A 57,671-nucleotide genomic window follows, 5' to 3' on the forward strand; every position below is an offset into this window, starting at 1 on the left:
AAGTGTGGCTGCGGGCGGAAAGTATGGCCTCAGGTTACTGGCGCGACGGGGAATTATTGCCGTTGCTCAATGATGAGGGCTGGTTTGCCACCCGTGATAAAGGCGTTCTGCACGATGGCCGTCTGACGATTCTGGGACGACTGGATAATCTGTTTTTCAGCGGCGGCGAGGGTATCCAGCCGGAGGAAGTAGAGCGTGTTATCGTGGCACATCCTCAGGTTCAACAGGTTTTTATTGTTCCCCGCGAAGACCGCGAATTTGGCCACCGACCTGTGGCGGTGGTGGAGTGTGATGGCGCCGTTGAGCTCTCGCAGCTCACCACCTGGGTACAGGACAAGCTTGCGCGCTTCCAGCAGCCCGTTGCGTGGTTGCGCTTGCCGACGCATCTTTCGTCCGGCGGCATTAAAATATCACGCCGTGCGCTACAGTCATGGGTCGCCGAACGGTAGATTTTTTGCGTAGCGTTTTCCAGTTTGCAAGCCGGAAATGCCCACCGGCGGTGGGAGGATGTTAGTGTCCTGACATCTCTACTCAGGCAAGGAATGCCATGAAGAACACCGCTGCACCTACCGCGCATGATGCGCTTTTCAAACAGTTTCTTACCCATAAAGAGACGGCGCGCGATTTTCTGACCCTCCATTTGCCCGCGTCGCTACGCCAGCTTTGCGATCTCGCGACGCTGAAACTGGAGTCCGGCAGCTTTGTTGACGAGGCACTGCGCGCAACCCATTCCGATGTGCTCTACTCGGTCAAAACCCGGCAGGGTGAGGGCTATATTTATGTACTCATTGAGCACCAAAGTTCACCCGACAGGTTTATGGCTTTTCGCTTGATGCGTTATGCCGTAGCGGCAATGCAGCGGCATCTCGATGCGGGAAACACGGTCTTGCCCCTGGTGATTCCAATGCTTTTTTATCATGGGCGCGTTAGCCCTTATCCCTTTTCGTTATGCTGGCTGGATATGTTCAGCCAGCCACAATATGCCCATGAACTGTACACAACGCCATTTCCGTTGGTGGATATTACCGTTGTGCCTGATGAGCAGATCATGACGCACCGACGTGTTGCCTTACTCGAATTATTACAAAAGCACATTCGTCTGCGGGATATGACCCTTTTGCTGGACAAACTGGTCACGACTTTGTCGCTGGGATACACTACCCGCCAGCAGTTGCGCGCTGCAATGCACTATCTACTGAGCAGAGGCAACACGCCAGCGCCAGGCGCTTTTCTTCGCCGACTGGTGCACCGTTCGCCACAACATAAGGAGACGTTGATGACTATTGCTGAACAACTGGAAGAACTCGGCAGGCGTAAGGGCTTTCGTCAGGGGCGCCATGAAGGACGTCACGAAGGACAAAAAGCCGAGGCGCTTCGCATCGCCTGTGAAATGTTACGCAGTGGGATGGACAAAGCTGTCGTGCAGCGTTTCACTGGTCTGAGTGAAGCTGAACTGGCGCAGCTCAAACATTAAGACTGCGCCGCTCTTTTCTCAAAGTAGCCCTTTCAGGCTCAGCGTGCGGCGGGTGGCGACATTCAGATCGTATTTTGTCAGATCCGCCGGGCTAACCCAGGCGTAATCCTGAAATTCCTCATTGATCTCCACTTCACGGTTCGCGCTGATGCAGTCAAAAATCAGGTAGATCATGTAGATCTCTTCTTTGCTGCCATCGGCGTAGGTTTTTATGCGCACATCGTCGCTAAAGGTCCATGGCGTTATCTGCTGCAACACCAGTTTCTCACCAAGCTCTTCGCGAATTTCGCGGCGCAACGCGTCTTCAATACGCTCACCTGGTTCGACTCCCCCACCACTGAGTGCCCATTGACCGGGAAAAACACCGCGATCATCCGCCATTTTGCATAGCAAATAATCACCTTCATTTTGAATCAGTGGGCATACAATTGTCCTTTGACGCATGATTTAGTCCTTATCCTTATGACGGGTATAGGGTTTATACCACCAAGCTTGCGGGGATGCAGTAAGCTGCCAAAAAAGAGCAACTTGTCCTGTGCAGGCGCATTTAATGAAAATGGGCGCGTAAAAATCGTGGATTGATGTAAAAAATCATTTTTAGTTCAGTATTCTTAAAAAAAATGATCGTACAATCAGCCGCTTTGGAACATTGGACTATTGTTGCGCGGATAAGAGAAATGAAAAAGAGTATATATTTGGGTTTTGCCAGCCTTCTGCTGGCGTCTGCCGGGGCAAATGCTGTGAGCTTGAGCGGCCAGGTGGGTGAGCACTACACCAACCTCGGTGTGGGTATGGGAACGGAAACCAGTGGCCTGGCGTTGAGCGGCAACTGGGCGCATAACGATGATGATGGCGATATCGCCGGTCTGGGCCTGGGTTACAACATTCCGCTGGGGCCGTTTATGGGGACGGTTGGCGGTAAAGGCGTTTACCTTAACCCGAATGCCGGGAGCGAAGGGTATGCGCTGGCCGTTGGTGGTGGTCTGGCATGGCAGGTTAGCGACAGCTTCCGTCTCTTTGGCGAATATTATTACTCCCCGGATTCCCTCTCCAGCGGGGTTAACGACTACCGTGAAGCGAATGCCGGTGCGCGTCTGACCATTATTCATCCGCTCAGTATCGAAGCCGGTTACCGTTATGTCGAGCTGACCGGTAAAGAAGGCAACCGCGATAATGCAGTGGCGGATGGCCCGTATGTCGGCGTCAATGCCAGCTTCTGATCCTTCGGCGCGGCGTCCGTCCGCGCCAGTTTCTTACCTCTTTTCTTCCCTTCATGCGGTATAGTGTTTCAACCTCTATTGCTGGAGAAAATAATGTTAAACGTAGAGATGCTGTCAACCGGCGATGAAGTCTTGCACGGGCAAATCGTGGACACCAATGCCGCCTGGCTGGCAGATTTTTTCTTTAATCAGGGGCTACCGCTTACCCGACGTAATACCGTTGGCGATAACCTCGACGACCTGGTGGCCATTCTGCGTGAGCGCAGCCAACAGGCGGATATTCTTATTGTTAATGGTGGCCTGGGCCCAACCAGCGATGACCTCAGTGCGCTGGCGGCGGCAACGGCGAAGGGCGAAGCGCTGGTATTACATGAAGAGTGGTTGACGCAGATGGCGCGCTTTTTTTCCGAGCGCGGACGCGTCATGGCGCCCAGCAACCGCAAGCAGGCGGAAATTCCTGCCAGTGCGGAGCTGGTGGATAATCCGGTCGGTACCGCCTGTGGCTTTGCCATACAGCTTAATCGCTGCCTGATGTTCTTTACGCCAGGAGTGCCTTCGGAGTTTAAAGTGATGGTGGAACGTGAAATTCTGCCGCGCATTCGCGCACGCTTTACGCTTCCTGAGCCGCCTGTTTGCCTGCGCCTGACAACCTTTGGCCGTTCCGAAAGCGATCTGGCGCAAAACCTGTCGCATCTGACGTTACCTGAAGGTGTAGTGATGGGCTATCGCTCCTCAATGCCCATTATTGAACTGAAACTCACTGGTCCTGCTGAGCATCGCGAGGCGATGGAGGCGTTATGGCCGGAAGTGAAGCGCGTGGCCGGTGAAAGCCTCATTTTCGAAGGCACTGTTGGTTTGCCGGCACTGCTTGCCGGGCGGTTGCGTGAACGTCAACTTAGCCTGACACTGAGTGAACAGTTCACCGGCGGCCTGGTGGCGTTGCAACTTTCGCGTGCGGGTGCGCCGCTGCTGGTCAGCGAAGTTATTCCTTCGCAGGATGAAGCGTTAGTGCAGACTGCACGTTGGGCTGCGGGGCTGCGCGATCGCCATCTGGCCGGGCTGGCGCTGACCGTCACGGGACTCGAAGATGAGCATCTGAACTTCGCGCTGGCGACGCCGGAAGGTACACATGCCTTACGCGTCAAGTTTAATACGAACCGACACAGCCTGACGGTACGTCAGGAAGTCTGTGCCATGATGGCGCTGAATATTCTGCGTCGTTGGCTCAATGGTCAGGACGTTGCCAGCGACCATGGCTGGATTAATGTCGTCGAATCCTTATTTGTTGAGTAATCCTTTTACGCCGGAAGAAATTGTCCTTCCGGCGCTTTTCCAGTCCAGCCTGTTGTACTCCACCTGAAAAAATCTGCGTAATACTTCACATTTTCTATTCATGTAATGTCCAGCATGCTGGATCACCATGGCTTTATGATCGCTCTCACAAAATCGGTTCCCCTAAGCCGCAACACTGATTCCAATATTCAGGACTGGAGTCCAATATGTTGGAATCAAGCAAAGTACCGGCACTCAGCCGGGCAATTGAAATCCTAAATCTCATCGCACGTATTGGGCCTTGCAGCGCTGCGGTAATCATTGAAGAGACAGGCATTCCCAAAAGCACCGCCTATTTAATTTTAGCGGAATTAAAGAAAGCGCGGTTATTGCGTATTGATAGCAATGACAACTACTGCTTATGGACAAAGCTCGTTGAACTTGCCGGGCATGCTTTGGGAAGAATGGATCTGCGCGAGATTGCCCGTCCCCGGCTGACTGAACTTATGGATGAGACCGGTCTGCTCTGCCATCTCGGCATTATTGATGACGCAAATGCCTATTACATTCTCAAAATAGAATCCTCCTCCACTATCAGCGTGCGCTCGCATGAGGGCAAAAGTCTTTCCCTTTATCGCTCCGGCATAGGGAAGTGTCTGCTGGCCTGGCAACCGCCCGCAACGCGCGATGAAATCATCCGTCATTTGCACTGGGAAAAAGCGACGTCGTCGACCATCGCCAATGCCCAGCAATTACACGATGAACTGGTGCTGATTCGTTCCAGGGGGTGGAGCTATGACAATGGCGAAGATTACCCCGATGTCCGATGTGTCGCTGCCCCCGTCTTTGATGCCCGCAATGCGCTAACGGCAGCCATTTCGGTCGTGGGAACCCGACTGCAAATTAATGAGGAAAACCGGGATTACCTCGCAGGTAAGGCGATTACTTGCGCAAAAGATATTTCCCGGCTTTTAGGGTGGAAAAGCCCTTTCGACAAGCAAGCATCATAAAAAGGAGAACATCATGACCTTACCGAAAATTAAACATGTCAGAGCCTGGTTCATTGGCGGCGCTACCGCAGAGAAAGGGGCAGGCGGCGGTGATTATCACGATCAGGGCGCTCATCACTGGATAGATGACCATATCGCCACCCCAATGAGCAAATACAAGGCCTATGAACAATCCCGGCAGTCTTTCGGTATTAACGTGCTGGGAACCTTAATTGTTGAAGTGGAAGCCGAAAATGGTCAGACGGGCTTTGCTGTTTCCACGGCAGGCGAGATGGGCTGCTTTATCGTTGAAAAGCATTTAAACCGCTTTATTGAGGGTAAATGCGTCAGCGATATCAAACTTATTCATGATCAAATGCTTAATTCCACCTTGTATTACGCAGGGTCTGGCGGGCTGGTTATGAATACGATTTCCTGTGTCGATCTGGCCTTATGGGATCTGTTTGGCAAGGTTGTCGGGTTACCCGTTTATAAATTGCTCGGTGGGGCTGTGCGTGACGAAATCCAGTTTTATGCGACTGGCGCGCGCCCCGACCTGGCTAAAGAGATGGGGTTTATTGGCGGCAAAATGCCGACACACTGGGGCCCGCATGATGGTGATGCGGGTATTCGCAAAGATGCGGCAATGGTTGCTGAATATCGCGAGAAATGCGGTGAAGATTTCTGGCTGATGCTGGATTGCTGGATGAGCCAGGATGTTAATTATGCCACCAAATTGGCCCATGCCTGTGCCCCGTATAATCTGAAATGGATCGAGGAGTGTCTGCCACCGCAACAATATGAGGGTTATCGCGAACTTAAACGTAATGCTCCTGCTGGCATGATGGTCACCAGCGGTGAGCATCACGGTACGCTGCAATCATTTCGTACGTTATCGGAAACCGGGATTGATATCATGCAGCCCGATGTCGGCTGGTGCGGTGGCTTAACGACGCTGGTGGAAATCGCTGCGATCGCAAAAGCACGCGGGCAGCTTGTCGTGCCACATGGTTCTTCGGTTTATTCCCATCACGCGGTTATTACCTTCACTAATACGCCATTTAGTGAGTTTTTAATGACCAGCCCCGACTGCTCTACGCTGCGTCCGCAATTTGATCCCATCCTGGTGGATGAACCGGTGCCAGTAAATGGTCGCATTCATAAGAGTGTGCTGGATAAACCGGGCTTCGGTGTTGAGCTTAATCGCAACTGTAATTTAAAGCGCCCGTATAACCATTAATTCCTCCGCGTCGCGCCGCCATAACGCGGCGCAGCCCTACATGAGGTCATTACGATGAATACCAGCTTATTGGATAGCGTGGTAAAGAAAAACCGCGCCCGTTTAATCCCCTTTATGTTGATGTTATACGTCCTGGCATTTCTTGATCGTTCGAATATTGGTTTTGCAAAAGAGACGTATCAGATAGACACCGGCCTTAGCAACGAAGCCTATGCGTTGGGGGCGGGGATCTTTTTTGTGGTGTACGCCTTCCTCGGCGTGCCGGCTAATCTGTTGATGCGTAAGTTTGGCGCACGCTACTGGATTGGAGGGACGACCCTGTTATGGGGGTTTCTCTCCGCGGCAATGGCCTGGGCTGATACCGAAGCCAAATTTCTGCTTGTCCGCACGCTTCTTGGCGCCGCGGAAGCTGGCTTCTTCCCTGGCATGATTTACCTGACCTCTCAATGGTTCCCACAGCGCAATCGCGCCAGCATTATGGGGCTTTTTTACATGGGGGCGCCATTAGCTTTGACGCTGGGTTCACCGCTGTCCGGCGCTTTACTTGAGATGCATGGCTTTATGGGGCATCCGGGGTGGTTCTGGATGTTCTTGATTGAAGGCCTGCTGGCTGTCTCTGCAGGTATCTTTACTTTCTTCTGGCTGGATGATACGCCAGCGCAGGCACGGTTCCTCACGCCGCAAGAGAAGGGCGTTCTTGAGGCCCAGCTTGCCAGCGAAGAGGAGAGTAAAGTGACTTCACGTCTGACCGATGCGCTGCGTAATGGGCGGGTATGGCAACTGGCTATCATTTATCTGACTATCCAGGTCGCGGTATATGGATTGATTTTTTTCCTGCCGACGCAAGTGGCCGCATTGCTGGGGACAAAAGTGGGGTTCACCGCCTCTGTCGTCACCGCTATCCCCTGGATTGCCGCCCTGTTTGGTACCTGGCTTATTCCTCGTTATTCCGATAAGACCGGTGAAAGACGCAACATTGCTGCACTGACGCTGTTAGCGGCGGGCATTGGTATTGGCGTATCTGGCCTGGTCTCTCCCGTGCTGGCCATTGTTGCCTTATGCGTCGCGGCGGTGGGATTTATTGCTGTACAACCGGTTTTCTGGACCATGCCAACGCAGCTTCTGTCCGGAACGGCGCTGGCGGCGGGTATTGGCTTTGTGAATTTGTTTGGTGCGGTCGGCGGATTTCTGGCCCCGATCATTCGTGTCAAAGCCGAAACCCTGTTTGCCAGCGGCGCTGCCGGGCTTCTCACCCTTGCTGGCGTGGCGATTGCCGGTGCGCTGATCATTTTAACACTGAATGTAAGACAGGCTGTCTCTCACTCGAACAGCGTTCATTCATGACAAAAAGGAAGTGAAATGACAATGGATCCGATTTTATCCAACCCGTTTAAAGCGGGTCTGCTAAAAGGCGAAACGCAGATTGGCCTGTGGTTAAGTTCCACTACGTCGTATATGGCTGAGATTGCAGCGACCTCCGGGTATGACTGGTTATTGATTGATGGCGAACATGCGCCGAATACTATTCAGGATCTCTATCACCAGTTGCAGGCCATTGCGCCTTACACCAGCCAGGCCGTCATTCGGCCCGTTGAGGGGAGCCGTGTTCTTATCAAACAGGTGCTCGATATTGGTGCCCGTACATTGTTAATTCCCATGGTGGAGAGCGCAGAGCAGGCGCAGGATGTGGTGGCGGCCACGCGTTACCCGCCACAAGGTGTTCGCGGTGTGGGGGCGAGTGTCGCGCGCGCCGCCCGCTGGGGGCGAGTCGAAAATTATATGGCTCGCGCGAATGAAGAGTTGTGCTTGTTGATTCAGGTTGAAAGCAAAGCGGCGCTGGATAACCTTGATGCCATTTTGCATGTTGATGGTATTGATGGGGTCTTTATCGGTCCTGCCGACCTCTCCGCATCGTTGGGCTATCCTGACAACAGTGGTCATCCGGACGTGCAACGCGCCATTGAACAGGCCATTAAGCAGATACGTGATGCCGGGAAAGCGGCGGGTTTTCTGGCGGTCGATCCGCTCATGGCAAAAAAAGTGCTGGAGTGGGGGGCTAACTTCGTGGCAGTCGGTGTGGACACCATGTTGTATACCAATGCGTTAGATGAACGGCTGGCGATATTTAAAGGGGCCAGACCTTCGGCATCGGCAACGAAGGGCAGTTATTAATTATTCGCCCGCCGGGAGGATTACGGCGGGCGAACCTTTTAGCGCAGCGCCTGCGCCAGTAGTGTAATAGGATGTTCGCAGCGAAGGCTTGTGGACATTTCCACCTGCCACTTACAGGTTTCACAATCTGTGATCACCAAATCCGCACCGCTCTCCTCAATCTGGCGGAACAGTGGTTCGCCAATCGCCTGCGCTGTGGCGTAGTTTTCGCGCTTAAAGCCGTAGGTCCCCGCTATCCCGCAACAACGTGAATCCAGTACGGTAAGTTCCAGTCCGGGAATACGTCGCAGCAGATCCAGTGTGTAGTGCGTCCAGCCCATTTTCTCCATATGGCACGGTGTGTGATAAACCACTTTCAACGGTAACTCTTTGAGCTTGAGCGTATTGCCTTCTTCCAGCTTGCGCCAGATCCAACGCGTAGCCAGGTCGATGTGCGGACGTAAATGGTGGTTATCGACGTCCAGCAGATGCGGATATTCATCTCGCAAAGTGAAGGTACAGGTTGATGAGGTGGCAATCACCGGAATACCGTCTCCTGTGATGCTCTGCTGTAATGCCCGAATATTAAATTCCGCCTGCTTTTTCGCTTTCGCAAAATAGCCATTGGCAATCAGCGGCACCCCGCAACATTTTTCCTGACGCAGGAGCTGCACACCGATTCCCATCGCGTTCAGCACTTGCAAGAGATCTTTGCCCAGTTGCGGATGGTTGTAATTCACATAGCAGCCATGGAAAAACGCCACCTGCTGATCAAACGCCTTTTGCTTGTCAGCCACGGAGCGGTACCAGCGGCGGAAAGTGCCATGGGAATATTTTGGCAGCGTCCGGTGATGATCGATTTTCAGCGCCTTATCGAGCAACTGGCGAACGGGTTTGAGCGACGTGGCGGTATTGACCAGCGGCGCGAATGGGGTGGATAACGATCCCATCAAATCCGTATGGCTCAGAATGGCATTACGCAGTGAAGGTGGATTAACGGCATATTGCGAACGTGCGCGTTGAATAATATCGCCAATCTTTACGCCAGACGGACAGGCGGTTTCACAGCGTTTACAGTTGGTGCAGTATTTCAGCGCCTCATCAAACAACGCCGGGTCTTTTAGACGTAAACGCTCCCCATCCGGCCCCGCCTGTTTCGGGCCAGGGTAAGCAGGATTCACCGCACTGACCGGGCAAACCGTGGTGCACACGGTGCATTTGATACAGCTTTCAAATTGAGTTGTGGTCATTTTACCTCTCCCCGGCGCAAATTTGTTCTGCGGCATACAGCGCGGTAACCGCGCAAACGCCACCCCCACACCCCTGAGCAACCGCATCAAAGCCACCCAAAACGGAGCCCACCACATACAGGTTATCCAGCGTCGTGCCCTGGCGCTTAGCGCGTAGCGTTTCGTCAGTGATCACGCCAAACTGCTGCCATGGCTGGGTATCAAAGACGTTGTCGCGATACCAGCTTTCCCGTCCGGGGCTTTGTAACACGTCGAGGTCAAAAATGGTTTCCCGTACGCGATCGCGTTCGGCAATCAAACCGTTACTGAAAAAACTGCCGCTGGCGAGCACCACATGGCGTGGACGTAGCGCAATATCCTCATGCTTGCGCGTCCACAGTTGTGTCACGCGTCCACTTTCCACATCGGCACGGATCACCTCATCACCGGGCATCCATGTCCCACCGCTTTGGATAAAACGCTGTTGCAGGCGTGATTGCATGCGGGTGCCGGGAACTGATGGCGGCAGAGTAGGCAGCAACCGTAGCGGACAGGAGAGTTGTTGGTTAAGTCGTGTAAAGACGGCGCTATCCTGCAGGCCGAAACAGGCCGGGAAGTAAAGCTCGTCGTACTGACGGCTTAACGGCAGCAAGGCGCGGTACAGCTCGTCAAAATTCTGAGCAACATCCAGTACACGGGCGATATTGACGGCGCGAAATTCACTTGGGTTATCCCGCACGCGGTCCAGCACTGGCAGCGTTATCTCTTCTGCGGTGGCATTTATGCCACGTTTTTTCAGTGACGCGGCAGCGAGTTGCGGCTGAAAATCGAGAAAACCACAAATACCGACGACCCCAATGGCAATATCTTTTGTCGGCTGGAGAGGAATTTCATTGGGGCTTAACCAGGCCTGACGGAAGGTGCCCAGTGGGGTGACACGCATATGCGGCGTATCGGCCTCACCTTTTAGCGCCAGGCCGCAGTCTGCCAGCATGGTCTGGGTCATTTTTGCATAGTGGCGTACCCTTTCAGCGCCCAGTAAGGCATAAGGATGTTCGCTTTGCATACGCTGTAACGCGCCTACCCCGGCGATAAGGTCGTTGACCGGTTGCCCGTTCGGCAGACGGGAGAGTAGGTCCAGCGAGCCGGAAGAGAAATTGAGTGCGCTCTGACCGCGGCTGACAATGGCACAGCGTTGACCGTTTTCGCTCAGCCGAATGCCGCAGAGTAACCCGGCGAGGCCGCCGCCGATAATAACCGTATCAAATTTCATCAGTTGGCTCCTTTTCCAGCCCGCACAGTCCTTGATAGACCCAACGTGTAAATTCACTTTCGCGTAGCGCATCCCCCCAGGCGACAGGTTTTATGCCCTTCCAGCGCTCATTCAAAAATGCGCAAAGCTGGTTAATAGATTCTGTTTCACTGGTCACCCGCATGCTGTGCAGTAAGCCTGCTGCGCGACAGGCGCACAGCTCACCCTGACATGTGCCCATGCCCACGCGGGTACGGCGGCGCAGATCCAGCAGAGAGTTAACATTCAAGTTTTCAACGGCATACTGGACTTCCCCGGCGGTGACGGCTTCGCATTCGCACACCAGGCTACGACTGTGGCGATCGCTGCCCAGCGAGGCTGGTGTGCGATCGCCATGGCGATAAATAGCCGAACCGCGTAGCGGCACCGGCAGTGAGATAATTTTTTTCAGCGCCTGTTCGGTAGGCTGCTGTGAACCGGGCAACGGCGTTGTCGCTGTGGTACAAGGGGTGCTAAGACCGAGCTTGCGGCAGACGGCATCTGTGGCCCACTCCGCCATCAGACGGTAGGTCATCAGCTTGCCGCCGGTAATGGTGATAAAGCCTTCCATCCCGTCACGTTGAGCGTGATCGAGCAGCACAATGCCGCGGCTTACGTTACGTCCTGTCGGGTCATCATCGCTGGCAACCAAAGGACGTACGCCTGCATAGGCGCGCAGGATACGGGTCTGCGCCATCACTGGCGCCAGCTTTTCTCCTTCACGCAGCAGAATATCGACCTCTTCGGGCGTCACCCGGATGTTGTCAATATCCTTATAGTCAATATGCGTCGAGGTGGTGCCAATCAGGGAAATGGTATCGCCGGGTACGAGGATGTCGGCATCTGCCGGTTTACGACAACGGTTTATCACATGCTGATTGATACGGTGGTCGAGTATCAGCAGGGCTCCTTTGGCCGGGAACATGCGAATCCGTAAATCCGCATACTCCGCGATGCGCTGGCCCCAAATCCCGGCGGCATTGACCACGACAGGAGCATGCAGAGGATAAATTTCATGGGTTTGCGGGTTCATCAGTTGTACACCGGTGACCCTGTCGCCCTGGCGTATTAATCCGCAGACTTCGTGGCCTGTCAGGATAGTGGCGCCATGTTCACGCGCATCCAGCATATTGCTGGCGGTCAGGCGAAAAGGATCCACAGTGCCATCGGGCACGCGGACGGCACCAGTCAGTGCCGGGTTTACGCTGGGTTCCGTGCGCCGCGCTTCTTCTGGCGTAATGGCCTGCGCGTTAATCCCCGCGCGCTGGCAGGCATCAATAAAGACAGGCTGATAAGCCAGATCGTCTTCCGGCAGGGTGATAAATAAACCGTCTGTAGGCTCAATACAGTGGCGAGCGATACGCTTGAGGATGTGGTTTTCTGCAATACATTCCCGGGCGGATTCGTTATCGGTCACTGCATAACGCGCACCGCTGTGCAATAAACCGTGATTGCGGCCGGTGGCACCTGTGGCAATGTCATGGCGTTCAAGCAGTACCACGCGCAGTCCGCGCAATGCACAGTCGCGGACGATGCCTGCTCCGGTCGCGCCACCGCCGATGATGATGACATCGTAATCGTCTGAGTTACCCATATTTTCGTCTTCCGAGCGGGATTCCATAGAAACATTTAGCCACACTGTTGCTATGGATTGTTTGATATCGCGCATATTCGAGCAAAAAACGAAAATAACCAGAGTGGTTTTATGTCTGAAAGTGGAGCTTTGTCATAAATATGTAACATAAGGTGCGACAAATTGCCTTTTGTCGTTAGAATTTGCCGGGTAAAACCGTTACAAACGAAATCATGGTTTCGTTTTCACTCATAGTAGTCACATATAATGATAAAACCCTGCCACGGAGGCATATATGTTGAGTATTTTCCGGCCAGAATCCCACCGAGAAAGACTTCCTGAAGATCGTATCGACCCGGTTTATCGTCGTCTGCGCTGGCAGATCTTCCTGGGTATTTTCTTCGGCTATGCGGCCTATTATCTGGTGCGCAAAAATTTTGCGTTGGCCATGCCTTACCTCGTGGAGCAGGGCTTTTCTCGCGGTGATTTAGGGTTTGCGCTGTCGGGGATCTCGATTGCCTATGGTTTCTCAAAATTCATTATGGGGTCGGTCTCGGATCGTTCGAATCCGCGCGTTTTTCTGCCCGCCGGGTTGATTCTGGCCGCGGCAGTCATGTTGTTCATGGGATTTGTCCCGTGGGCGACATCGAGCATTGCCATTATGTTTGTGCTGCTGTTCATGTGCGGCTGGTTCCAGGGAATGGGGTGGCCGCCGTGCGGACGTACCATGGTGCACTGGTGGTCGCAAAAAGAGCGTGGCAGGATAGTGTCTGTATGGAACTGTGCGCACAACGTCGGCGGCGGTATTCCCCCGTTGCTGTTCCTGTTGGGTATGGCCTGGTTTAACGACTGGCACGCGGCGCTGTATATGCCTGCGTTTGGGGCAATCATTGTGGCGATTTTCGCGTTCGCTATGATGCGAGATACCCCTCAGTCCTGCGGCTTGCCGCCGATTGAAGAGTATAAAAACGACTACCCGGACGATTACAGCGAAAAGGCAGAAGAGGAACTGACGGCGAAGCAAATCTTTATGCAGTACGTCTTCCCGAACCGTCTGCTCTGGTATATCGCCATCGCCAACGTTTTCGTTTATCTGCTGCGCTACGGCATTCTGGACTGGTCACCCACCTACCTGAAAGAAGTGAAGCATTTCGCGCTGGATAAATCTTCCTGGGCCTATTTCTTTTATGAATATGCCGGGATCCCAGGGACGCTGATTTGCGGCTGGATGTCGGACAAAGTCTTCAAAGGTAACCGTGGTGCAACAGGCGTCTTCTTTATGACGCTGGTCACCATTGCCACGATCATCTACTGGTTAAACCCGGCGGGCAATCCGACGATAGATATGGTCTGTATGATTGTCATTGGCTTCCTGATCTACGGCCCGGTGATGCTCATTGGTCTGCACGCTCTTGAACTGGCTCCGAAAAAAGCCGCCGGTACGGCAGCGGGCTTCACCGGTTTATTCGGCTACCTTGGCGGGTCGGTGGCGGCCAGTGCGATTGTGGGTTACACCGTCGATTTCTTTGGCTGGGACGGTGGTTTTATGGTGATGATTGGCGGCAGCATTCTGGCTGTGCTTTTGCTGATTGTGGTGATGATTGGCGAACGCAAACATCATGCACAAGTGGCGGCTAAGCGCCGATAAGGCAATAAAAAGGGCCGCGCGCGGCCCTTTTACATTTCAATCTCAATATCCCCTTTTGCTTTGCAGCAGCAGGGTAATATTTCGTCAGGCTGGATAAAGGCCAGCGGCTCGGTCAGCCAGTCGACCTGGCCTGTGACCAGGCGACAGCGACAGGAGCCGCAGTAACCTTCGCGGCACTGGTATTCCACCGGCACGCGGTGTGATTCCAGCGCCACCAGCAAAGACGGATGTTCTTCCTGGCACAACACCTGTGTGCCCGTCAGACGTAAGGTTACACGCGTCATCAGAGCTGGAAGTTACTCAGGTCGTCGGTATCGACTTCGGCGTCGATCTGGCCAACCAGATAAGAGCTGACTTCCACTTCCTGCGGAGCCACCTGAACGTTGTCAGAGACCAGCCAGGTATTGATCCACGGAATCGGGTTAGAGCGGGTCTGGAACGGCAAGTCCAGGCCGACCGCCTGCATGCGGATATTGGTGATGTACTCAATATACTGCCACAGGATGTCTTTATTCAGACCGATCATGGAGCCGTCGCGGAACAGATACTCTGCCCACTCTTTCTCCTGCTGCGCCGCCTGGACGAACAGGTCATAGCACTCCTGTTTGCACTCTTCGGCAATCTCCGCCATTTCCGGGTCATCGCTACCTGAACGCAGCAGGTTCAGCATGTGCTGAGTCCCGGTCAGATGCAGCGCTTCATCGCGTGCAATCAGACGGATGATTTTGGCGTTGCCTTCCATCAGTTCGCGCTCCGCAAAGGCGAAAGAGCAGGCAAAGCTGACGTAGAAGCGAATAGCTTCCAGTGCGTTCACGCTCATCAGACACAGATACAGTTTCTTTTTCAGCTCGCGCAGGTTCACGGTCACGGTTTTACCGTTAACGGTATGGGTACCTTCGCCAAGCAGATGCCAGTAGCTGGTTAGCTCAATCAGCTCATCGTAATAGGCCGAAATGCCCTCGGCACGTTTCTGGATCTGCTCGTTGGTGACGATATCGTCAAACACAATCGCCGGATCGTTCACGATATTACGGATGATGTGGGTGTAAGAGCGCGAATGGATCGTTTCTGAAAACGCCCAGGTTTCAACCCAGGTTTCCAGTTCCGGGATCGAAATCAGCGGCAACAGCGCCACGTTCGGGCTACGACCCTGAATAGAGTCCAGCAGCGTCTGGTATTTCAGGTTGCTGATAAAAATGTGTTTTTCGTGTTCCGGCAACGCCTGGTAGTCAATACGGTCGCGGGAAACGTCGACTTCTTCCGGACGCCAGAAGAAGGAGAGTTGCTTTTCAATCAGCTTTTCAAAGATGTCATATTTTTGCTGATCGTAGCGTGCCACGTTGACCGGCTGCCCGAAGAACATCGGCTCTTTGAGCTGGTCGTTTTTCGTCTGTGAAAAGGTGGTGTATGCCATGAGTGTGTCCTGTGAGAGATTTTGTAGATCGGGCAAACAAAATCGTAGGCCGGGTAAGCGTAGCGTCACCCGGCATTTACATTAGATCTTACATGCGCCGCTTTCGCAGCCATCATCCTGAATGGACGGCACCAGATCATCCTGCGCATCTTCCGCACCGTCGCGGGTGTTTTGATAGTACAGGGTCTTCACGCCAAATTTATAGGCAGTGAGCAAGTCTTTCAGCAATTGCTGCATCGGCACTTTTCCGGACGGGAAACGTGTCGGGTCATAGTTGGTATTTGCAGAGATCGACTGGTCGATAAATTTCTGCATGATGCCTACCAGTTGCAGATAGCCGTCGTTGTTCGGCATTTCCCACAGCAGCTCGTACTTATCTTTCAGCAGCTCATAATCCGGCACCACCTGACGCAGAATACCGTCTTTCGACGCCTTGATGCTCACATGGCCGCGCGGTGGCTCAATGCCGTTGGTGGCATTGGAGATCTGCGATGAGGTTTCCGACGGCATCAGCGCAGACAGCGTGGAGTTACGCAGGCCGTAAGTTTTCACCGATTCACGCAGGGCGTCCCAGTCGTAGTGCAGCGGCTCGCTGGTGATACCGTCCAGGTCTTTCTTGTAGGTATCAATAGGCATAATGCCTTTGGAGTAGGTGGTTTCATTAAACCACGGGCATGCGCCTTGCTCTTTCGCCAGTTCGTTAGATGCTTTCAGCAGGTAGTACTGAATGGCTTCAAACGTCTGGTGCGTCAGGTTGTTGGCGCTGCCATCGGAGTAGCGTTTGCCGTTTTTCGCCAGCCAGTAGGCGAAGTTAATCACGCCAATACCCAGCGTACGGCGGCCCATTGCACCGCGTTTTGCCGCCGGAATCGGATAGTCCTGGTAATCCAGCAGGGCATCCAGCGCACGCACGGCAAGCACCGCCAGCTCTTCCAGCTCATCCAGATTAGAAATCGCACCCAGGTTAAAGGCAGACAGCGTGCAGAGCGCGATTTCACCGTTTTCGTCGTTCACGTCTTCCAGCGGTTTGGTTGGCAGAGCGATTTCCAGGCACAAGTTAGACTGGCGCACTGGCGCAACCACCGGGTCAAACGGGCTGTGGGTGTTGCAATGGTCAACGTTCTGGATATAGATACGGCCGGTAGAGGCGCGTTCCTGCATCATCAACGAGAACAGCTCAACGGCTTTTACGCGTTGTTTGCGGATGCTGTCGTCTTTCTCATATTTGGTGTACAGACGTTCGAACTCATCCTGATCGGCGAAGAACGCGTCATACAGGCCCGGGACGTCAGACGGGCTGAACAGGGTGATCTCTTCCCCTTTCAGCAGGCGGGTGTACATCAGTTTGTTGATCTGTACGCCGTAGTCCATGTGACGCACACGGTTACCTTCAACGCCACGGTTGTTTTTCAGAACCAGCAGGCTTTCAACTTCCAGATGCCACATCGGATAGAACAGGGTCGCCGCACCACCACGCACACCGCCCTGAGAGCAGGATTTTACCGCGGTCTGGAAGTGTTTGTAGAACGGGATACAGCCGGTGTGGAACGCTTCACCGCCGCGAATCGGGCTACCCAGCGCACGAATACGACCCGCGTTGATACCGATACCGGCACGCTGGGAAACGTATTTCACAATTGCGCTGGAAGTGGCGTTGATCGAGTCCAGGCTGTCGCCGCACTCGATCAGCACGCAAGAGCTGAACTGACGGGTCGGGGTACGTACGCCGGACATAATCGGCGTCGGCAGAGAAATTTTGAACGTGGAGACCGCATCATAGAAGCGCTTCACGTAACTCAGACGCGTCTCGCGTGGGTACCCTGAGAACAGGCAAGCAGCCACCAGGATATAGAGGAACTGCGCGCTCTCGTAGATTTCGCCGGTTACACGGTTCTGAACCAGGTATTTGCCTTCAAGCTGCTTAACGGCCGCGTAGGAGAAATTCATATCGCGCCAGTGGTCGATAAACTCGTCCATCTGCTTGAACTCTTCTTCCGTGTAGTCTTCCAGCAGATGCGTGTCGTATTTGCCAAGTTCAACCATTTTTACCACATGGTCGTACAGCGCTGGCGGCTCGAACTGACCGTAGGCTTTTTTACGCAGGTGGAAAATAGCAAGGCGCGCGGCGAGGTACTGGTAGTCTGGCGCTTCACGGGAGATCAGGTCCGCAGCGGCTTTGATAATAGTCTCATGAATGTCGGACGTTTTGATGCCGTCGTAGAACTGAATATGGGAACGCAGTTCCACCTGGGAGATGGATACATTACTCAGCCCCTCTGCCGCCCAATCCAGCACCCGATGAATTTTGTCGAGATTGATGCGCTCGGTGCTACCGTCGCGCTTTGTCACCAGCAGACTCTGATTCATGTGAAATTTACCTGTCCGTGAATAAAAAATATCCCCCAATTATCCACAGAACCACGTTGTGACTAAGTCTGTGGATAAATACTATATGTTGGGGGTATATGATAAGAGAAACGCTATATGGTGAGTATTCTAGTAAGGATTCTTTTGAGTACAAGAGTTGATTTTGACGTTAAATTGAGGTTGCAAAAGAGTGATAAAGGCTAAGTCCACGTCGCATAAGGCCTGGCGGGGATGTCAATATTTCGCAAAAAAAAATGAAAATTTGATCAAACGCTGATTTCTTCATCGGGAAGGGGAGATCGCGCGACATGATGTAGCGCAATCTTTATAAGAATAGTGAATGACGTCAGACGTTTTTTGGCTTTGTATGTAACATATAATTCACATCCACACCGGGCGCGAGCTTAAAGGTATTTAACAGCGGGTTGTAATGCAGGCCCGTAATGTGATGCTCCTTTAGCCCGGATTCATTCACCCAACCGAGCAGTTCTGCGGGTTTGATAAATTTCTTCACGTCGTGCGTCCCTTTCGGCACCATTTTCAGCACATACTCCGCGCCAACCACCGCCATTAACCACGCTTTGCCGTTACGGTTAATCGTCGAGAAGAAGACATGGCCGCCGGGTTTGACCAGCCGCGCGCAGGCGTTGACCACCGATTGCGGGTCCGGTACGTGTTCCAGCATCTCCATGCAGGTGACAACATCATATTGCTGCGGATGTTTGTCGGCGTGGTCTTCGACGGTCTCTTGCACGTATTCGACGCGAATGCCGGACTCCAGAGCATGCAGCCTGGCGACCTGTAGCGGTTCAAAGCCCATATCCAGCCCGGTGACTATCGCCCCTTCGCGCGCCATGCTCTCCGCCAGAATGCCGCCACCGCAGCCGACATCCAGGACATTCTTGCCAAACAGACCGTCAGCACGTTCTGCAATATAGCCCAGACGTAATGGATTAATGCGATGAAGAGGTTTGAATTCGCCTTCCAGATCCCACCAGCGAGAGGCAACCGCTTCAAATTTGGCGATTTCAGCCTGGTCAACGTTTTGAGCAACCGACGTTTTTTCGGCATTCATGGGGATATGTACTCCTTTTTTAGCAAGACGGATGAGTATAACAGTCTGCTGGCGCTAATAAAGCGCCCTGCGGGGTCTTTCCGTTTACCTGATTCATTACGGTTGTGTTATAATTTGCGACCTTTGAATCCGGGATACAGTAGAGGGATAGCGGTTAGATGAGCGACCTTGCGAGAGAAATTACACCGGTCAACATCGAGGAAGAGCTGAAAAGTTCTTATCTGGATTATGCCATGTCGGTCATTGTTGGCCGTGCGCTGCCAGATGTCCGCGATGGTCTAAAGCCGGTTCACCGTCGCGTACTTTACGCCATGAACGTCTTGGGCAATGACTGGAACAAAGCCTACAAAAAATCTGCCCGTGTCGTTGGTGACGTAATCGGTAAATACCATCCCCATGGTGATTCCGCAGTGTATGACACCATTGTGCGTATGGCACAGCCATTTTCACTGCGCTACATGCTGGTTGATGGTCAGGGTAACTTCGGTTCGATTGACGGCGACTCCGCGGCGGCAATGCGTTATACGGAAATCCGTCTGGCGAAAATTGCCCATGAGCTGATGGCCGATCTGGAAAAAGAGACCGTTGATTACGTCGACAACTACGACGGTACGGAAAAAATCCCTGATGTTATGCCTACCAAGATCCCGAACCTGCTGGTGAACGGGTCTTCCGGTATTGCAGTCGGGATGGCAACCAACATTCCTCCGCATAACCTGACGGAAGTGATTAACGGCTGCCTGGCGTACATCGATAATGAAGACATCAGCGTTGAAGGGCTGATGGAACATATCCCAGGGCCGGACTTCCCGACCGCCGCCATTATTAATGGTCGTCGCGGTATTGAAGAAGCGTACCGAACCGGGCGTGGCAAAATTTATATTCGCGCCCGCGCGGAAGTGGAAGCTGACGCGAAAACCGGTCGTGAAACCATTATCGTGCATGAAATTCCGTATCAGGTGAATAAAGCACGCCTGATCGAGAAAATTGCCGAGCTGGTTAAAGATAAACGCGTTGAAGGTATCAGCGCGCTGCGTGACGAGTCTGATAAAGACGGCATGCGCATCGTGATTGAAATCAAACGTGACGCAGTGGGTGAGGTGGTACTGAATAACCTGTACTCCCAGACCCAGCTCCAGGTTTCCTTCGGTATCAACATGGTGGCACTGCACCATGGCCAGCCGAAGATCATGAACCTGAAAGACATTCTGTCCGCGTTTGTGCGTCACCGCCGCGAAGTCGTGACGCGTCGTACCATTTTCGAACTGCGCAAAGCGCGCGACCGTGCGCATATCCTTGAAGCGCTGGCCGTTGCGCTGGCGAATATCGATCCGATTATCGAGCTGATTCGCCGTGCGCCGACCCCGGCAGAAGCCAAAGCCGGTCTTATCGCGCAGCCGTGGGATTTGGGCAACGTTTCCGCCATGCTGGAACGTGCGGGCGATAACGCCGCGCGCCCTGAATGGCTGGAGCCAGAGTTCGGTATTCGTGACGGTAAATACTACCTGACCGAACAGCAGGCACAGGCGATTCTGGATCTGCGTCTGCAGAAACTGACAGGACTTGAGCATGAAAAACTGCTCGAAGAATACAAAGAACTGCTGGAACAGATTGCCGAGCTGCTGCATATCCTCGGCAGCGCCGATCGTCTGATGGAAGTTATCCGCGAAGAGCTGGAACTGGTTCGTGAGCAGTTCGGTGACGAGCGTCGTACTGAGATCACCGCCAACACCGCCGACATCAACATCGAAGATCTGATCAACGAAGAAGATGTTGTGGTTACGCTGTCGCATCAGGGCTACGTGAAATACCAGCCGCTTACCGACTACGAAGCGCAACGTCGTGGCGGTAAAGGCAAGTCTGCGGCGCGTATTAAAGAAGAAGACTTTATCGACCGCCTGCTGGTGGCCAACACCCACGACACGATCCTCTGCTTCTCCAGCCGTGGTCGTCTGTACTGGATGAAAGTTTATCAGTTACCGGAAGCGAGCCGTGGCGCGCGTGGACGTCCGATCGTCAACCTTCTGCCGCTGGAGCCGAATGAGCGTATCACCGCCATTCTGCCGGTACGCGAGTATGAAGAGGGCGTAAGTGTCTTTATGGCGACCGCCAGCGGTACCGTGAAGAAAACCGCCCTGACCGAGTTCAGCCGTCCGCGCTCTGCCGGGATCATTGCGGTTAACCTCAATGAAGGCGACGAACTGATCGGCGTCGATCTGACCTCTGGTCAGGACGAAGTCATGCTGTTCTCTGCCGCCGGTAAAGTGGTGCGCTTCAAAGAAGGCGCCGTTCGTGCGATGGGACGTACCGCAACAGGTGTTCGCGGTATCAAGCTGGCAGGCGAGGACAAAGTCGTTTCGCTGATCATTCCACGTGGCGAAGGGGCAATCCTCACCGTGACGCAGAATGGCTACGGTAAACGTACGGCTGAAACCGAGTACCCGACCAAATCACGTGGTACGCAGGGCGTTATCTCTATCAAGGTGACCGAACGTAACGGTTCCGTGGTGGGTGCGGTACAGGTCACTGATACCGACCAGATCATGATGATCACCGATGCCGGTACGCTGGTGCGTACGCGTGTGTCGGAAATCAGCGTGGTAGGGCGTAACACCCAGGGTGTTATCCTGATTCGTACCGCAGAAGACGAAAACGTGGTCGGTCTGCAGCGTGTAGCCGAACCGGTGGACGACGAAGAACTTGACTCCATCGATGGCAGCGTCGCGGAAGGGGATGATGAAATTGCCCCGGAAGTTGACGATGGCGTGGCTGACGACGACGCCGACACCGACGAGTAATCTGTGCTGAGGGCCGGTTTTCCGGCCCTTTCTCTTTGCCATTGCGGCACCGGCATTTTACCGCTACTTTAATCTCAGTCACTTTTACACCCTCATGGCGGAGTTTCCCCAGGTTGAAATACCTCGTCTCTTTTCGTAGCACTTTGAAAGTCTCGCGCTATCTTTTCCGCGCGCTGGCTCTGGTGCTTTGGCTGCTGATTGCTCTCTTTTCGGTGTTCTACATCGTCAACGCGTTGCGTGATAAAGAGTCGGAAATACGCCAGGAATTTAACCTCAGCGCCGATCAGGCGCAGCGGTATATTCAGCGCACCTCCGACGTCATGAAAGAGCTGAAATACATCGCTGAAAACCGTCTGACGGCAGAAAACGGTATTCTTGCCTCTCGTGGGCTGGATGCGAAAACTGATGTACCTGATTTTCAGCCGCTGTTCCCCGATTCTGACTGCTCGAAAATGGGCACGGCCTGGCGTGGTTCTCTGGAGTCACTGGCCTGGTTTATGCGCTACTGGCGGGATAACTTCTCGGCGGCTTACGACCTGAATCGCGTATTCCTGATTGGTAGCGAGAATCTTTGCGTGGCGGATTTTGGCCTGCGTGATGTGCCGGTCGAGCGCGACGAGACATTGAAAAGCCTGCATGAGCGCATTCTGAAATACCGCAACGCGCCGCAGGATGAACGTGGTAACAACCTGTACTGGATGAGCCAGGGGCCGCGTCCGGGAGTCGGCTATTTTTATGCGCTGACGCCGGTTTATCTGGGCAATCGTCTGCAGGCGTTGCTGGGAACGGAACAATCCATTCGGATGGAGAACTTCTTCACTCCGGGCAGTTTGCCGATGGGGGTGACCATCTTTGATGAAAGCGGACGCGCGTTAATTTCTCTGACCGGTGCGGAAAACCGTATCGAGGCGGATCCGCGCTGGCTGCAGGTGCGCTCCTGGTTTGGTTACACCTCCGGTTTTCATGACCTTATCCTCAAAAAAAGCCTGCCGCCTTCGCCGCTGAGTATCGTCTACTCGGTACCGGTGGATATGGTGCTTGAGCGTATTCGCATGCTGATCCTCAATGCGGTGCTGCTTAACATCCTTGTGGGGATTGCGCTGTTTACCCTTGCACGCATGTATGAACGGCGAATTTTTATTCCGGCGGAAACAGACGCCCAGCGTCTGGAAGAGCACGAGCAATTCAACCGTAAAATCGTCGCCTCAGCGCCGGTGGGGATCTGTATTTTACGTACCCAGGATGGCACCAACATTCTGAGTAATGAACTGGCGCATAACTACCTGAATATGCTCACCCACGAAGATCGGCAACGTCTGACGCAAATTATCTGCGGGCAGCAGGTAAACTTTGTGGATGTACTGACCAGCAACAATACCAATTTGCAGATAAGCTTCGTCCATTCCCGTTATCGCAACGAAAACGTGGCGATTTGTGTGCTGGTGGATGTGTCTGCGCGCGTCAAAATGGAAGAGTCGCTGCAGGAGATGGCGCAGGCGGCAGAGCAGGCGAGCCAGTCGAAATCGATGTTCCTGGCAACCGTCAGTCACGAACTGCGTACGCCGCTGTACGGCATTATTGGTAACCTCGATCTGCTGCAAACCAAAGATCTGCCGAAAGGCGTCGACCGTCTGGTGACGGCGATGAATAACTCGTCGAGTCTGCTGCTAAAAATCATCAGCGACATTCTCGATTTTTCGAAAATCGAATCTGAGCAACTCAAAATTGAGCCGCGTGAGTTCTCCCCGCGCGAGGTGATGAGTCATATCACCGCCAACTATGCGCCGCTGGTGGTCCGTAAGCAGCTCGGCCTTTACTGTTTTATCGAGCCGGACGTGCCTGCCACGCTGAATGGCGATCCGATGCGTCTGCAGCAGGTTATCTCCAACCTGCTCAGCAATGCCATTAAGTTTACCGATATCGGCTGCATTATTCTCCATGTCCGCCGGGATGAACACTATCTGAGTATCCGTGTGCGCGATACCGGCGTCGGGATCCCGGCCAAGGAAGTGGTGCGGTTGTTCGATCCCTTCTTCCAGGTGGGTACCGGTGTGCAGCGTAACTTCCAGGGGACCGGGCTGGGGCTGGCGATTTGCGAAAAACTGATCAGCATGATGGATGGCGATATTAGCGTCGATACCGAACCGGGTATGGGCAGCCAGTTTACCATCCGTATTCCGCTGTATAACGCCGTTGAGCTTGCGTCTGCGGATGTTGATGGCCTTGCGAATACCTGTTGTTGGCTGGCGGTACGCAATGCATTTCTTAACAGTTATCTGGAAACCTTGCTGGCGCATAATGGCATTCAGGTCCAGCACTATGATGGTCGCCCGCTGGGGGCAAACGACACCTTTATTACGGATGATGAACTGCCCGCGTCCTGGAGCGGGCGGGCTGCCGTCATGTTCTGCCGTCGCCATATTGGTATTCCGCTGGAGCGTACGCCAAATGAATGGCTGGTTAGCGTGGCGTCGCCGCATGATCTGATTGCGATCCTTGGGCGAATTCACCGTGTTGAGGTGGTAGTGCCGGAAGTCACTACCGCGCTGCCGCCGCCGGGCGCGGCCGAGGCGCGTAATGACGACATGATGATTCTGGTGGTCGACGACCACCCGATCAACCGCCGTCTGCTGGCGGATCAGCTCGGCTCGCTGGGGTATCAGTGCAAAACGGCAAACGACGGCGTAGATGCCCTGAATGTCCTGAGTAAAAACCCCATCGATATTGTGCTCAGCGACGTTAACATGCCGAACATGGACGGTTATCGCCTGACACAACGCATCCGTGAATTGGGGATGACCCTGCCGGTTATCGGCGTGACGGCGAATGCGCTGGCAGAAGAGAAACAGCGTTGTCTTGAGTCGGGTATGGATAGCTGCCTGTCGAAGCCGGTAACACTGGATGTGCTGAAACAGACGCTGGCGCTTTACAGTGCGCGAGTAAGAAAAGAGCGGCGATAAAAACAAACCCCGGCGGGAGCCGGGGTCGTAGGCATTACTCTTTTTCGGTCTGGGTCAGTGTGACCGAGGAGAGGTAATTCAGCAGGGCGATATCATTATCAACACCCAGTTTCATCATGGCAGATTTCTTCTGGCTACTGATGGTCTTGATACTGCGGTTCAGTTTCTTGGCGATTTCGGTGACCAGGAAACCTTCGGCAAACAGACGCAATACTTCACTCTCTTTCGGTGACAGACGTTTATCGCCATAACCACCGGCGCTGATTTTTTCCAGCAGGCGGGAAACGCTTTCCGGGGTAAATTTCTTGCCTTTCTGTAATGCAGCCAGCGCCTTAGGCAGGTCGGTTGGTGCGCCCTGTTTCAGCACGATCCCTTCAATGTCCAGATCCAGCACGGCGCTCAGAATAGCCGGGTTGTTGTTCATCGTCAGAACAATGATGGACAGGTTCGGGAAATGGCGTTTGATGTATTTAATCAGCGTGATGCCATCACCGTATTTATCGCCTGGCATTGACAGATCGGTGATAAGAACATTGGCCTCAAGTTTCGGCAGATTATTGATAAGTGCTGTAGAGTCTTCAAATTCACCGACTACATTCACCCATTCGATCTGTTCAAGTGATTTGCGAATACCGAACAGTACAATCGGATGGTCATCGGCAATAATTACGTTCATATTGTTCATGTATTGGGCTACCTTGCTACAGCAAGCTCTTGACGTAAGCGTCAATGTCGCTGATGTAATTTTCTATGCCTGGAACATCCTTCTCACGAATTAAATGCTCCAGCGTTTCACATAACTGCTTACCAGGAACCAGATTAAGCATGGCAAACACCCCTTTCAGGCGGTGTGCTGTCTGAGCCAGTGCAGCGAAATCGCTTGTCGCCGATTCAGTATACAACCTCTTAACATCATCCGGTACTGTGTCGACAAACAGCGCATAATAACCGCTGGCATGGAGTTCGGCATTTTCATCGCCCCCCAAAGGCGACTCCATAACGTCTTCCTGTGCCAGTTGCTCTTCTATAAGCTGCAATATTGCTTCCTGCATTGCATTGCTCATATTAAAGTTGACGCGCAATTGTCCGGGGCCAATTTTCCGCACGCCGACCTCATCATCGCTTAAAAGCAAGCCCGAGGATGTAAGATTAGACGGATTATCCGTTAAAAACAGGTCATATTCTTGACTTAACAGCCTTTCATCCGGAGAGATACAGCTTGCTCCCCAGTTTTCGAGCTGTCGAACCACAATATTGCGGATTTCGCTGGAGGTGATATCAATCATGGCGACCACGTCGTCCAGTAATTTCTCCTCGGCTTCCTCATGTTGAGCGCGCACTGCCATTTTCACGTGTAGTGAATAACGGGTACCGAGCTCCTCCCGTGCTTTAATATTTAAGTGACCACCGAGTTTTCTGGCCAGTTGATCGCATAGCCAGAAGGTGAGGGCATTGGCTTTACCATACTGATCGCCCTGAGTGGTATTGAGGAACGGGAAGTGCAGGTTGTCGATCTCGCTATTACTTACGCCATTGCCGGTGTCCAGGATACGGAAGGTCAGACGATCTTCCGCGGATTCGTCCATGCTCACTTCAAGAGTGATTTTGCCAATCTGCGTTGTCGTCACGGCGTACTGGATCAACAGCAGCAAAATACGTAGCAGGGCATCACGGTCGCCGTGGCGCTCTTCTTTAGCATGAAGATGGTTATTGATGAGCAGTTGTAGTCCCTTGCGCTTAATCACAGGCAGTACCTGCGGCACCACTTCATCAATTAAATCCTGAATGGAAAACAACGTGGATTGTCCTTTCCATGTGTCGTTTTCCAGCATATTGGCCAGTTGGATCTCATCCACCAGTCTCGCCAGCGCTTCGGCATGATCAGCAAGCTGGTTGCCCTCCTTATCGCTCAACGCAGCGGCTTCGCCAGCCAGGGCTTTGACAGGCTGCTTGAGTGCTTCGGCAATGTTTTGCATAAACGCTGCGCGACCTTGCTGATTTTTCTCATACAGGCGCTGCGCCTGTTTGAGCTTTTTATTCACCAGTACTTCTCTGTCCTGATCGCGGATGATGAAAATTTGCGTGCGCGACGCCACCTGGCTGCGGAACTGGCGAATTTCATACAATTCGTTATTGATAGTGGCCTGAATCACCCCCTGATGCTGATCGGCCATAGAGGTGATATTTTGCAAGTTGAGATGTGGCAGCAAATGATCGGCGATTTTATTGCTCAACACGGTGCGGTTGGCTTCCTGGTCATGTACCAGCAACCCTAACGGCAACAGAGAGACAATCTCTTCATTAAAGGCGCGCATAACGCGCAGCTCGTTACTGTTTCCCGCAGGGGCCAGTCCGTCGCTCTGACGGCCCGGCTGATGGCGGAACGTGGTATAGCCAAACAGCGCCAGCGCCAGCAGACCAATGTTCAACAACAGCGGCAACAGAATATTTTGCAAGGTCTCCAGCAGCAGCGTACCAAACGGCACCTGCCAGACCAGGCGCAGGCCGGTGGAGTTGAGCGAAGAGGCAATCTCGATTTTCGAGCTATTGAAATTGATGGTGACGCTGTCTGTGCTCTCTTTATCGGTGGAACGCAGATTATTTTGCGCGTTATCCGTATCGAGACGGAAGCTGTCCAACGACATATCCGGTGGGATTAGGTCGTTAATCGGCAGGTCAAATGCCACAACCGTCGCCAGATGACCGGGCTGATTAAACGTGGTGCGCAGGGTGAAATAGTGGCCATTCTGCCAGGAAAGGCGACGCAGTGCGGAGAAGCTCTCGCGTTCGTCCAGCGCGTTAGCTTGTTGCAACATCTCCGCGCGGCGTGAATCGACGATGCTGCCAATTGCGGACTCTTTAAACCCGGAGGAGAGATCTTTCAACGGCAGAGTAGAGATCAGGATCATGCTGTTGTCCTGACCATTGAGGTAGTACATTGACCAGGGAACGGTCTCCGCGCCCCACAGGGTATCCAGATAGGTGGAGATTCGCTGCGTCATTTCCAGCGTCGAACTGTCATGGGAGCCGAAGATCAGCGCTTCTGTTTTACGTCGCGGCTTCTCCAGATAGTAAACGTCCTGCTTAAGGCGGGTTTCCTGTAAACCATCACTTGAACTGCCAGAGGTCGCTGCCGCGATGTTGTCGTAGATTTGCCAGGTAGCGTAGCGCCAGGTATCAATGCGCTTGTGCATTGCATGAGTGATATCGACAACCTGATAGCTTTTATCTTTTAGCCAGGCATTAACGGCGCTTTGTATCATTACGCCCAACGTGACCAGCAGGACAATGATCAATAGAAGAAAGAAGCGGGTGATGTTGCCCGGTATCAGAGAAAATTTTCCTGGGGTCATGGTGTCCGATCGACTCATTCGTGTGTGTAACCCGTAATGACAACACTGCAGATTACTACTCAGTATCCGCGTTGAGACAATGTTGCTGCCATGCCGTAAGAACCTGCCAGCAATGACGGCGGTCTTGCCGGCGTGATGTTGCAGAGCTGTGTACAGCAGGCAGTATATCGGGTAATGAATGAATTTCCAGACTCTCGTTCGGGCAAATGTCTTGCAGACGAACGAAAAAAGCTCGCCTAAACCAGATGCTAAAAAATGTACAATTCATGCGATTCTGTACAGATATTTACCGCTTCGTTGGGAAAAATCGCACTAAATAACAAGAAAATAAAAAATGGATTATCTTTTTGCACTGTACCTGGCACGAATATTGTTTAATTAATAGTCATTACAAATTCTTTCATTTAGCACAAATTGAATTTATTTACGTAAAGAAAGGTAAAAAAAAACCGAATGCCAGGCATTCGGTCCTAATAGGGGTAAACAGACATTCAGAATCGAATGACGGTAATAAATAAAGTTAATGATGATAGCGATGATTATATTAGTGTGGAATTTATCATTTGGTTTTGCATTCAGTGCTAAAAACATGTAAATCACTTAACTCATTGTTTTTATTGTATCTTAAATTATATTTTGATTATTTGTGCTTTATTATTTAGCTATTTGTGCTAAAAAAAGTTCCCCTGAATTTACAAATTGAAACATCTATAATGCAATATGAAACATCTTCAAAGTTTTCGTATCATATTCTTATTGGATTATTCTGTATTTTTAAGGAGAATGAACTTGCAGGCTGATTAATAGGATTGATCAGTGAGCAGTGGCTATAAAAACGCATATAACCGAGGGTTAATAACATGAAAGTTAAAGTACTGTCCCTCCTGGTACCAGCACTGCTGGTAGCAGGCGCAGCAAATGCAGCGGAAATTTATAATAAAAACGGCAACAAATTAGATTTGTACGGTAAAGTCGACGGTCTGCATTATTTCTCCGATGATAAAGGCGCTGATGGCGATCAGACATACGTACGTTTCGGCTTCAAAGGCGAAACCCAGGTAAACGACCAGATCACTGGTTACGGTCAGTGGGAATACAACGTTCAGGCAAACGACACTGAAGGTTCAAGCGATCAGGCCTGGACTCGTCTGGCATTCGCTGGTCTGCGTGTCGGTGATGCGGGTTCTTTCGACTATGGTCGTAACTACGGCGTGATCTATGACGTAACGTCCTGGACCGACGTCCTGCCGGAATTCGGTGGGGATACCTACGGCGCTGATAACTTCATGCAATCCCGTGCTAACGGCGTTGCAACTTACCGTAACACCGACTTCTTCGGTCTGGTTGATGGCCTGAACTTTGCTCTGCAGTATCAGGGCAAAAACGGCAGCGTCGGCGGTGAAAACAGCACAGGTCGTAGCACGCTGAAACAGAACGGCGACGGCTTCGGCGCGTCTCTGACCTACGATCTGGGTGCTGGCTTTAGCGCAGGCGCTGCAATGTCTACCTCTAAACGTACTGCTGACCAGAATGCGGCTGGCGTTTATGGTAGCGGCGACAATGCAGACGTTTATAGCGGCGGTCTGAAATATGACGCCAACAACATCTATCTGGCGGCGCAGTACACCCAGACCTACAACGCAACCCGTTTCGGTAACTCTCAGAACAACAGCACCGTTTATGGTTTTGCGAACAAAGCGCAAAACTTTGAAGTGGTTGCTCAGTACCAGTTCGACTTCGGTCTGCGTCCGTCCGTTGCTTACCTGCAGTCTAAAGGTAAAGACGTTACCAACGGTACGACCGATTTCGGCGACCAGGATCTGCTGAAATATGTTGATGTTGGCGCGACTTACTACTTCAACAAAAACATGTCCACCTATGTTGATTACAAAATCAACCTGCTGGATGACAACACCTTCACTCGTCAGGCTGGTATCAGCACCGACAACGTTGTTGCCCTGGGCCTGGTTTACCAGTTCTAAGCAGCAATTCTCGACAAAGGGGCCCTCTGGCCCCTTTTTTTATGGCTGAACCCCGTCTCACCCTCGTTAAATTTGGTGTACTCTGGCGGCGCAAAACGGATAGGGAAAAGACGATGGCGACGACATTTCTGCGTGCAGGCCTGCTGCTTGCGCTCGCATTATTAAACGGATGCGATAACCCCGCCTCCCAGGTGGAACCCCCCACGGTGCTTGAAGGCAAAACGATGGGCACCTTCTGGCGCGTGAGCGCCATCGCGTTAAGCCCGGAGAAAGCGAAAAGCCTGACGCAGAAAATTCAGGCGCAGCTTGATGCCGACGATCAAGCGCTATCAACGTGGAAACCCGATTCGGCGCTAATGCGCTTTAACCATTCTGCCAGTCTGGCGCCGTGGCCGGTGAGCGCCGATATGGCTGATATTGTCACCGCCGCATTGCGCGTTGGAGCCCACACGCAGGGGGCAATGGATATCACGGTTGGACCGCTGGTAAATTTATGGGGCTTTGGGCCGGACAAGCAGCCCAACAAAGTGCCGGATCAGGCGCAAATCGATGCGGCCAAAGCGCGTACCGGGTTACAACATCTTAAGGTCATTAACGAGGCGCAACAGCAGTATCTGCAAAAAGATCTGCCGGATCTTTTCGTCGATCTCTCGACCGTTGGCGAAGGGTATGCCGCCGATCATCTTGCGCGACTGATGGAGCATGAAGGGATCTCGCGCTATCTGGTGTCGGTGGGGGGAGCGCTGGTCAGTCGGGGTATGAACGGGCAGGGGCAACCCTGGCGTGTAGCGATACAAAAGCCGACCGACCAGGAAAATGCGGTGCAGGCGGTGGTGGATATTAATGGCCACGGCATCAGCACCTCTGGCAGCTATCGCAACTACTATGAGCTGGACGGTAAACGCATTTCCCACGTGATTGACCCGCAGACCGGCCGCCCCATTGAGCATAATCTGGTCTCGGTGACGGTGATTGCCCCCACAGCACTGGAAGCTGATGCCTGGGATACCGGCCTGATGGTGCTTGGCACGGCGAAAGCGCAGGATATCGTGCGCAAAGAGGGGCTGGCGGTCTATATGATCATGCGGGAAGGTGACACGTTTACCACCTGGATGTCGCCACAGTTTTCTGCGTTTCTGCTCAACGAGAAAAATTAGACAGCAAGAATGCGGGTTTTTTCGTCCGGGCTATCGGGCACAGTGAAGCTATGCTTGAAAGAGGAGCCTGAGATGAAAACATCCACGACGTTATATCAACAACCGTTGACCGATGAACAATGCTGGCAGGCTGTCTGCGCGCGTGATGCCAGCCACGACGGGCAATTTGTCTTCGCGGTACGAACCACCGGCATTTTTTGCCGCCCCTCCTGCCGTTCACGCCGTCCCCTGCGCGAGAATGTCGGTTTTTACCCCGATGCCGACACCGCGCAGGCTGCCGGGTTTCGCCCCTGCAAACGCTGTCAGCCTGAAAGAGCGGACCCGCAGCAGCAACGGATTGCAAAAGTGGAAAAGGCCTGTCGCTTGCTGGAACAGGAGGGGAGTGTGACCCTGGAAACTCTGGCGGATGCCGTCGCCATGAGCCCCTGGCATTTCCACCGGCTGTTTAAGTCCGTAACCGGCATGACGCCGAAAGCCTGGCAGCTTGCTTTTCGTGCGCAGCGTCTGCGCAACGCGCTTAATGAAAGCGCCACGATCACCGATGCGGTACTGGCGGCAGGGTTTCCCGATAACAGCAGCTACTATCGGCAGGCTGACGCCGCGCTGGGAATGACGGCGCGCCAGTATCGGCGCGGCGGTGACGATACGGATGTCTGCTATGCCCTGAGTCATTGTTCTTTAGGGCATTGCCTGGTGGCGCAAAGTGAACGCGGGATCTGCGCCATTTTGCTGGCTGATAACGAGGACGCACTGCTGGAGGAATTGCGAAGTATCTTCCCCGGCGCCCGACGCGAGCAGGCAGATGAAAGGTTTGTTGAACAGGTTGAGGAGGTCGTGAGGCGCATTGATAATCCGGCGTCACCTTTTACGCTGCCTCTGGACTTGCGCGGTACGGCATTTCAGCTCCAGGTCTGGAACGCGCTGCGCGCCATCCCGGTGGGGGAAACCGTCAGTTATCAGTCGCTGGCAAACACCCTTGGTAAGCCGGGGGCGGTGCGTGCCGTCGCCCGCGCCTGTGCGGCGAACAAGCTTGCCATTGTTGTGCCTTGTCATCGGGTGGTTCGCTCCGATGGCGGGCTGTCCGGTTATCGTTGGGGGGCGACGCGTAAAGCCCGCCTTCTGCGGCAGGAATCAGAATCGAAGGAGACATAATGCTCGATTTATTTGCCGATGAAGAACCCTGGCAAGAACCTCTCGCCCCCGGCGCGGTGGTCCTGCGGCGTTTTGCGCTGGCAAAAGCACAGGCTTTACTGGCGGGCATTGAGGCAGTAACGCAGGTGTCGCCGCTGCGTCATATGGTAACGCCCGGCGGCTACACCATGTCGGTGGCGATGACCAACTGCGGCGAAGTGGGCTGGACGACCGACGCCAGAGGGTATCTCTATTCCGGGATTGATCCACAAACGGGCAATCCCTGGCCTGCTATCCCTGATGCTTTTGCGACGCTTTGCCATGATGCGGCGGTGGCGGCAGGCTATGCGGATTTCAGACCGGATGCCTGCCTGATTAACCGTTATGTACCCGGTGCGAAACTCTCGTTGCATCAGGATAAAGACGAACCGGATTTACGTGCGCCTATCGTCTCTGTCTCGCTTGGCCTGCCGGCGGTGTTCCAGTTTGGTGGCCTTAAACGCAATGACCCCATACAACGTTTAATGCTTGAGCACGGCGACGTGGTGGTGTGGGGTGGGGCGTCACGACTGTTTTATCATGGCATTTTACCGCTTAAACCGGGGCATCATCCGGCGACCGGAGAGTGCCGTTTTAACCTCACTTTTCGCCAGGCAAGAAAGATTGAATAAAAATAAGAATTATTCTTGATGTAAACAATCAGCCGTTTAAACTGCTGGCTGTTTTGGTTGACCGGGTTTTGTGATGGAACTTCTCCTGCTGGTCTGGCGGCAGTACCGCTGGCCTTTTATCGCCGTTATCGCGCTAACGCTGCTTAGCGCCGCGCTGGGCATCGGGCTTATTGCCTTTATCAATCTCCGCCTGATTGAAACGGTGGATATGTCGCTGGCCGTGTTGCCGGAGTTCCTGGGTTTACTTCTGTTGCTGATGGCGGTGACGCTGGGGTCTCAACTGGCATTGACCACCCTCGGCCACCATTTTGTCTATCGCCTGCGCGGTGAGTTTATCAAACGCATACTCGACACCCCTGTTGAGCGTATTGAGAAGCTTGGCAGTGCCACGCTGCTGGCCGGGCTGACCAGCGACGTGCGTAGTATTACCATTGCGTTTGTGCGTCTGCCGGAACTGGTGCAGGGGATTATTCTGACGATTGGCTCTTCGGCGTATCTGGCCTGGTTGTCCGGTAAAATGCTGGTCATCACCGCGCTGTGGATGGCACTGACTATCTGGGGCGGATTTATTCTGGTCTCCCGCGTTTATAAACATATGGCGACGCTGCGTGAAACCGAAGACAAGCTGTACAACGACTTTCAGACCGTACTGGAAGGGCGCAAAGAGCTGACCCTTAATCGCGAACGTGCCGGGCATGTCTATAACAATCTGTATCTGCCGGATGCCCGCGAATATCGCCACCACATTATCCGTGCTGACACTTTCCACCTGAGCGCGGTGAACTGGTCGAATATTATGATGTTGGGGGCGATTGGCCTGGTGTTCTGGATGGCAAACAGTCTGGGGTGGGCGGATACCAATGTCGCGGCGACCTACTCATTGACACTTTTGTTCCTGCGCACCCCTCTGCTCTCAGCCATTGGTGCGCTGCCGACACTATTGAGCGCGCAGGTGGCGTTCAATAAACTTAAACAGTTCTCGCTGGCGCCGTATCAGCCTGAATTCCCGCGACCGCAGCTTTACCCGAACTGGGAAACGCTGGAACTGCGCGATGTCACTTTTACCTATCAGGACAAAACGTTTTCCGTGGGGCCGATTAACCTGACGCTCAGGCGCGGCGAACTGGTCTTCCTGATTGGCGGCAATGGCAGCGGTAAATCGACGCTGGCGATGTTGTTAACCGGGTTGTATGAACCAGTTTCTGGCGAAATTCTGCTGGACGGTAAGCCGCTGGCAAAGGAAAAACCGGAGGATTATCGCAAGCTGTTTTCCGCCGTGTTTACCGATGTCTGGCTGTTTGATCAACTGCTGGGCGCGGAGGGTCAACAGGCGGATCCGGCGCTGGTGGACCACTGGCTGCAACAGCTGAAAATGGCGCACAAGCTGGAGCTCAAGGATGGCAAAATCCTCGATCTGAAACTGTCGAAAGGGCAGAAAAAGCGAGTCGCGCTACTGCTGGCACTGGCGGAAGACCGCGATATTTTGCTGCTTGATGAGTGGGCTGCCGACCAGGATCCGCACTTCCGTCGCGAGTTCTACCAGGTGCTGTTACCGCTGATGCAGGCGATGGGGAAAACCATTTTCGCCATCAGCCACGATGATCATTACTTTATCCATGCCGATCGTTTGCTGGAAATGCGTAACGGTCAATTAAGCGAACTGACCGGGGAGGAGCGTGAGCTCGCCTCCCGCGATGCGGTTGCCCGCACGGCTTGATGGTTAATTTTCGGGCGGAAACGTCCGGAAAATCCGCAACATATCTCTCTTTTACCCATCTGTACGCACAGCTTATTAATATTTACATCACCTGCCGCTATGCTTAGACCTGTACGCCTTCATCTCATAAAGGTGAGTTACTACGCAGGGAACGTCCAATGTCTGTCAGCAAAAAAAGCAGTAGCAGATTACGCGATCAGGAACGTGCGCGTTTAATCTGGCTTCTCACCACCGAAAAATCACTCACCGCAACGTTGCTTGGCGAGTTAACTCTGGCGGAACAATTTGACGCCGATAAGCTCAGCAGTGACATGGCTGAGGTCAACGCATTGGTGGCGCATTTACCGGCGCCGGATTTAGCCGATACCCTCGAAGGGTTGCCGATAGACGGGCGTCTTGCCCTGTGGCGACTGGTAGAAGATGACAAGCGTGGCAAAGTCTTGCTGGAAGCGTCGGAAAACGTCTGGGAAGACCTGATTGATGGAATGAGTGATAAGGCGTTGCTGGATGCATTGCAAACGCTGGATATCGACGACCAAATCTGGCTGGTGCAGCATCTGCCGCGTAATCTGACCGGGCGTCTGCTGGCAACACTGCCGGCAACCGATCGCGCCCGGGTACGCCAGGTGATGCGCTACGGCAAAGACTGCGTTGCGGCGATCATGGAGTTTGAAGTGATCACCGTGCGTCCGAATTTGACGCTGGCCACCGTACAGCGCTATTTACGCAGGCTGGGCAAGATGCCGGAAAACACCGACAAACTCTTCGTCACCGGACGTGACGGCATACTGCTTGGCGAGCTGGCGCTGCAAACCATCTTACTGAAAGGCAGTGCCTGCCGGGTAGGCGAGGTGATGAATGACGATCCGGTCACCTTTTCGCCTGATGAACAGGCGCAAGACGCGGCGCATACCTTTGAACGCGATGACTTAATTAGCGCGGCTGTTACCGATACCGACGGCAAACTCATTGGCCGCCTCACCATCGACGACATCGTGGATGTGGTCTACGAAGAGACTGACAACGATTTACGTCAGATGGGCGGTCTGAGTGCCGAAGAGGATGTCTTTGCGCCAGTGACCCGTGCGGTGAAAAACCGCTGGGCATGGCTGGCGATTAATCTGTGCACGGCATTTATTGCTTCACGGGTGATTGACGGTTTTGAACACACCATTTCACAGCTGGTAGCGCTGGCCGCGTTGATGCCTATTGTTGCCGGTATCGGCGGAAACACCGGTAATCAGACCATCACAATGATTGTTCGCGCCCTGGCGTTGCAGACCATTCAACCGGGCAATTTTCGCTTTTTAGTCTTGCGTGAAATGGGTGTGGCGTTGGTGAACGGTCTGGTGTGGGGAGGGATCATGGGGGGCGTTACCTGGCTGCTCTATGATGATGCTGCGCTGGGTGGCGTGATGACGCTGGCGATGGTGCTCAACTTGCTGATGGCGGCGTTGATGGGCGTGCTTATCCCGATGACAATGGTACGTTTCGGGCGTGACCCGGCGGTCGGCTCGAGCGTGATGATCACGGCGATTACCGACACCGGGGGCTTTTTTATTTTTCTTGGGCTGGCGACGATTTTTCTGCTGTAGCGCCACGCGCGTTATGTAAACGTGCAGGAAGGAGAGCCATCGCAATCATCCCTGCCAGTACGCCAATCGCCAGATTGCCGGTACTGATGGTTGCCGCAACGGTGACAATCATCACCACGGTTTCGGCAATCGGCGCGCGTTGCAGCGTTGCCGGATAGAGGCTATGCCAGCTAAAGGTTTTACAGGCGACAATGGTCATAATGCCCGCCAGGACCACCATCGGAATTTCCGCCATTACCTCGCTCAGTGCCGTCACCAGCAATAAGAGTACCAGCCCCGCCACGATGGTGGATACGCGGCTGCGTCCTTTGCCCATTTCTACATTGACGATGGTCTGCCCAATCATCGCGCAACCCGCGATACCACCGTAAAAACCCGCGAGAATATTGGCGATCCCCAGCCCGGCGCTTTCCCGGCTTTTGCTGGATGGCGTATGGGTTAAATCATCCACCAGACGTGCGGTCAACAATGATTCCAGCAGGCCAACAAAGGCGATACTGAGCGCGCAGGGCCAGATAATGCCGAGGGTGGTGAGGTTAAAGGGTACTCGCCATTCGGTGAAGCCAGGCAGGCCGCCTTGCATGGGGCCTTCGTCGCCCACGGTGGGCAGCGTTTGTCCGGTGAGGATGGTAAATAAGGTCAGCACCACGATAGCCACCAGCGGTGCGGGCACGCTTTTCACCCAGCGCGGCCACCACAGGACAATCAGCACTGTCAGGACGAAGAGCGCGAGGATCAGCGGTTCGCGGCTCCAGAAATGAGGCACCTGGGCGAAGAAAATCAAAATACCCAGCGCATTCACAAAGCCTGTCATCACTGCTTGTGGCACGAAGCGCATCAGACGCGCCATTCGCGTTAAGCCAAAGATAATTTGTATGACGCCTGCAAGCACGACGGCGGGCAGAATGTATTCCACGCCGTGTTGGTGAACCATCGGGCCAATCACCAGCGCAACTGAACCGGCCGCTGCGGTTACCATCGCCGGTCGCCCGCCCAGCAACGACATGCTGATGCACAGCACCACGGAGGCCAGCAGGCTGACTTTGGGATCGACGCCCGCGATCACCGAGAAGGAGATCACTTCCGGAATCAACGCCAGCGCGGTAATCACACCCGCCAGCGCTTCGCGTGTCATCAATTGAGGGGAGCGCAGCACATGGCTAACCCGACCCGTCGGGGAGAATAATTTTTCAGTCATAACTTTTTGCAGGGGTGATTAACGACAGGCATCAATAAATGGATGGGATGTCATGTGTTTGACAAAGCGAAGAATACTACTGTTTCTTTGCAAAAGTTGCCAGTAAACATGGTTATTTTTAATGCAATTATTAAACTTATTAATAACATTTATGCAATGACTATTTAATGTTTAAACATTATTTAAATCCTCTTTCCCCCGTGCTAGGTTAGATGCGCTAACGAAGTTACCCGCGATAACTGCTAATAAAGCAGCACTAAAAGTAAGGCATTAACATTATGAAAAGAATGACTGCCAGACTGTTTTCGATGGCTGTCGGGCTTAATGCTGTCTCCGCGGCAGCAAAAGCTAACGCATCGAAAGAGCAGGAAACGGATGTGCTTTTAATCGGTGGTGGGATCATGAGCGCCACGTTGGGAACCTACCTCCAGGAGCTGGAGCCCAACTGGTCTATCACCATGGTGGAACGGCTGGACGCGCTGGCGCAAGAGAGCTCCAACGGCTGGAATAATGCCGGTACGGGGCACGCCGCCTTGATGGAACTGAACTACACCCCGCAAAACCAGGATGGAACAATCAGCATCAAAAAGGCGATTGAGATTAACGAAGCGTTTCGTATCTCTCGTCAGTTCTGGGCGCATCAGGTGGAAACCGGTGTGCTGAGCGAACCGCGCTCATTCATTAATACCGTCCCGCACATGAGTCTGGTGTGGGGCGATGATAACGTTAACTTCCTGCGTGCCCGCTACAAAGCGTTGCAGCAAAGTACGTTATTCCGTGGCATGCGCTATACGGAAAACCATGAGCAGATCCGCGCGTGGGCGCCGCTGGTTATGGAAGGGCGTGACCCGCAGCAGAAAGTGGCGGCGACGCGGACGGAAATCGGTACCGATGTGAATTTTGGCGAGATTACCCGTCAGCTTATTCATTCCTTACAACGCAAAGACAACTTCTCGCTGAAGCTGGGCAGTGAAGTCCGCAGCATCAAACGCAATGCGGATAACACCTGGAATGTGACCATTGCCAGCCTGAAAAACAGCGGCGTCGATCAGGTCATCAAGGCCAAATTTATCTTTATTGGCGCTGGTGGCGCCGCGCTGAAACTGTTGCAGGAATCCGGTATCCCGGAAGCGGCGGAATACGCGGGCTTCCCGGTCGGCGGCCAGTTCCTGGTCTCCGAAAACCCTGACGTGGTGAATAGCCATCTGGCGAAGGTCTACGGTCAGGCGACGGTGGGCGCGCCACCGATGTCGGTGCCGCATATCGATACGCGTATCATTGATGGCAAACGTGTGCTGCTGTTTGGACCGTTCGCCACCTTCTCAACGCGCTTTTTGAAAAATGGCTCGCTGTGGGATCTGCTGCGCTCAACTAACAGTTCTAACTTCCTGCCTATGTTAAGCGTCGGGATGACCAATTTCAGCCTGGTGAAATACCTGATGAACCAGGTGCTGCAAAACGACGACGATCGCTTTGATGCCCTGTGTGAGTACTATCCGCTGGCTAAAAAAGAGGACTGGCGTTTGTGGCAGGCCGGGCAGCGCGTGCAGATCATCAAACGCAATGCGAAGAAATTGGGCGAACTTCGTCTGGGCACCGAAGTGGTGAGCGATAAAGAGGGCACTATCGCTGCGCTGTTGGGCGCATCGCCGGGCGCGTCCACCGCCGCACCGATCATGCTGGAACTGATGCAGAAGGTCTTCCCGGAAAAAGTCGCCTCTCCTGAGTGGCAGGCGAAACTCAAAGAGATCATTCCGTTCCTCGGCGTGAAGCTTGACGGCAATGTTGAAGCCTCGGATGAAGAGTTGCATTACACCAGTCGCGTGCTGGGGCTGAAATGCGACGAATCGCCGCTGGCGGATGCTACGCCGCCGGTACGAAAACCCTCGCATGTTGTGCCGGCGGAGAATGAACCCGCGGCGGATATTGCGCTGTAATCGAAAAACCTGCTTCGGCAGGTTTTTTTGTCGCAACGTTTAAGCGACTTAAATCTGTTTCGTTACCATTGATGTTTTTCACAGGTCCATTGGTGCGCTCTTCATTGCCACGGCAACTGCCCTCAGTCTTACGGCGGGCTTTTGCAGTAGCACGTTGCGCTCGGGAGCGTCGGGTCTGAACGGTCTCTTAGAGACGATTTATCCTCTTTAGCACCCTCATGATTTATTTACTTTTTTGTATAGGTAGAGGATGCTTATTTGCGATAAATATCATTTTTCGCCTCTAAGGATCCTCTTTTGACACGTTTTCTTCTTACTGCAACGTTTGCCGCCGTGCTTGTTGGCTGTGCTACGCCAAAACCCACCATCCCTTATGTCAATTACCAACGCATTGCTCTTGCCGATGTCGCGGCAAACAAATGTGTCTCGCTTGGCTTTCTGGATTATCAGATTGCTGCAGCAGCGAAAAATTACGCAGCGCGCGATTTAAATAGCTGGACTTATGACCCGGTGTTTTATCAGACCACATTCAATGAAATGTCAGCAGCGGCAGAAAAAACGCCACCAACAAAAGCACAGTGCGATAGCTTTGCCGTCGCCATTGTCCAACGTCAGCAGCAAGAACAGCATAATTATCAGCAGCAACAGCTTGCCGCACAGCAACAACAGGCGCTCAGTCAGTCTTTGCAAACTCTCCAGAACTCGATGCCGAAAACCACCTACTGCAATAAAATTGGCTGGCAAACGGTGTGCAATACCTATTGATTTCGCCGCCAGTAGCGCCGGGCAAAGGGGGGCAATACCTCATCGGTGGAGAGTCTGATTTGCCAGCAACAGCAGCAAAATCACAACCATCATTCCCCCTGAAACCCTACTGACCACCTCTGCTGCCTGCGGTCAGATAGCCGTCTCGATAGTCGCTGTTCTGGTCGATATTTTGCTGACCATCCGGGCGCAACAATAAGGTGTCTGCCGCCTTCTTTTTCCGCCATAAAATATATGAACGGCACGTGATTAAGATTAATCTGAGTCATTGCTGAATATTTGTTTCTATTATTACGCGGCTAAAAAGTTAGGTTTATTATTAGCTTCTTCCTTAATAAGGGCGCATGTTTATTAACATCATTGCGGAGCAAAGAATGGGACTTCCGGTATCTGGTGTGGCTTCGACTTATTCAGATTTCTTTATCAATAAAATGACTGCAAGCGGCGATCTTTACACCCATACGGCGTATACCGCCGCTTTATTGCCGCGTGAACGCTGGCATGCCGTACCGCTTGGCACAAAACTAAAACTGACATACCAGGGGCGGTCGGTCATCGTTAAAGTGAATGATCGTGGGGCTGGCGATGGTTCAATGGCGCGTGTTCTTGATTTAAGTCGAGCTGCGTTTGCTTATCTGAGTGACCGGCCGATAAATGCTATTACCGATAAAACTGCAGGCTTGATTACATTACAATCCATCATCGTTGTGCCAGCCAGCACGCTACAGGGACCTGTAACCCCATGAAGACTGTATTTGCTATTCCTTTTTTTGCCCTGGGTTTTATCAGCAGTATTGCCGTGCAGGCAGCGGAAAACAAAACGCCTGATGCGATTAATCGCATCATGGCGGAACCGGTACGTAATTTGAGTCTCATGGATGCCGATCCTCAGGGGGCATTGCGCTGGGTCGTCTGGCAGGAAGGGCGGGCAGATTCCAGCGTTTCTTACCTTGCGCTATTCAAGCAGGATAAAGGGGCTGCATCATCGGTGTGGTCAACAAGCTGGCCGGACGCCTGGTCACCTGCGTTGCAACCTCTGCCTGAATGGCGCTGGCAAGGAAATGCTCTTTTGGCCGTGACGCTTCAATTTGGTGCCGCAGCCGGGCAAGTTGAACTGTATGGACTGGATACACAAAACCGACCAATAAAACTGGCAGAAAAGACGGCAGCCAGCGTCAGTTGGAAAATCAATGAATCCGGTCAGCGATTGTTAGTCCTTTATGAACCTAAACCGACTGCGCTCAAAGCGAGCTGTTATGGCTGGCGGGAAAACACCAACAAATTGATGCCTCAGTCTTGTAATTGACAGGGACAGGTCTTTCGGTACTCATTTCTGCTCGGGGTTATCGTCGGTATTCGATAAAAGATCGTTCAGTGTTTCGAAATCAATTTCTGATTCAGCGTCATCCAGCAACTGGGTGACGGAAAGCAGATCGGTAAATTCACTGAGCAGCATTTCGGCGTCGGATTTAAGCGGCGTGTCGGAGACATCCACCGCCGTGTTGATGGCTTTCTTTACGTTTTCAATAATCTCGCGGACGCCGCCGTTTTTCCCCAGCGTCAGCACCAGGGCGCTAAGTAACAGTGACTGTGCCTCTACGCGAGCAGTCAACTGTTTCGCCTCCGCATCCATCTTTGAAATCTTTGCGATCATACTGATAATGACGTTTTTCATGTGATTCCCTGCCTTTGATCCGCATGAGTCTTGGCTATCTACAAGAAGTAAGCATGGCGTTATGTAAGCCTAAATGAGCTTAGGATATTTCACGCGTTGAAAAATGCTGAGCCGGACACAGATGTGAAAAGATCTGTATCAGGAATCAGGCGAAAACCACTCTGGCATCTGATCACAAACGCGTTATCCGCACTGTTTTTCATCGATAAGGGGAGAGCACGCTAAAGACGTGAGAGTATTGCGGGCATTAAAAAACCCGCAAACTCAGAGAGATTGCGGGTTCTTAAGGGGTAACCGATCGCGTAAAAGCTTACCGGCGAAATATTTGGTCGGCACGAGAGGGAACGGTTTTATGAGTTAACCTTTTAATTTTTAATTAAAAATTTTGTTTTTTATGCCTTATACCTTGCCTGAAATAGAAAATTACAAGCACCGTCTGACACAGGTACTGAAAATTTTGTTTCACCCAAAAACTACGATGCCTATACCCCCTCAGAACAATGTCATAGGGTTATAGGCATTAAGCTATTATTTGTTTTTAACTTACGTTGCTCATCGAGAAAGTAGAACTCTGCTTTCTGAACAATCGATCCAGAAGATGTGTCCATGGATGATCGACAAAAGAAGCAAACATATAGGAAAGTATAAGAGTAGATGTAATATATAAGAAGAATGTTATGGATAGGGAACCTGTTTTAAGGAAAATAAATGAAGCAATGCTATTGATAGTTAAGAAGTGTATCAGGTATAAACCAAAAGAAATATCGCCAAGTTTTATAAAAACGGGGTTTGAAAAAATCTTAGCAACGAAATTGTTCATCGATACACTTGCTAATAATAAAAATGCAGCAATGGGATACGCGGTGTTGATTGAAAATGGCATAAGAATTGGTGGAAGAGCTAACGCTGCCATTGATAAGGCTAGAATAAGAAAAGTGATACTTACCAACAAAGGGAGGTTGCGGTGCTTGCTTATAAGCAAGCCAAGCGCTGCGCCAAGCATAAATTCAAAGTAGTGTGTATTGTAGGAAAAAAACAATAGCACTGCTAAGGAAAAAACTTGAGCATAAAAGTTAATGAACTTACATCCAATTGCAAAAGCAATAACAATAATTACTGCGAATAACTCATACGATATCGTCCATAAATTGGAGTTATATGTGAGAGTTGGATCAAAAGATACGAAGTCTGTCCAGATAGATTCAATAATAGCAAGTTTGAGGTCTGGCTGAAATGTATACCACCTAGCAAGCCAATCTGAGTGAGTTGCAACAGATGCTTCTGCGTTATAGAAAAGACCAAATCTGTGAATTAAATATGCAAAAAAACATACGCACATAATAGGGATACTTAATCTTAAAAAGCGCTTTACGGAAGCATTTAACCCTTTTTTAAACGAAGATAAATAAAATTTCTTAAAGAATATATAACCACTTAAAACGAAAAATAAAGCTACAGCATAATGACCATTCCACATTGAACTTAGAAGAGAATGGTTGATCGGTTTTTCATAGGAGATGAACTGGTTATCAAAAGATCTAAAAAAATGAAATAGCGCTACAGATAAAGCAGCGATACCTCTAATACCATCGAGGTGTAAATTTCGTCCACCAGGAGCAACAGAGGTTGTTAGATTATTTTTTTGTGGATTCATTAACTATTGTTCCGATTTAGCTACATTCTAAATTAACTTTAACATTAGCAGCATGTTTCCGTCGACACTTATGCCTGACTTGCTCTCAATTATTAACATACCGCATTGTTAAAAAAGTCTTCATCAGCAATCTGAAGGTATACCCATGAAGAAGCCTTTTCCGACGAACAGATTATCAGTATCTTCCTCGAGGCCGAAGCAAGTGCTTCTGCCTGTGAGTTTTGCTGTAAAAATGACATACATCATCTTCTATATATGTTGGTAGGTGGAAACACCATTTATCTTTGGGCCTCTGAACGGGAGCGCAGAAAACGAGGAGCCTGCAGAAGAGTTACCAGCAGTTACGTTGAGTCGTAATCATCTCATTCGTCAGCGGACTTGATTTGAACTTTATGTTAGCAACCCGTAATTCGCGAAACTGATGGGCCACTCCTTCATGATAAAGTGGTTGGCTGGTATCAATGGCCTGGTTTTTAACCAATTGTTTTATTATCACCAAATTTCAGGTATAAAAAAACCAACCGTAAGAGGTTGGTTTTTTTAGGGAATTTTGGTCGGCACGAGAGGATTTGAACCTCCGACCCCTGACACCCCATGACAGTGCGCTACCAGGCTGCGCTACGTGCCGATTTGTGGCGGTAATAGTACCCTTTTCAGCGCTGATTGCAAGTGAGGGGACAGCTAACTGATTCATAAATAATCAATCAGTTAGCGATAAACCGTTTTTCATCTGTCAGGACCTGTAGCAGCAAACTCAATTGCGGTTTCTGATCCTGAACTTTTTCACCCTGCGGATTCCAGGTCTGATAGCTGCCGTTCTGATTGAGCACCAGCGTCATCTGTGGCGTCGTAATCGCCAGCGCATCGCCGCTTGCTGCGGTGACCCAGGTATGGCGTCGCGTTGCGTTAAACAGATCCTGGCCCTGCGAATACTCGTTTGCTGGCGTACTGACATGTAACAGGCGCTGCATCAGCGTCGTCATCACGTCTTTATGATCGGTCAGCTTGTTGATGCGCTGTGCAGGTGTGCCCGGCCAGTGAATCACCAGCGGCACATGTAGATTATCGCGCGACCAGGCAAAGTCAGTGGCCGACCGATCGGCAGGCATGCCGTGACCCGCGGTGATGATCACAACCGTATCATCCAACTTGCCCGATTCGCGCAGCGCATCCAGTAAGCGGTTGATCTGCGTATCGACATCGGTAACGGCGCGACCATAGCGACGGGCAAAATTCTGCTGATTGCTCTCTGGCAGGTTGGTGCCGTTCAACGCCACCCAGGAGAACCAGCGGTTATCGTCCTGAGCATAATGACCCAGCCAGTCAATCCATTGATCGGCGGTCTGCGCGTCTGTCTGCGTTTTTGCCGCAGGCAGCGAGAAATCCGAAAGCAATGCCTGACGATACAACGCGCTACTGAACCCGTCGGAAGAGAACAAACCTAACTGATAACCTTGCTGATTGAGCGCAGAGATCAGCGCAGCAGGCACGCGTGCCGACAGCACCCCGTCCATGTAGCTCGGCGAAATACCGTAAAACAGGCCAAAATAGCCGCTGTCTGCCGTGTTGCCAGAGCTCATATGCTGCGTGAAGGTCACGTTCTGTTGCGCAAACGCGGCAAGTGCCGGCATCTGTTTTTCGTAACCTGAATAATTCAGGCCATCAACGGTAATCAGCAGAACGTTTTGCCCGGGCCCCATATCCAGATAGCGCAGATCGCTCAATGGATACTGTACCGAAACGGCTTCCGGGCTACCTTGTTCAATCAGGCGACGCTGATAATCCTGCGCATCCAGCAGGCCATGTTTCTCCAGGAAGCGGCGTGCCGTCATCGGGTAGGAGAGAGGCAGGTTCGCCCGCTGCATGGTGATAGGGCGATAGAAGTTGGCGTCCGCCCAGATATACATAACGTGGGTGGCAATGAAGGCTACGAAAAAGAACCCTGCCACGGGTTTTGCAAAGCGCCGCCGCCGGGTTAGGCTGCGAAGTTTTTGCCAGCTCCAGGTGGCGAACAGCATCTCAATGAGCAGGATAACCGGCACACCGATAAACATGAGCTGCCAGTCACGCGCCGTCTCATTCTGATCGGGGTTGATCACCAGTTCCCAGACGATGGGATTGAGATGCAGGTGGAAACGGGTAAAAACTTCGCTGTCGATAAGTAACAGTGTCATGCCCGTGGTCGCCAGAATAACGGACAGGAAGCGCATCAGGCGTTGGGACATCACCACAAAGGTGAGGGGGAATAAAATCAGTAAGTAGGTGGCGAACACCAGAAAGCTGAAATGACCGACCACGCTCAGGTAAGAGTAAATCCGCCCGGCAAGCGTTGTCGGCCAGTCGGCGACAAACAGATAGCGACTACCGACCACAATGGACAATAAAATATTGAACAGGGCGAACCAGTGCCCCCAGCTTACCATCTGGGAGACTTTTTCACGGTAGGGCTGACGATGAGTCACCATAACTTGTCGCTGTTTACCTTAATGCGCTTTATCGTCATTAACGGACGACTGCAATGCCTGGGCGAAAGATTTTGCGATGGCCTGGCGTTGAGCAGGGGCGATGCTGGTATTGATCAAGTTCGTCACCATGTTCCCCAGAACCATCAGGGAAAGGTCGGTCGGAGACTTGTGTTTTTCCAGCACGTTGGCCAGCTCACTTAGCAGTTGTTCAACGTGTTCATCACTATAGCGGGAAATTTGTGGCATAAATCGAAATCAGTTATTCATAAAGGGCAACATATTACCGTAGCAACAGCTTTTTTTCTGCTTTTTTATCAGCAGTTGCACAGTTGCTTGCGTGGTGGTTGAATACCGCCCGGTCTAAAAGGAGAGTTTATCATGAGTCTGGACATCAACCAGATTGCCCTGCACCAGCTTATCAAACGCGATGAGCAAAACCTTGAGCTGGTGTTGCGCGAATCTTTGCTGGAACCGACTGCTCCCGTTGAGGAGATGGTCGCCGAGTTACACCGGGTTTACAGCGCGAAAAGTAAAGCCTACGGCCTGTTTAACAACGACAGCGAACTGGCGCAGGCATTACGCCTTCAGCGTCAGGGCGAGGAAGATTTTCTCGCGTTCAGCCGTGCGGCGACGGGGCGTTTACGTGATGAACTGGCAAAATATCCCTTTGCGGACGGCGGCATTGTGCTGTTCTGCCACTATCGTTATCTGGCAGTGGAATACCTGCTGGTCGCGGTGCTGAACAACTTAAGCAGTATGCGTGTTAATGAACAACTGGACATCAGCGCGACGCATTATCTCGACATTAACCATGCGGACATCGTGGCGCGTGTGGATTTAACCGAGTGGGAAACTAACCCGGAATCGACGCGTTATTTAACCTTCCTCAGAGGGCGCGTTGGACGTAAGGTCTCTGACTTTTTCATGGATTTCCTTGGTGCAACCGAAGGATTAAACGCCAAAGCGCAGAACCGCGGATTGTTGCAGGCGGTGGATGACTTTACCGCCCAGGCGCAGCTCGATAAATCAGAGCGCCAGGATGTTCGCCAGCAGGTCTACACCTACTGTAATGAACAACTGCAGGCAGGCGAAGAGATTGAACTGGCGTCACTGTCAAAAGAGCTGGCGGGCGTGAGCGAAGTGAGCTTTGAAGAATTTACCGCCGGGCAGGGATATGAGCTTGAAGAGAGCTTCCCGGCGGATCGCAGCACATTGCGCCAGTTAACTAAATATGCGGGTAGCGGCGGCGGGTTAACCATTAACTTTGATGCCTTGCTGTTGGGCGAGCGTATTTTTTGGGATCCGGCCACGGATACGTTGACCATTAAGGGCACACCGCCGAATCTGCGCGATCAACTGCAACGCAGAACCGGTGGCAACTGACCGCACTGTGCATAAAGGAATACGCCAGAAAGCCTCTGTCGATGCTGCATTGCTGCGACGGGGCTCAAGGTCTGGTTCGACTTTCAGTTTGATGACCAGGCCTGGCAGGGCACAGATCTGATGAGCAACGAAAAGGTATTTGATGCCTTGAGTAAGGGGCAAATATATTTTGCCGTGGACGCCCGAGAGCGCATCGATTCGCCAGAGAGCATTGCTGAATCAGCTTAAGCGTGATGATCTACGAGTACAGCCGGACGATCCGCGAACGGGTAGGCCGTATCGAGTTTGATGAGACATAAAAAAACCCCGCAGAGCGGGGTTTTTTCAACTTGTCAGCGATTACGCGCGAACGAAGTCGATGTGAGACAGTTTCGGTTTGTAAGCGTGACGCTGTACAGCCTGAACTTTCACTTTTACTTCTTTGCCATCGATAACCAGAGTCTGAACTTCATCATAGAATTCAGCTTTAGACTGGATGTTCCACAGCTGGTCGTGGTCCAGTTCGATAGCAACTGGAGCTTCTTTCCCACCATAAACGATAGCCGGGAATTTGTTAGCTGCGCGCAGGCGGCGGCTCGCACCCTTACCCTGCTCTTTACGTACTTCTGCGTTGATAGTAAACATGTCAATTTCTCTTAAATAGTTCCTGCTACAGGCGACCCAGCAACAGGCAAGTGATCTGCTTTGCGGATGCAAAAGCGGGCGGATTATACCCGTATCCCCCCTCTGTTACAAGTCAGACGGCTATGGCTTAGCCGCGTAACTCGTTGGCGCGGCGAAAGCGCCCTTCATAATCAAACACCTTTTCCCGTACCTGCCAGTACTGGCCTTTTTTGCGCGCCACGACAAAATCAGGGTGGCGTAACAGCGCCTGCCGGGCGAGGATATCGGCGGCGACAATCCAGCGTAATGGCACGCCGGGCGTACGAGTGTGCGGGCGGATAAAGAGCTGCTCAAAAGCGGTACGCTGAGCAGGGGTATGCAGGCGGTAACGTTCGCTGACATCTGCGCCATCTTCATCGTAGTAGGTAATTTTTAACCACTCGCCTTTGTCATCCGCGCCGTGCTGTAAGTCCATTCCGCTACAGCGAAGGACCAGCGCGTCTTTGAGTTTCAGCGCCGCTTTAAGCATATCGTCCGGATCGACCAGAATAGTGTCGCAGGTCCGGCAACGACGGGCAGCAATGTCGTTTTCCGCATTACACTGGGGGCAATTTTTAAAACGGAAACGATAGTCACACTGTTCCCGCTGGCCGTCATCGTCCTCAAACCAGCCCTGGCAGCGACGGCCAAAATGTTCGATTAAGGTGCCATCTGCCGTGGTTTTTCCCCAAAAGGTATTGGCAAAGCCGCAGGCCGGGCAAAACACCTGCACAGGTACGTTGTCGCTTTTTCCTTTCGGCGCACCGACTTCCGGCGCGTAAAGATCGTGCGGATTTCCGGCGTAGTCGAGGATCAGGCAATCGGTCTTGCCGGGAAACAGTCGCAGGCCGCGTCCGACGATTTGCTGATACAGGCTGACGGATTCCGTCGGGCGCAGGATGGCAATTAAATCCACATGCGGCGCGTCAAAGCCAGTCGTGAGCACCGACACGTTCACCAGGTAACGAAAGCGTTGCGCTTTAAACGCCTCAATCAACTCATCACGCTGTGGACCTGGCGTTTCGCCGGTAATCAGCGCTGCTTCGCCCGCAGGCAATAGCCCGGTAATTTCATGGGCATGTTCTACGGTCGCGGCAAAAATCATCACGCCTTTGCGGCTTTCTGAGAACTCAACAATCTGGCTGATGATGTGCGGTGTGACGCGCTGCTGTTTTTTCAGTTCACGGTTCAGATCCGCTTCGCTGAACAGGCCGTTACTCTGCGCCTGCAGGCGGCTGAAATCGTATTGTACCACGGGCATATCCAGCCGTTCCGGTGGTGTTAAATAGCCATGCTTGATCATGTAACGCAGCGGCAACTCATAAATGCAGTCGCGGAACAGCGCTTTTTCATCGCCCCGGACCATACCGTGATAATGAAAACGGTAGATCCAGCCTTTCCCCAGACGAAAAGGGGTCGCGGTGAGTCCCAGCAAACGTACGCGGGGATTCACTTTGCGCAAGTGCTGTAAAATTTGCTGGTACTGGCTTTCGTCATCGTCGCTGATGCGGTGGCACTCATCGACAATCAGCAGTGAAAACTCACCCTGAAAATGGTCAAGGTTACGGGCAACGGACTGTACGCTACCGAAAACTACTTTGCCCTCACTCTGTTTACTCTTGAGGCCCGCAGCGTAAATATCCGCCTCCAGACCCAGAGCGAGGTATTTCGCATGGTTTTGCGCGACCAGTTCTTTAACGTGTGCGAGTACCAGTACGCGACCGCGCGCCACCCTTGCCAGTTCGGCAATGACCAGGCTTTTGCCTGCGCCTGTAGGCAGGACAATCACCGCAGGTTCATCGTGATGGCGAAAGTGGGCGAGGGTAGCGTCTACCGCTTCGCGTTGATAAGGGCGTAAGGTAAAAGTCATGCTCTTCATGGTGTGACAACATCATGTCACAAGTATGCCACGAATCTTTCCCTTGAGCGGCGTAGAATGACCGCTATACTGACAGGCGTAAATCACCTGAGTCTTCTTAAGGACGAAAGTCCTGCTTCCAGCACCATACAGGCAAAACAACTTCATGCGACTTGATAAGTTTATCGCTCAGCAACTCGGCGTAAGCCGTGCTATTGCCGGACGTCAAATCCGCGCCAGCCACATTACCGTAGACGGCGAAATTGTCAGAGATGCCGCGTTCAAATTGCTCCCGCAACACGAGGTGGAGTATGAGGGCAACGCGCTGGCTCAACAAACCGGCCCTCGTTATTTCATGCTCAATAAACCGCAGGGCTATGTTTGCTCAACGGACGATCCCGATCATCCGACGGTACTCTATTTTCTGGATGAGCCTGTAGCGCACAAATTGCATGCTGCGGGGCGCCTGGATATCGATACTACCGGGCTGGTGCTGATGACCGACGATGGGCAGTGGTCGCACCGTATCACCTCACCGCGCCATCACTGCGAGAAAACCTATCTGGTCGACCTGGAATCGCCAGTGGCGCAAGACACTGCGGAACGCTTTGCCAAAGGTGTCCAGTTACATAACGAGAAAGACCTGACCCAACCGGCTCAGCTCGAGGTGATCACGCCGACGCAGGTACGCTTAACTATCAGCGAGGGGCGCTATCACCAGGTAAAACGTATGTTTGCCGCCGTGGGCAACCACGTTGTCGGGCTGCATCGTGAACGTATCGGCGCGATTACCCTCGACGACGATCTGGCGCCGGGAGAGTACCGCGCACTGACAGAAGAAGAGATTGCCAGCGTCGGTTTGCCTGCGCGTTAACTTAGAGGAGCTTTTCGTGACCAACAGGCCACACTCATCACTGAGCATTGTGATTATTCTTGGCCTGCTGGCCATGTTGATGCCGTTATCTATTGATATGTATCTGCCCGCGCTCCCGGTAATTGCCGGGCAGTTTGGCGTACCGGCGGGCAGCGCGCAAATGACGCTAAGCACCTACATTCTGGGCTTTGCGTTGGGGCAACTGCTTTATGGTCCTATGGCGGACAGCATCGGGCGTAAGCCGGTTATCCTTGGCGGTACGCTGATTTTCGCCGCGGCGGCCGTGGCCTGTGCGCTGGCACAGAGTATCGATCAACTGATCACTATGCGCTTCTTTCATGGTCTCGCGGCAGCCGCAGCCAGCGTGGTGATTAATGCCCTGATGCGCGATATTTATCCGCGCGAAGAGTTTTCGCGGATGATGTCGTTTGTCATGCTGGTGACCACCATTGCGCCGTTGCTTGCCCCGATGATCGGCGGCGCGGTGCTGGTTTGGTTTAGCTGGCATATGATCTTCTGGATCCTGGCGGTAGCGGGCTTGCTGGTCTCGGTGATGATTGCGTTCTTTATACGTGAAACGCTTCCGCCAGAACGTCGGCAGCCGTTCCATCTGCGTACTACCGTCGGCAATTTTGCCTCTCTGTTTCGTCATAAACGCGTGCTCAGCTATATGCTGGCAAGCGGCTTTAGCTTTGCCGGAATGTTCTCTTTTCTGAGCGCCGGGCCGTTTGTCTATATTGAAATCAACCATGTTTCGCCACAGGATTTTGGCTACTACTTCGCGCTAAATATTGTGTTCCTGTTCCTGATGACCATCATCAATGGACGTTTCGTCCGCCGTGTGGGTGCATTAAAGATGTTCCGTGGTGGGCTGTGGGTTCAGTTTGTGATGGCGCTATGGATGGTTATCACGGCACTGCTTGGCGTAGGTTTCTGGTCACTGGTGGTGGGCGTGGCCGCCTTTGTCGGCTGTGTTTCGCTGGTGTCGTCGAACGCGATGGCGGTCATTCTTGATGAGTTTCCCCATATGGCAGGAACCGCCTCCTCTCTGGCCGGTACGTTCCGCTTTGGTATTGGCGCAATTGTCGGCACGCTGCTTTCTATGTCGGCGTTCAACTCCGCATGGCCAATGATTTGGTCCATCACCTTTTGCGCAACCAGTTCCATTCTCTTCTATCTTTACGCCAGTCGCGGCAAAAAACAGGCGTAACCTTTCAACAGAAGGGAGCAGAAACGCTCCCTTTTTTGATGCACATCAACCAAACCCGACATACATTCGGACGTGTTTGTTTATTTTATGTAAAATCCGTTTGTGTAAAAAGTCACATCCTTGTAGTAAAATAAGTTGAGTTAGATCTCATAAACGGGTACATATAGCCGAAAAAAGGGCCGGGGTTCATCAATAAAAACCTGATAAATGAACCGCTAACCCGCACAAATCGCGGCGTCTTACGTTTTATGTGTCGCTGACGAGACGGTTTGTCAATAATGTGTTAATATGAATGTGAAATATTTGTGAAGTAATTGGTACTTCCGGGGACAGAAAGTGAATACATTACAACTCTCCATCATCCACCGTTTACCCCAGAGCTATCGCTGGCTTGACGGTTTTGCAGGCGCCAGGGTTGAACCGATTCCGCAAAATGACGATGACGCGGAAGGGAGTCTTGTGGCGCTGAAGTTATTGAGTCCGGATGGCGATAGCGCCTGGCCGGTTATGCACAAGCTGAGTCAGGCACTGAGTGACATCGCAGTAGATTGTTCCGTCGTGGAATGCGAAGGTGAACCTTGTCTGTTCGTGAACTGTCAGGATGAGTTTGCAGCGACCTGCCGCCTGAAAAACTTTGGCGTCGCGATCGCTGAACCCTTCACCACTCAGAACCCTTTCTGAGCGTCAGCTCAATGATAAAAGCTGACGCGTGTAGTCCTGCTGCGGCGCGCTAAACACGCGGTGACACTCTCCCTGCTCAACCACCTCTCCCTGTTTCAGCACAATCACCTGATGGCATAACGCGCGTACCACCTGCAAATCGTGACTGATAAAAATATAAGCCAGATGGTGCGTCTGCTGGAGCGATTTCAGTAAGGCGAGGATCTGCGCCTGTACTGTGCGATCAAGGGAGGAGGTGGGTTCATCCAGTATGATCAGCTCCGGTTTCAGTATCAGTGCCCGGGCAATGGCAATACGCTGGCGCTGACCGCCAGAAAACTCACCCGGGAAACGTCGGCGGGTTTCTGGATCCAGACCAACCTCGTTCATGACTCTGATGACTTCTGCCTCCCGCGCTTCGTGCGTCAACGTCGGCTGGTGCACCAGTAATCCCTCTTCGATAATCTGCTGCACGTTCAGGCGTGGATTCAGCGAAGAGTTCGGATCCTGAAATACCACCTGAATGCGGTGGCGCACCGGTAGCATCTGTTTGCGATTCCATGCGTGCAAAGGGCTATCGCCAAAGATAATGGTGCCCTGCGAGGCAATCAGGCGCAGCAGCGCCAGTCCGGTGGTACTCTTCCCGGAGCCAGACTCCCCAACCAGCCCCAGCGTTTCCCCTGCACGCAGGGTGAAGCTGATGTTATTGACCACCCGGTTTTCGCCCACTACGCGTTTAAAGATACCTTTGCGGATCGGAAAACTGACGCCGAGATTTTCGACGCGCAGCAGTGGCGGTGTGTCCGGGGCCAGGGGGACCGGGTCGCCCGCGGGCTCGCTGTTCAACAGACGCTGGGTATAAGGGTGCGTTGGCGCGGCAAACAGGGCGCTTGCGCTGTTCTGCTCGACGCACAGACCGTTTTGCATCACGGCGACGTTATCTGCCAGTTTGCGCACAATACTCAGGTTGTGCGTGATAAACAGAAGCCCCATGTTCAGCTCCTGACGCAGTTCGCGCAGCAGCGTCAGGATTTGCGCCTGCACCGTTACATCCAGCGCGGTGGTGGGTTCGTCCGCAATCAATAATTCCGGACGAGTGAGCAGCGCCATGGCAATCATCACGCGCTGGCGTTCGCCGCCAGAAAGCTGGTGGGGGAAATCCCCCAGGCGCTGGCGGGCATTGCGGATACCCACCCGGTCAAGACAGGTCAGGATCTCGGCGCGGGCGGCCTCCCGGCGCATCCCCCGGTGTAGCGATAAGACCTCGTAAAGCTGCTTTTCCACGCTATGCAGTGGATTGAGCGACACCATCGGTTCCTGAAAAATCATCGCAATTTTATTGCCGCGCACCTGGCGCAAGGTTTTCTCGCTGGCATGCAGCAGGCTTTCGCCATGAAAGAGGATATCGCCCTGCGGATAGACAGCGGGTGGCGTGGGCAGCAGGCGAAGGATCGACAATGCGCTCACGCTTTTACCCGAGCCGGATTCGCCGACCAGCGCCAGTGTTTCGCCCGCCTCAATTTGCAGCGAAAGCGAATCCACCACCGTGCGTTGTGTCTCCTGCTGACGAAAAGCGATAGACAGGGAATCAATGCGTAACAGGGGAGGGGTCATCTTATACCGCCTTGTTGGGATCGAAGGCGTCGCGCACTGCTTCACCAATAAAAATTAACAGCGACAGTAATACCGCCACAGATAAAAACGCCGCGATACCCAGCCAGGGCGCCTGCAGATTATTCTTCCCCTGCAGTAATAATTCGCCAAGCGACGGTGAACCCAGTGGCAAACCGAAGCCGAGGAAATCCAGCGAGGTCAGGGTGGAAATCGAGCTGCATAAAATAAACGGCAGGAAGGTCAGCGTGGCGACCATCGCATTGGGCAGCATATGGCGCAACATAATGCTGCGGTCGTTCACCCCCAGCGCCTGCGCCGCACGGATATAGTCGAAATTTCGCGTGCGCAGAAACTCAGCGCGCACCACGCCCACCAGACTCATCCAGCCGAACAGTACCGTAATAGCCAGCAACCACCAGAATCCAGGCTGTACGACGCTGGAGAGCAGAATAATCAGGAATAGCGTTGGCATGCCTGACCAGACCTCAATAAAGCGCTGGCCCCACAGATCGATTTTCCCGCCGTAATAGCCCTGTAGTGCGCCTGCGAGCACGCCGATAACGCAGGAGCAGAGCGTCAACATTAAGCCAAACAGCAATGAGATACGCGTCCCGTAGAGAATACGCGCCAGCACATCCCCGCCGTTGGCATCGGTACCTAACCAGTTCTGCTTTGAGGGCGGCGAGGGGAAAGGCTGAGTGGTGGAGTAGTTGATACTGCGCGCGCCAAAGCGGATGGGGGCATGAATCATCCAGCCATGCTGAGCGATTTGCTGCTGCAGCCAGGGATCCTGATAATCCGCAGGCGTGGCAAACGGACCGCCAAATTCGCTCTCGCTGTAGTTGAAAATCACCGGCGCGTACCAGTGACCCTGGTAACGCACCAGCAGCGGTTTATCGTTGGCGATCAGTTCGGCAAACAGGCTGAATAAAAAAATCAGCAGAAAAATCCACAGCGACCAAAAGCCGCGGCGATTATGGCGAAAACGCGCCCAGCGAGTCTGGTTGACGTAGCTTAATTTAAACATCAGCGTCCCTCGAAATCGATGCGCGGGTCGACCAGCGTATAAGTCATGTCGCTGAGGATATTCAGCAACAGGCCGATAAGCGTGAAAATATAAAGCGTGCCAAACATCACCGGATAATCGCGCGAGACGGTGGCCTCGTAGCCCAGCAGCCCCAGCCCATTAAGTGAGAAGATCACTTCAATGAGCAGTGAGCCGGTAAAAAACATGCTGATAAAGGTGGCAGGAAAGCCTGCGATCACCAGTAACATCGCGTTACGAAACACATGCTTGCGCATAATATTGCCTTCGCTGACGCCTTTTGCGCGCGCGGTCACCACATACTGCTTTCTGATCTCATCCATAAAGGAGTTTTTCGTCAGCATGGTCAGGGCCGCAAAGCCGCCAATGACGGTTGCCAGCACGGGCAGGGTGATGTGCCACAGGTAGTCGGTTACCTTAGCGTACCAGGGCAGGGTGTCGAAGTTCGACGAAACCAGCCCACGCAGCGGGAAGATATCGTAGTAGCTGCCGCCCGCAAAAAAGACGATCAGCAAAATAGCGAACAGGAATGCGGGGATCGCGTAGCCGATAATAATAAAAGCGCTGCTCCAGACGTCGAACCGGCTGCCGTTATAGACCGCTTTGCGGATCCCCAGGGGAATCGACACAAGATAGATAATCAGTGTTCCCCATAGCCCAAGCGTGACGGAAACCGGCAGGCTCTCTTTGATCAGTTGTAGCACTGAGGCGCTGCGAAACAGGCTATTGCCGAAGTCGAAACGGACATAGTCCCAGAGCATTTTGAAATAACGCTCATGAATCGGTTTGTCGAAGCCGTAGCGTTTGGTAATTTCAGCAATCACTTCCGGATCAAGCCCACGCCCGCCGCGATAGTGGCTATCGTTGCTGGTAGCGCTGCCGACACCGGTTCGGGCGTGTGTGGCACCGCCACCTTCGATCGTCGTCCCCGGTAAGCCACTTTGGTTACCGAACTCAATCGCCGCAATGGCCTGATCGACCGGCCCTCCTGGGGCAATCTGTACGATGAAAAAGTTAATGGTGATAATCGCCCACAAGGTGGGAATGATCAGCAATAAGCGTCGAATAAAATAGGCGCCCATCCTGTCTCCTTAGCGTCTGTCTGCGGGCAGTTTTGCCGCTTTGTTCACGTCATACCACCAGGTGTCGAAACCGAGTGAATAGACGGGGCGAATGCCTGGCATCGAGAACTTGTCCCAGTAGGCCACCTGATCGGCTGCCATATACCACATGGGCAACATGTAGTAATTCCACGTCAGCACCCGGTCGAGCGCCCGCCCCAGCGGCAGCAGTTTTTGCTTATCTCCCTGCGCCTGGATAATTTGTGCGATCAGTTTATCCAGTACCGGGCTTTTCACGCCGGGGGAGTTATAGGTTGAATCAATGTATTGCGAACTCCAGGAGATTTGCAGATCGGAACTGGGCCACGGCATTGCCCGCCACACGCGCGGCATCATGTCGTAATCGCGGGTGCGCAGACGATTGGTTATCTGCGAGTTATCGACCTGACGGACTTCCATCGTAATACCCAGCCGCGCCAGGTTGTGCTGAAACGGCAACACCCACTGGTTGTTCCCGCCAGAAGGCAGCAGCATCTCGAAAACGAACGGTTTACCGGTCTGGGAGTTCACCAGCTTCTGGTCTTTCATTTCCCAGCCTGCCTGCTTGAGTAGCTCACTCGCTTTCAGCAGGTTCTCCCGGTCATAGCCGTCGCCTTTGGAGACGGGTGGAGTATAAATAGAGGTGAAAACCTCCGGCGGCAGGTCGGCTTTCATCGGTGCCAGTAGCGTCAGCTCCGCGGCATCCGGATAATTGCGTGCGGCATATTCCGTGTTCTGGAAATAGCTGTTGGTGCGGCTGTAGGCGTTATAAAACAGCGCCTTGTTCATCCACTCAAAATCAAAGGCCAGCGAGACAGCTTCACGTACCCGACGGTCAGTGAACATTGGTCGCTGGATATTGAACGCCAGCCAACGGGTATCCTGCGCGGAGGTGTTTGGCTGCTCATCTTTAATGATATAGCCACGGTCAAAATTGCTGCCGATATAGCGCGTCGCCCAGTTTTTTGCACTGCCCTCGGTGCGCATATCAAACGCGCCAGCTTTAAAGGCCTCAAAGGCGACATTGTCGTCCAGGTAATAGTCATAGCGAATACTGTCGAAATTCCAGCGCCCGCGATTGACCGGCAGCGTCGCGCCCCAGTAATCTTTCACACGCGAGTAGGTCACGTACTGTCCCATCCGCCAACTGGTGATGCGATAAGGGCCGCTCCCGAGGGGAGGGGACGATAGCGGGTCGCTGAGTTTATGATCTTTCCAGAATTTCTCAGGCATAACCGGCAGTGAGAAGAGGCTAAGCATGTTCTCTTTGCCCGGTTCACCCAG

Annotated in this window: 46 protein-coding genes, 1 tRNA gene and 1 pseudogene (2 of these 48 running past the window's edge); 26 read left to right on the forward strand and 22 right to left on the reverse strand. The window is 52.8% G+C overall.

Annotation, left to right across the window (positions count from 1 at the left end; genetic code table 11):
- Positions 1 to 449: the 3' end of an o-succinylbenzoate--CoA ligase gene (gene menE, locus ABU190_RS01755; RefSeq protein ID WP_354690213.1), read on the forward strand. It extends 907 nt beyond the left edge of the window; the window shows 449 of its 1,356 coding nt (coding positions 908-1,356); its start codon lies off the left edge, out of view; the stop codon is at positions 447 to 449.
- A gap of 98 nt (positions 450 to 547) precedes the next feature.
- Positions 548 to 1,474 (forward strand): Rpn family recombination-promoting nuclease/putative transposase, encoded by a 927-nt coding sequence (locus ABU190_RS01760; protein ID WP_354690214.1) that lies wholly within the window; start codon positions 548 to 550, stop codon positions 1,472 to 1,474.
- Between the two features lie 18 nt (positions 1,475 to 1,492).
- Here ABU190_RS01760 and nudI read toward each other — a convergent pair whose 3' ends face one another.
- On the reverse strand, positions 1,493 to 1,918 hold the full coding sequence (nudI, locus tag ABU190_RS01765) for a nucleoside triphosphatase NudI (protein ID WP_039079909.1): 426 nt from the start codon (positions 1,916 to 1,918) through the stop codon (positions 1,493 to 1,495).
- 233 nt (positions 1,919 to 2,151) lie between these two features.
- Between nudI and ABU190_RS01770 the strand changes: the two genes are divergently transcribed.
- From ABU190_RS01770 to yfaU, 6 genes are all read left to right on the forward strand, one after another.
- Positions 2,152 to 2,694: a YfaZ family outer membrane protein gene (locus ABU190_RS01770; protein WP_354690215.1), complete on the forward strand. Its 543-nt coding sequence runs from the start codon at positions 2,152 to 2,154 to the stop codon at positions 2,692 to 2,694.
- Between the two features lie 93 nt (positions 2,695 to 2,787).
- Complete coding sequence (locus ABU190_RS01775) at positions 2,788 to 3,987, forward strand: nicotinamide mononucleotide deamidase-related protein YfaY (RefSeq protein ID WP_354690216.1); 1,200 nt, start codon at positions 2,788 to 2,790, stop codon at positions 3,985 to 3,987.
- A gap of 206 nt (positions 3,988 to 4,193) precedes the next feature.
- On the forward strand, positions 4,194 to 4,976 hold the full coding sequence (locus tag ABU190_RS01780) for an IclR family transcriptional regulator (protein ID WP_039079912.1): 783 nt from the start codon (positions 4,194 to 4,196) through the stop codon (positions 4,974 to 4,976).
- Positions 4,977 to 4,989: 13 nt separating this feature from the next.
- Positions 4,990 to 6,195, forward strand: a complete 1,206-nt coding sequence (gene rhmD / locus ABU190_RS01785; protein WP_039079913.1) for an L-rhamnonate dehydratase — start codon at positions 4,990 to 4,992, stop codon at positions 6,193 to 6,195.
- A 54-nt stretch (positions 6,196 to 6,249) separates the two neighbouring features.
- The gene (locus ABU190_RS01790) at positions 6,250 to 7,539 is read left to right on the forward strand and encodes an MFS transporter (protein ID WP_071195656.1); all 1,290 of its coding nucleotides are present in this window, start codon (positions 6,250 to 6,252) and stop codon (positions 7,537 to 7,539) included.
- A gap of 21 nt (positions 7,540 to 7,560) precedes the next feature.
- Positions 7,561 to 8,367, forward strand: a complete 807-nt coding sequence (gene yfaU / locus ABU190_RS01795; protein WP_039079978.1) for a 2-keto-3-deoxy-L-rhamnonate aldolase — start codon at positions 7,561 to 7,563, stop codon at positions 8,365 to 8,367.
- Positions 8,368 to 8,405: 38 nt separating this feature from the next.
- Here yfaU and glpC read toward each other — a convergent pair whose 3' ends face one another.
- From glpC to glpA, 3 genes are read right to left on the reverse strand one after another with little or no spacing between them, the layout of a single operon-like run.
- The gene (gene glpC, locus ABU190_RS01800) at positions 8,406 to 9,596 is read right to left on the reverse strand and encodes an anaerobic glycerol-3-phosphate dehydrogenase subunit GlpC (RefSeq protein ID WP_071195756.1); all 1,191 of its coding nucleotides are present in this window, start codon (positions 9,594 to 9,596) and stop codon (positions 8,406 to 8,408) included.
- A gap of 1 nt (position 9,597) precedes the next feature.
- The gene (gene glpB, locus ABU190_RS01805; protein ID WP_354690217.1) at positions 9,598 to 10,848 is read right to left on the reverse strand and encodes a glycerol-3-phosphate dehydrogenase subunit GlpB; all 1,251 of its coding nucleotides are present in this window, start codon (positions 10,846 to 10,848) and stop codon (positions 9,598 to 9,600) included.
- Positions 10,838 to 12,460: an anaerobic glycerol-3-phosphate dehydrogenase subunit A gene (gene glpA, locus ABU190_RS01810; RefSeq protein WP_354690218.1), complete on the reverse strand. Its 1,623-nt coding sequence runs from the start codon at positions 12,458 to 12,460 to the stop codon at positions 10,838 to 10,840. The genes glpB and glpA overlap by 11 nt, the downstream gene beginning before the upstream one ends.
- A 274-nt stretch (positions 12,461 to 12,734) precedes the next feature.
- Between glpA and glpT the strand changes: the two genes are divergently transcribed.
- Positions 12,735 to 14,087, forward strand: coding sequence for a glycerol-3-phosphate transporter (gene glpT / locus ABU190_RS01815; RefSeq protein WP_354690219.1), 1,353 nt, complete (start codon positions 12,735 to 12,737; stop codon positions 14,085 to 14,087).
- Positions 14,088 to 14,116: 29 nt separating this feature from the next.
- Here glpT and yfaE read toward each other — a convergent pair whose 3' ends face one another.
- The 4 genes from yfaE to ubiG all read right to left on the reverse strand — a co-directional run bounded on the left by yfaE (position 14,117) and on the right by ubiG (position 18,943).
- Positions 14,117 to 14,371: a class I ribonucleotide reductase maintenance protein YfaE gene (gene yfaE / locus ABU190_RS01820; protein ID WP_039079917.1), complete on the reverse strand. Its 255-nt coding sequence runs from the start codon at positions 14,369 to 14,371 to the stop codon at positions 14,117 to 14,119.
- Positions 14,371 to 15,501, reverse strand: coding sequence for a class Ia ribonucleoside-diphosphate reductase subunit beta (gene nrdB / locus ABU190_RS01825; RefSeq protein WP_039079918.1), 1,131 nt, complete (start codon positions 15,499 to 15,501; stop codon positions 14,371 to 14,373). Before nrdB ends, yfaE begins: the two co-directional genes overlap by 1 nt.
- Before the next feature lie 81 nt (positions 15,502 to 15,582).
- Positions 15,583 to 17,868: a class 1a ribonucleoside-diphosphate reductase subunit alpha gene (nrdA, locus tag ABU190_RS01830; RefSeq protein ID WP_354690220.1), complete on the reverse strand. Its 2,286-nt coding sequence runs from the start codon at positions 17,866 to 17,868 to the stop codon at positions 15,583 to 15,585.
- A gap of 346 nt (positions 17,869 to 18,214) precedes the next feature.
- A complete protein-coding gene (gene ubiG / locus ABU190_RS01835) occupies positions 18,215 to 18,943 on the reverse strand; it encodes a bifunctional 2-polyprenyl-6-hydroxyphenol methylase/3-demethylubiquinol 3-O-methyltransferase UbiG (protein WP_354690221.1) in 729 nt (242 codons plus the stop codon).
- Positions 18,944 to 19,101: 158 nt separating this feature from the next.
- Here ubiG and gyrA point away from each other — a divergent pair, with 158 nt between their 5' ends.
- Positions 19,102 to 21,741 (forward strand): DNA topoisomerase (ATP-hydrolyzing) subunit A, encoded by a 2,640-nt coding sequence (gene gyrA / locus ABU190_RS01840; RefSeq protein ID WP_354690222.1) that lies wholly within the window; start codon positions 19,102 to 19,104, stop codon positions 21,739 to 21,741.
- 113 nt (positions 21,742 to 21,854) lie between these two features.
- Positions 21,855 to 24,701: a two-component system sensor histidine kinase RcsC gene (rcsC, locus tag ABU190_RS01845; RefSeq protein WP_296429372.1), complete on the forward strand. Its 2,847-nt coding sequence runs from the start codon at positions 21,855 to 21,857 to the stop codon at positions 24,699 to 24,701.
- 34 nt (positions 24,702 to 24,735) lie between these two features.
- On the opposite strand, the gene rcsB is transcribed toward rcsC, so the two are convergent.
- On the reverse strand, positions 24,736 to 25,386 hold the full coding sequence (gene rcsB / locus ABU190_RS01850) for a response regulator transcription factor RcsB (protein WP_039079923.1): 651 nt from the start codon (positions 25,384 to 25,386) through the stop codon (positions 24,736 to 24,738).
- Positions 25,387 to 25,402: 16 nt separating this feature from the next.
- Positions 25,403 to 28,072, reverse strand: coding sequence for a phosphotransferase RcsD (gene rcsD, locus ABU190_RS01855; protein WP_354690223.1), 2,670 nt, complete (start codon positions 28,070 to 28,072; stop codon positions 25,403 to 25,405).
- Between the two features lie 842 nt (positions 28,073 to 28,914).
- On the opposite strand from rcsD, the gene ABU190_RS01860 reads away from it, so the two are divergent.
- The 6 genes from ABU190_RS01860 (at position 28,915) to mgtE (ending at position 36,307) form a co-directional block, all read left to right on the forward strand.
- A complete protein-coding gene (locus tag ABU190_RS01860) occupies positions 28,915 to 30,036 on the forward strand; it encodes a porin OmpC (protein WP_079496265.1) in 1,122 nt (373 codons plus the stop codon).
- 113 nt (positions 30,037 to 30,149) lie between these two features.
- Positions 30,150 to 31,193, forward strand: coding sequence for an FAD:protein FMN transferase ApbE (apbE, locus tag ABU190_RS01865; protein WP_354690224.1), 1,044 nt, complete (start codon positions 30,150 to 30,152; stop codon positions 31,191 to 31,193).
- A 72-nt stretch (positions 31,194 to 31,265) separates the two neighbouring features.
- Positions 31,266 to 32,345, forward strand: coding sequence for a bifunctional DNA-binding transcriptional regulator/O6-methylguanine-DNA methyltransferase Ada (ada, locus tag ABU190_RS01870; RefSeq protein WP_107223783.1), 1,080 nt, complete (start codon positions 31,266 to 31,268; stop codon positions 32,343 to 32,345).
- Positions 32,345 to 32,995 carry a DNA oxidative demethylase AlkB gene (gene alkB, locus ABU190_RS01875; protein WP_079496267.1) on the forward strand — a complete coding sequence of 217 codons (651 nt, stop codon included), beginning with the start codon at positions 32,345 to 32,347 and terminating at the stop codon, positions 32,993 to 32,995. Before ada ends, alkB begins: the two co-directional genes overlap by 1 nt.
- A gap of 73 nt (positions 32,996 to 33,068) precedes the next feature.
- Positions 33,069 to 34,712, forward strand: a complete 1,644-nt coding sequence (locus ABU190_RS01880) for a multidrug ABC transporter permease/ATP-binding protein (RefSeq protein ID WP_354690225.1) — start codon at positions 33,069 to 33,071, stop codon at positions 34,710 to 34,712.
- 158 nt (positions 34,713 to 34,870) lie between these two features.
- Positions 34,871 to 36,307 carry a magnesium transporter gene (mgtE, locus tag ABU190_RS01885; RefSeq protein WP_071195666.1) on the forward strand — a complete coding sequence of 479 codons (1,437 nt, stop codon included), beginning with the start codon at positions 34,871 to 34,873 and terminating at the stop codon, positions 36,305 to 36,307.
- On the opposite strand, the gene ABU190_RS01890 is transcribed toward mgtE, so the two are convergent.
- The gene (locus ABU190_RS01890; protein ID WP_354690226.1) at positions 36,270 to 37,505 is read right to left on the reverse strand and encodes a SulP family inorganic anion transporter; all 1,236 of its coding nucleotides are present in this window, start codon (positions 37,503 to 37,505) and stop codon (positions 36,270 to 36,272) included. The two genes, mgtE and ABU190_RS01890, sit on opposite strands and share 38 nt — an antisense overlap.
- A 278-nt stretch (positions 37,506 to 37,783) precedes the next feature.
- Here ABU190_RS01890 and mqo point away from each other — a divergent pair, with 278 nt between their 5' ends.
- From mqo to ABU190_RS01910, 4 genes are all read left to right on the forward strand, one after another.
- A complete protein-coding gene (gene mqo / locus ABU190_RS01895) occupies positions 37,784 to 39,442 on the forward strand; it encodes a malate dehydrogenase (quinone) (protein WP_039079932.1) in 1,659 nt (552 codons plus the stop codon).
- A gap of 297 nt (positions 39,443 to 39,739) precedes the next feature.
- Positions 39,740 to 40,207, forward strand: coding sequence for a hypothetical protein (locus tag ABU190_RS01900; protein ID WP_296429407.1), 468 nt, complete (start codon positions 39,740 to 39,742; stop codon positions 40,205 to 40,207).
- A gap of 344 nt (positions 40,208 to 40,551) precedes the next feature.
- Entirely contained in the window at positions 40,552 to 40,953 is a 402-nt protein-coding gene (locus ABU190_RS01905; protein WP_354690227.1) for a septal ring lytic transglycosylase RlpA family protein, read from the forward strand.
- Positions 40,950 to 41,513 carry a hypothetical protein gene (locus tag ABU190_RS01910; protein WP_354690228.1) on the forward strand — a complete coding sequence of 188 codons (564 nt, stop codon included), beginning with the start codon at positions 40,950 to 40,952 and terminating at the stop codon, positions 41,511 to 41,513. The genes ABU190_RS01905 and ABU190_RS01910 overlap by 4 nt, the downstream gene beginning before the upstream one ends.
- A gap of 21 nt (positions 41,514 to 41,534) precedes the next feature.
- Here the strand turns inward: ABU190_RS01910 and iraP are convergent, their stop codons facing one another.
- From iraP to ABU190_RS01935, 5 genes are all read right to left on the reverse strand, one after another.
- A complete protein-coding gene (gene iraP, locus ABU190_RS01915; protein ID WP_039079935.1) occupies positions 41,535 to 41,882 on the reverse strand; it encodes an anti-adapter protein IraP in 348 nt (115 codons plus the stop codon).
- 538 nt (positions 41,883 to 42,420) lie between these two features.
- The gene (locus ABU190_RS01920) at positions 42,421 to 43,536 is read right to left on the reverse strand and encodes an acyltransferase (protein ID WP_354690229.1); all 1,116 of its coding nucleotides are present in this window, start codon (positions 43,534 to 43,536) and stop codon (positions 42,421 to 42,423) included.
- 551 nt (positions 43,537 to 44,087) lie between these two features.
- Positions 44,088 to 44,164 (reverse strand) — tRNA-Pro (locus ABU190_RS01925).
- Positions 44,165 to 44,240: 76 nt separating this feature from the next.
- On the reverse strand, positions 44,241 to 46,001 hold the full coding sequence (yejM, locus tag ABU190_RS01930; protein ID WP_354690230.1) for an LPS biosynthesis-modulating metalloenzyme YejM: 1,761 nt from the start codon (positions 45,999 to 46,001) through the stop codon (positions 44,241 to 44,243).
- A gap of 18 nt (positions 46,002 to 46,019) precedes the next feature.
- Positions 46,020 to 46,247: a YejL family protein gene (locus ABU190_RS01935; protein ID WP_039079937.1), complete on the reverse strand. Its 228-nt coding sequence runs from the start codon at positions 46,245 to 46,247 to the stop codon at positions 46,020 to 46,022.
- A gap of 132 nt (positions 46,248 to 46,379) precedes the next feature.
- Between ABU190_RS01935 and yejK the strand changes: the two genes are divergently transcribed.
- Entirely contained in the window at positions 46,380 to 47,384 is a 1,005-nt protein-coding gene (gene yejK, locus ABU190_RS01940; RefSeq protein WP_354690231.1) for a nucleoid-associated protein YejK, read from the forward strand.
- Between the two features lie 63 nt (positions 47,385 to 47,447).
- Positions 47,448 to 47,613: pseudogene (locus tag ABU190_RS01945) on the forward strand (hypothetical protein); the annotation flags it as partial.
- A 110-nt stretch (positions 47,614 to 47,723) separates the two neighbouring features.
- Here ABU190_RS01945 and rplY read toward each other — a convergent pair.
- Together rplY and ABU190_RS01955 are read right to left on the reverse strand one after the other, a co-directional pair.
- Positions 47,724 to 48,008: a 50S ribosomal protein L25 gene (gene rplY / locus ABU190_RS01950; protein ID WP_039079939.1), complete on the reverse strand. Its 285-nt coding sequence runs from the start codon at positions 48,006 to 48,008 to the stop codon at positions 47,724 to 47,726.
- Positions 48,009 to 48,135: 127 nt separating this feature from the next.
- Positions 48,136 to 49,896 carry a DEAD/DEAH box helicase gene (locus ABU190_RS01955; RefSeq protein WP_271850776.1) on the reverse strand — a complete coding sequence of 587 codons (1,761 nt, stop codon included), beginning with the start codon at positions 49,894 to 49,896 and terminating at the stop codon, positions 48,136 to 48,138.
- A 154-nt stretch (positions 49,897 to 50,050) separates the two neighbouring features.
- Here ABU190_RS01955 and rsuA point away from each other — a divergent pair, with 154 nt between their 5' ends.
- The 3 genes from rsuA to ABU190_RS01970 all read left to right on the forward strand — a co-directional run bounded on the left by rsuA (position 50,051) and on the right by ABU190_RS01970 (position 52,649).
- Positions 50,051 to 50,758: a 16S rRNA pseudouridine(516) synthase RsuA gene (gene rsuA / locus ABU190_RS01960; RefSeq protein ID WP_354690232.1), complete on the forward strand. Its 708-nt coding sequence runs from the start codon at positions 50,051 to 50,053 to the stop codon at positions 50,756 to 50,758.
- 16 nt (positions 50,759 to 50,774) lie between these two features.
- Complete coding sequence (locus ABU190_RS01965) at positions 50,775 to 51,968, forward strand: Bcr/CflA family multidrug efflux MFS transporter (RefSeq protein WP_071195672.1); 1,194 nt, start codon at positions 50,775 to 50,777, stop codon at positions 51,966 to 51,968.
- Positions 51,969 to 52,304: 336 nt separating this feature from the next.
- The gene (locus ABU190_RS01970; protein ID WP_039079943.1) at positions 52,305 to 52,649 is read left to right on the forward strand and encodes a YejG family protein; all 345 of its coding nucleotides are present in this window, start codon (positions 52,305 to 52,307) and stop codon (positions 52,647 to 52,649) included.
- Between the two features lie 3 nt (positions 52,650 to 52,652).
- Here ABU190_RS01970 and yejF read toward each other — a convergent pair whose 3' ends face one another.
- The 4 genes in view from yejF to ABU190_RS01990 are tightly spaced (at most 9 nt apart) and all read right to left on the reverse strand, a layout consistent with a single transcriptional unit that may run on beyond the window.
- Complete coding sequence (yejF, locus tag ABU190_RS01975) at positions 52,653 to 54,242, reverse strand: microcin C ABC transporter ATP-binding protein YejF (RefSeq protein WP_354690233.1); 1,590 nt, start codon at positions 54,240 to 54,242, stop codon at positions 52,653 to 52,655.
- Between the two features lies 1 nt (position 54,243).
- Positions 54,244 to 55,269, reverse strand: a complete 1,026-nt coding sequence (locus ABU190_RS01980; RefSeq protein WP_039079945.1) for a microcin C ABC transporter permease — start codon at positions 55,267 to 55,269, stop codon at positions 54,244 to 54,246.
- On the reverse strand, positions 55,269 to 56,369 hold the full coding sequence (locus tag ABU190_RS01985; protein WP_354690234.1) for a microcin C ABC transporter permease YejB: 1,101 nt from the start codon (positions 56,367 to 56,369) through the stop codon (positions 55,269 to 55,271). The genes ABU190_RS01980 and ABU190_RS01985 overlap by 1 nt, the downstream gene beginning before the upstream one ends.
- 9 nt (positions 56,370 to 56,378) lie before the next feature.
- Positions 56,379 to 57,671, reverse strand: partial view of an extracellular solute-binding protein gene (locus ABU190_RS01990; protein ID WP_354690235.1) — the 3' portion only. It continues 516 nt past the right edge of the window; the window shows 1,293 of its 1,809 coding nt (coding positions 517-1,809); its start codon lies beyond the right edge, outside the window; the stop codon is at positions 56,379 to 56,381.

This window comes from Phytobacter sp. RSE-02, from assembly GCF_040578655.1.
Classification (GTDB): Bacteria; Pseudomonadota; Gammaproteobacteria; order Enterobacterales; family Enterobacteriaceae; genus Phytobacter; species Phytobacter diazotrophicus.

Excerpts from the sequence above, each read along its gene's own strand:
- rplY (WP_039079939.1), bottom strand. The coding sequence starts at position 48,008 with ATGTTTACTATCAACGCAGAAGTACGTAAAGAGCAGGGTAAGGGTGCG.
- glpA (WP_354690218.1), bottom strand. The coding sequence starts at position 12,460 with ATGGGTAACTCAGACGATTACGATGTCATCATCATCGGCGGTGGCGCG.
- ABU190_RS01910 (WP_354690228.1), top strand. The coding sequence starts at position 40,950 with ATGAAGACTGTATTTGCTATTCCTTTTTTTGCCCTGGGTTTTATCAGC.
- ABU190_RS01935 (WP_039079937.1), bottom strand. The coding sequence starts at position 46,247 with ATGCCACAAATTTCCCGCTATAGTGATGAACACGTTGAACAACTGCTA.
- yfaU (WP_039079978.1), top strand. The coding sequence starts at position 7,561 with ATGGATCCGATTTTATCCAACCCGTTTAAAGCGGGTCTGCTAAAAGGC.
- ABU190_RS01770 (WP_354690215.1), top strand. The coding sequence starts at position 2,152 with ATGAAAAAGAGTATATATTTGGGTTTTGCCAGCCTTCTGCTGGCGTCT.
- gyrA (WP_354690222.1), top strand. The coding sequence starts at position 19,102 with ATGAGCGACCTTGCGAGAGAAATTACACCGGTCAACATCGAGGAAGAG.
- ABU190_RS01905 (WP_354690227.1), top strand. The coding sequence starts at position 40,552 with ATGTTTATTAACATCATTGCGGAGCAAAGAATGGGACTTCCGGTATCT.
- ada (WP_107223783.1), top strand. The coding sequence starts at position 31,266 with ATGAAAACATCCACGACGTTATATCAACAACCGTTGACCGATGAACAA.
- ABU190_RS01890 (WP_354690226.1), bottom strand. The coding sequence starts at position 37,505 with ATGACTGAAAAATTATTCTCCCCGACGGGTCGGGTTAGCCATGTGCTG.
- ABU190_RS01790 (WP_071195656.1), top strand. The coding sequence starts at position 6,250 with ATGAATACCAGCTTATTGGATAGCGTGGTAAAGAAAAACCGCGCCCGT.
- glpT (WP_354690219.1), top strand. The coding sequence starts at position 12,735 with ATGTTGAGTATTTTCCGGCCAGAATCCCACCGAGAAAGACTTCCTGAA.
- apbE (WP_354690224.1), top strand. The coding sequence starts at position 30,150 with ATGGCGACGACATTTCTGCGTGCAGGCCTGCTGCTTGCGCTCGCATTA.
- iraP (WP_039079935.1), bottom strand. The coding sequence starts at position 41,882 with ATGAAAAACGTCATTATCAGTATGATCGCAAAGATTTCAAAGATGGAT.
- rsuA (WP_354690232.1), top strand. The coding sequence starts at position 50,051 with ATGCGACTTGATAAGTTTATCGCTCAGCAACTCGGCGTAAGCCGTGCT.
- glpB (WP_354690217.1), bottom strand. The coding sequence starts at position 10,848 with ATGAAATTTGATACGGTTATTATCGGCGGCGGCCTCGCCGGGTTACTC.
- rcsB (WP_039079923.1), bottom strand. The coding sequence starts at position 25,386 with ATGAACAATATGAACGTAATTATTGCCGATGACCATCCGATTGTACTG.
- yejF (WP_354690233.1), bottom strand. The coding sequence starts at position 54,242 with ATGACCCCTCCCCTGTTACGCATTGATTCCCTGTCTATCGCTTTTCGT.
- rhmD (WP_039079913.1), top strand. The coding sequence starts at position 4,990 with ATGACCTTACCGAAAATTAAACATGTCAGAGCCTGGTTCATTGGCGGC.
- nrdB (WP_039079918.1), bottom strand. The coding sequence starts at position 15,501 with ATGGCATACACCACCTTTTCACAGACGAAAAACGACCAGCTCAAAGAG.
- ABU190_RS01760 (WP_354690214.1), top strand. The coding sequence starts at position 548 with ATGAAGAACACCGCTGCACCTACCGCGCATGATGCGCTTTTCAAACAG.
- yejK (WP_354690231.1), top strand. The coding sequence starts at position 46,380 with ATGAGTCTGGACATCAACCAGATTGCCCTGCACCAGCTTATCAAACGC.
- ABU190_RS01955 (WP_271850776.1), bottom strand. The coding sequence starts at position 49,896 with ATGACTTTTACCTTACGCCCTTATCAACGCGAAGCGGTAGACGCTACC.
- ABU190_RS01980 (WP_039079945.1), bottom strand. The coding sequence starts at position 55,269 with ATGTTTAAATTAAGCTACGTCAACCAGACTCGCTGGGCGCGTTTTCGC.
- ABU190_RS01880 (WP_354690225.1), top strand. The coding sequence starts at position 33,069 with ATGGAACTTCTCCTGCTGGTCTGGCGGCAGTACCGCTGGCCTTTTATC.
- nrdA (WP_354690220.1), bottom strand. The coding sequence starts at position 17,868 with ATGAATCAGAGTCTGCTGGTGACAAAGCGCGACGGTAGCACCGAGCGC.
- ubiG (WP_354690221.1), bottom strand. The coding sequence starts at position 18,943 with ATGAATGCCGAAAAAACGTCGGTTGCTCAAAACGTTGACCAGGCTGAA.
- mqo (WP_039079932.1), top strand. The coding sequence starts at position 37,784 with ATGAAAAGAATGACTGCCAGACTGTTTTCGATGGCTGTCGGGCTTAAT.
- rcsD (WP_354690223.1), bottom strand. The coding sequence starts at position 28,072 with ATGAGTCGATCGGACACCATGACCCCAGGAAAATTTTCTCTGATACCG.
- ABU190_RS01860 (WP_079496265.1), top strand. The coding sequence starts at position 28,915 with ATGAAAGTTAAAGTACTGTCCCTCCTGGTACCAGCACTGCTGGTAGCA.
- ABU190_RS01780 (WP_039079912.1), top strand. The coding sequence starts at position 4,194 with ATGTTGGAATCAAGCAAAGTACCGGCACTCAGCCGGGCAATTGAAATC.
- mgtE (WP_071195666.1), top strand. The coding sequence starts at position 34,871 with ATGTCTGTCAGCAAAAAAAGCAGTAGCAGATTACGCGATCAGGAACGT.
- yejM (WP_354690230.1), bottom strand. The coding sequence starts at position 46,001 with ATGGTGACTCATCGTCAGCCCTACCGTGAAAAAGTCTCCCAGATGGTA.
- glpC (WP_071195756.1), bottom strand. The coding sequence starts at position 9,596 with ATGACCACAACTCAATTTGAAAGCTGTATCAAATGCACCGTGTGCACC.
- nudI (WP_039079909.1), bottom strand. The coding sequence starts at position 1,918 with ATGCGTCAAAGGACAATTGTATGCCCACTGATTCAAAATGAAGGTGAT.
- ABU190_RS01920 (WP_354690229.1), bottom strand. The coding sequence starts at position 43,536 with ATGAATCCACAAAAAAATAATCTAACAACCTCTGTTGCTCCTGGTGGA.
- alkB (WP_079496267.1), top strand. The coding sequence starts at position 32,345 with ATGCTCGATTTATTTGCCGATGAAGAACCCTGGCAAGAACCTCTCGCC.
- ABU190_RS01985 (WP_354690234.1), bottom strand. The coding sequence starts at position 56,369 with ATGGGCGCCTATTTTATTCGACGCTTATTGCTGATCATTCCCACCTTG.
- yfaE (WP_039079917.1), bottom strand. The coding sequence starts at position 14,371 with ATGACGCGTGTAACCTTACGTCTGACGGGCACACAGGTGTTGTGCCAG.
- ABU190_RS01775 (WP_354690216.1), top strand. The coding sequence starts at position 2,788 with ATGTTAAACGTAGAGATGCTGTCAACCGGCGATGAAGTCTTGCACGGG.